Genomic DNA, 57,160 nt, shown 5'->3' on the forward strand with positions numbered 1-57,160 from the left:
TGCGGGAGAGGAACCAGTCGGCGATGACCGGGCCGAAGCGGCCCTCGCGGTTGCTGCCGAGGATGACGGCAAGTTTCAGAGGCGTGTTGAGGTCCATGAGGAAGAGGCTCGTACCTGAACCGAGGTTGAGGTCAAGCCGCTCCTGAACGCATGGCGCGTCGCCCGCATTACGGTGATCGCATGACGTACATAGAGATCAACGGTGCGCCCGCAACCGCGGAGGCGCTGCACCTCCCCGCGCTCAACAGCTACGGGCACTTCACCGCCATGCAGGTCCGGGACGCCCGGGTGCGCGGCCTCGCACTCCACCTCGGCCGGCTGGACGCGTCGACACGGGAGCTGTTCGGCCGGGGCCTGGACGGTGAGCGGGTACGCAAGGAGATCAGGCACGCGCTGGGTGCGGCCGACGCGCGCGATGCCTCCGTGCGGGTCCATGTCTACTGGCCGGACGGCGACGAGCGGGCGACGCTGATGGTGACCGTACGGCCGCCGCAGAAGATGGCGGAGCACCCGAAGAGCCTGATGTCCGTTCCGTACGTCCGCGATATGCCGCACATCAAGCATCTGGGCGGCTTCGGACAGAACCACTGCCTGACGCTGGCGGGCCGGGCGGGCGTCGACGAGGCGCTGCTGACCGCTCCCGACGGTCTTGTGACGGAGGGCGCGATCACCAACATCGCGTTCTGGGACGGGAGTTCGGTGGTCTGGCCGGACGCCCCTTCGCTGCTCGGCATGACGATGGCGCTGCTGGAGCCGCGTCTGCCGTCGGTGCGCCGCCGGGTGACGCTCACCGACCTCCCCTCGTACGAGGCGGCATTCATCACCAACTCGCAGGGCATCGCGCCGGTGCGCCGGATCGACGAGGTGGAGTACGTGGTGGATGCGGAGCTGATGAAGACGGTGACGACGGCGTACGACGCGGTGGAGTGGGACCTGATCTGAGCCCATGGTCGGGCCCTCCCGCCGCCGGACCGCGAGGTGACGGCCGGTGGTAGCCGGCGGCGCCGGTTGTGGCGGGTACGCCGTGGACAGCCGGGTGCCAGGCCAACCGCCGCCCGAAGCCGGCACCGGTCTCCCGGCAGATCGCCGACGCGGCGTCCGGCCGGATCGGCGCGTCCTGGGCGTACGGCCGGGACGACTCCGACCCGCCTGGCCGGCGCTCTTCTCGCGCGGGAGGCCGAAGCCCTCGTCGCCGAGCCCTCCGGCGCCCCGTGGCGCGCGGGCGCGCCAGGCTTCCTCGCGGCGCCCGGCGCTCTCCTCGCGCGGCTCCTCGCCCCCCTCCAGGCGGGCTGACATCTCGGGACCCGGAGCACCCTTCACCCGTTCAGCACGACGACTTCATGCCCTCGATCTGATTCCCTATCACAGGCGATGACCTGCGACGACGCATCACGTCCAGTGCGACACGCCGAGCGAGGCCATCGAATCTGATTGCCCATCAGCAGGCGTTTCGGGCGGGCTGCGCCTTACCTCGGAGAGAGCACACAACAGAGCACCACCGCGCTTCCCCGGAGGACCGCCATGCGCACCACTGCCCGTCTGCTGACCAGCGCCGCGCTGGCAGCCGCCACGATCGGGCTCGGCGCCCACACGGCGTTCGCCGGGGTTTTCGGGCCGCTCGAGATATTCCCGTCGCCCGTCGACCCGGGGGCGACCCGCAACGTGAACACCATCGCCTGCGAGCACAACGGCCAGGGCGTCGCAGACGCGCGGTCGATCGGCGCGGGCGACTTCCGCCTGTCTCCTGGTACGTACAACGATGTCGCGCCCGGTCGGCTCAAGAGCCCCCACGGCACCGAGCCGGGGACCTACGCCATCGGCGTGACCTGCCAGAACGACAGGAGGGCCGCGGCCGAGCCGGTGGTACATCGCCACGACAGGCCGAGCGGCCATGTGAGAACGGGCGTCGGCGGCAGCGTCGGCCCCGACACCACCCAGATCGCGGCGGGTGTGGCCGTACTGGCCGCGGCCGCCGCCGGCGGGATCCTGCTCCTGCGCCGCCGGGCGAGCGGCGCGCAGGACAGCTGACGGGACGGTCTGCACCGTCCCGCGTCCCGCCGTGTCCCCGTTCCCGTCAGGCCGGTTCGCCGCGCCTGCCGGGAACGGGGAGTTCTTCCGTAGGACCAGATGACCGCCGAGGAGCGATGAACGCCAAAGGAAGGGGCTGGGGCATAGCCGTCGCCGTCTACATCGGCCTGCGGCTGGTCCAGAACGGTTCCGCGGACGTGACCCCGCCGATGCCGTCGGCCGCCGAGGCTTTCGCGGCCGGCCCCGGACACCACACCGACGCGGCCGCCGACCCGCTGCCGCCGTCCGGACCCGTACGGCTGCGCATCCCCGAGATCAGTGTCGACGCCCCCGTCATGCCGCTGGACCTCGGCAAGGACGGCAGCCTGAACGTGCCGCCGGCCGCCGACCGCAACCTCGCCGGCTGGTACAAGGACGGCACTTCGCCGGGCGCCAAGGGCACGGCGATCGTCGCCGGGCATGTCGACAACGCGCACGGGCCCACCGTCTTCTACAACCTGGGTGCGCTGAAGAAGGGCGATCGCATCGAGGTGACCCGCAAGGACGGCCGTACCGCCGTGTTCACCATCGACGCGATCGAGGTGTACGAGGCCGACGCCTTCCCGGACGAGAAGGTCTACGGACCCAAGGACCGGGCCGAGTTGCGGGTGATCACCTGTGGCGGCGGCTTCACGAGCGAGACCGGCTACCAGGGCAATGTGGTGGCGTACGCGCATCTCATCGGGGTGCTGCAGAAATAGTGGATCTACCGGCACAGTGGATGGATCGCAGCCGTTTTCTCCAGGCACAGGCATGCCGGCCAGGTCAGGAGCTCCGGGAAGGAAGCGCTACATCTCGGATGCGCCGCTGCGGCGGCGGGTGACCGCGGCGACGAACGAGGCGTATCCGCAGGTCGCGGCGACGTGGTTGCAGGAGCGCAACGGCGGGCTGGAATCCAGGAGAACTGGCGACAGATGAATACGTGAGCTCCCCGGTATGGGACCCCAGCTACCGGCGGGCTACTTGTTCCCTGGTGTCTGGGCCGGGACTTCGGCGCGTCTCCGGGGTATCCGGGGCTTTGCGGTTTCTGCGGCGTCTGCGAAGGAGCAGCAGCACCGTGGTGACGAGTGCGATAAGGACGAGGCCCGCTGCCGCTCCGGTGAGGTACCAGAGCTTGTACGACGTGGGCTGCTTCGGCATGGACAGCATCACCGTGGCCGTGGCCGATCGCAGGGCCAGGCCGCTGCGCAGTTCGAGCCTGGCCTTCCAGGGGCCGTCGGGCAGCCGCGATTCGAGGGGAATGGTGATGGTGCCCGTCTGGTACCCGGCGAAGGTGGTGCCGGGAGGGATCCGGAAGGGGCCCGCACTGACGCCGCCGGGGCCGCCTGTCAGGGTGAGCTGCCCGGACGTCACGTCCATGGCGCGTCTGCCAAGGCTGTGTACGACGGCGGTGACGCTCGGACGGCCCTGCTCGTCCCGGGCTCCCATCATCTTCTGGATGACGAAGTCGGCCAGCGGGTCACCGCCCGGCCCGACGTCCAAGTAGACGCGCACACCGACGCGGTGGATGCTGCCGACGTTGTGCCGCGCATCCGGCAGGGCCTGGCTCTCGGCCCACACGACCGCGTAGCGCTCCCCGAACTGCGCGGTGCGCGGCACAGTGAGCGCCACGTCGACCATGGACTTCGTGCGAGCCGCCAGATTCACGCTGCCGGGCTTGACCCGGATCCACCGGGTCAGTTCGTTGGGTGTCCGCGCGGGGCCGAACAGGAACCTGCTGTCCTTGACGAGGGCCGAGGCGGCGTAGAGGTCGATACGAAGAGGGGACGCCGACTTGTTGGAGACCTCGATCCTGCGCTTGATGGCCATGCCCGGCTTGAGATGGTCCACGACATAGATGCGCGCACGGGGGTCGTTGCGCCGGGCCACGGGCGCGTCGACCAGCCGGACGCCGAACCGGCCCGGCCCGGAGTCGGGCGCGGGCACAGCGGGGACAGCCACGGCGAGGGCGTCGGAAGGGGCGCACAGGAAGGCCGCCACCGCGATGATCACGGCGACGGCCCGGGTGCGCACCCAGGCGCGTGGTGGGTTATGCCTCAGAATGGGTCACCACCCTATTTCCGTGATGTTCAGTGGGCCGTCTGAGCCGACCGGCCCGAGGAGTGTGATGGCCAGGAGGAACTATAAAGACGGAACTGCGCAGAAATCCGGCATGTCGCGCCTGTGTCTCGACGTTGAATTAGTGGAATTGTCGGGGGATTCAGGCGTCCGTGGGTCAGGCCACCGAATAGGTCACGGTCCCGTGATAGCTATCGGCCACCGCGGACTCGGGCACGTGAACGCCCAGGGCCGGATTCCACGAGACGAAGTTGTTTCCGGAGCCGTCAGGATGGCTGAAGGCGACGCGGGGATCGTCGAGGCTGCCGGGGAATCCTGGGAAGAAGGGGCCGTTGAAGGCGTGGATCGGCGGGCCGGAGGCGTACCAGACGCGTGAGCCGGAGATGGCATCGTTCCCGTGGCCGCCAGAGGTGAACTCGCGGCGCAGCGAGACGATGGCGGTCCACTGGGCGCAGGGGGCGGAACGCTCGTCCGCGACCTCCACTTCGCCGAGCCGGCCCCGGGCGGTGCCGCCGGGAACCGTGCGGGACAGGGTGGCCCTGGAGGGAACGGAGACGGTGAGCCCGCCGGTGGGTCTCACCTCGAAGAAGACGTCTGTGTCGCCCCCGTCCCTGTACCCGTTGCCCCTGTACTCCTCGCTGCCGCTGTAGTCGTCTCTGTCTCTGTCTCCGGTTCCCTCGGCGTGGACCGGAGCTGCTGCGACCGCCGCGCATCCCAGGGTGACGCAGAGCCCGGCCAGGACGACAGTGCGCCGGATCGGCGCCCGCATACCGTCGATAAGCGTCATGAAATGACGGTATGTCAGATGCTGTGGGTCTTCATCCCGTGATGCGCCGCTCGGGTGCCGTACAGGGCAAGGCCGCCGTCGCGGCCTTCGCGGCGGCGGCCTTGCGCGGACCGGCGTGTGTGGCTGGTTGTTTCCTAGGCCACGGAGTGGGTGAAGGTGCCGGTGTAGGTGCCTGCGACGGCGGCGGCGGGGACGGCGACGTCGAGGGTGGGATTCCAGGTGACGCTGTTGTCGCCGGAGCCGGTGGTTTTGCTGTAGGCGGTGCGGGGGCTGGCGAGGGTTCCGGGGGTTCCGGCAGTGAAGGGTCCGTTGGTCTGGGCGACGGGGGCGCCGGGTGTGTACGTCACGGCGCCGCCGGAGATGGGGGAGCCTCCGGTAGTGGTGAAGTCCTGGCTGAGGCTGACGGTGGAGGTCCAGTTGGCGTCGGCGAGGGAGCGCTGGTCGTCGACGGTGACGTTGCCGAGCTGTCCGGTGGCGGTGCCGCCGGGGGTGACGCCGCCGAGGGTGGCGGTGTCCGGGACGGTGATGGTCAGGCCATCGGTGGGGCTGACCTCGAACGTGACGACCGTGTCACCCTGGCTCGGGGAGGCGGCGGCTCCTCCGGGACTGAGTCCGACAGGCACCTGGGTGGGACTGGCGGTGTCCGTCGCAGTGTCGATCACCGACACGTTGTTGTCGGCGTGGTTGGGCACATAGACCTTCTGGTCGTTCCCCGTCACCACGGCGTCCTGGGGGTCGGCGCCGATGTTGGTGGTGATGGTGGTGGCGACGGTGTCTGTGCTGGTGTCGATCACGGACACGCTGTTGGAACCGGGGTTGGCGACGTAGACCTTCGAACCGTTGGACAGGATGTCCAGACCGTTCGGCCCGGTGCCCACTGTGATGGGAGAGCCAGTCACGGTGTTGGTGGCGGTGTCGATCACCGAGACGGTGCCCGAGGTGGAGTTCGTAACGTACGCCTTGGCCACGTTGGGCGCGAACACCACGTCGGAAGGGTTGGTGCCCACGGTGATGGTGGTGCTCACGGTGTCGGTGGCGGTGTCGATCACCGCCACGGTGTTGTTGCCGACGTTGACGACGTAGGCGGTGTCTCCGTCGGGGGAGATCGCCACAGCCAGTGGCTGTCCGGCGACACTGATCGTGCTGGACACGGTGTCGGTGGCGGTGTTGATCACCGAGACCTCGTTTGAACCGGTGTTGGTGACGTAGGCCTTCGTGCCATCAGGCGTGACGGCGATGCCGCGGGGGTTAACGCCGACTCCGATGGTGGCGGTGACGGTCCTGTCGGCAGTGTCGATCACTGACACGTTGTTGCCACTCCCATTGCTCACATACGCCTTGGTGCCGTTCGGGAGCATGGCGACCGCGGTGGGGCCGGCGCCCACAGTGATGGGAGTGCCGACGACGGTGTCAGTGGACGTATCGATCACCGAGACGTTGTTGTCGTCGTGGTTCGCCACGTAGAGGAAGTCCGAGGGCGCGGCGTTCGCCGGCGCGGCGGGGAAGAGGGAGAACGAGGCGAGCGCCGTAAGGGCGATGGTGGCGGCCCGCTTACGGGACCACCACGAGCTCTTTCCGGAATTACCAGTGCCGTGATTTCCAGAGGGGCGTCTGACCAGACTAGCCCGAAGACCAAACACGGGACCTCCGCGTCCATAGTGATGACCCCGGTTCATGACGGGGTGCAGAAATCATCTGTGATGACTCGGGGGAACTATAAAGGACGCAAAATGCGCAATTGTGCACATGTTTGACGTGTTGTGCTTTGCGCCTCAATACCGAATCGGTAATCAAAGAGAATTATCTGCTTACTTTTGTTCGACGCGTTCCCCGTGAATGGCCCCGGAGTCCCAGCTCAGACACCAGCCGCAAAGTAGGGCGGGGTAGCCCGGCGGGCCCCGTTTCCCTGGCCTGGGCACCGTCGTCGGTCTGATCAAGTGATCGAGGCCAAAGGGGCGGGCGGTGCCCCTTTGACGCGTATCTGGGTCACACCCCAACGAACGTCCGGCAGCGATACCGCGCTACGCAGCGTCCTTCCGACTGGAGCGTGGGCGACATCCACACCGCCCATCGTCCGAACACCTCCACTGATGGAGGGTCAGCACGGCCCGAGCATGGTGCTGAACCGCTGTGTGCCCCGCAGTACTTGGTCATGCTGGTGCTCTGGCAGCGGGGTCCGGTCACCTTCAAGGACCTGGGCGAGGTGCTCAGTCTGGACTCCGGAATCCCAACCCCTCGACGATCTCAACCTGTCGGTCGACGACGCCATAGACAACGTGACGCTTTCGAAGGACGCCGGACCTCACACGCGCCTCTACGCCGGAGCCGGAGCCGCTGCCCTGGCTGTCGTCGGACTCATGCTGGCGGTATTGCGACGCCGCGGGCAAACCGGCTAGGCATGTCGCTCCGTCAATACAGAAGCGAATGGACGAATTATTTGTGTCACGATGCGCCTTGCCCGCGCGCCTTCTTATATGCGTGGCTGCTCACGATCTTATCGGCGTTTTCCACGACCCCGGACAGAGGGCATAGGCGCACTCGACACACACTCGGTCGCGTAGGCCCGTCAGGCCGTCAGGCCGTCCACTGGTCGAAGGCGAGCTTCGCGACCAGCGAGAAGACGACCACGAGCAGCACTCCACGGACGAACTCGCTGCCCTTCCTGAGCGCCATCCGGGCGCCGAACATGCCGCCCGCCAGGTTGAACACCGCCATCAGCGCGGCCAGCTGCCACATCACCGTGCCCTGGTAGGCGAACATCGCGAGCGCCCCGCCGTTGGTGCAGACGTTGACGATCTTGGCGGTGGCCGAGGCGGTCACCAGGTCGAGATGGAGTACGGCGGTGAGCGCGAGGACCAGGAAGGTGCCGGTGCCGGGCCCGAACAGCCCGTCGTAGAAGCCGATCCCGCCGCCGACGAGGAGGATCGCGGTGACGGCGCGGGCGCGGGTGACGGGGCCCTTGCCGGCGTCCGCGGCGGTTCCGAAGTTGGGCCGCAGCATCACAAAGGCCGCGACGCCGAGCAGCACCACCATGATCACGGGCCGGAGTACGTCGCTGCTGATGCCGGCCGCGAAGAACGCGCCGCCCATTGAGCCCGCGAGCGCGGCGAGTCCGATCCGTAGCGCCGTCTTCACCTGCACCGGGGCCTTGCGCACATAGGTGACGGCGGCGCCCGAGGTGCCGACGATGGCCACGGCCTTGTTGGTGCCGAGGATCTGAGCGGCCTGGACGTGCGGCAGGCCGAGCAGCAGGGCGGGCAGGAGCAGCAGCCCGCCGCCGCCCACCACGGCGTCGATCCAGCCGGCCGCCGCGGCGGCGAGGCAGAGGAGGACGAGTGTGGTCAGCGATATGTCGGGCATGGTCACGACCCTAGGGACGAGATGAGTGCGCCGTCCATCAATCCCGGGAGACTTGAGCGACGTCTGAGGTTCCGGCGCCGGGTGAGTGGTCGGGGGCGCCCTCACATCCCGGCTCGCGCCGCGCTGAGCGCAGCGTTCCCCGAGGGAAACAGCAGAAGACCTGCCGGGTAACACCGACACCGCAGGCTGCAGGCATGGAATCGAAGATCGTGGTCATCGGCGGCGGAACGGCGGGCGTGCGGCTTGCGCGACAGCTCGGCGTGGACGGCGTCGACGTCACGGTCCTCGGCGAGGAGCCGCACGCACCGTACAACCGGCTGCTGCTCGCGGAGGTACTCGCCGGGCGCTACGGCCCCGAGGTGATAGCCCTGCCCGAGGCGCCGGTACGCCGCGGTGTGCGGGCGACCGCGATCGACCGGGACCTGCGGCTTGTGCACTGCGCGGACGGCACCTCGGTGGCGTACGAGCGGCTGGTGCTGGCCACCGGGTCCAACCCGGTGCTGCCGCCGCTGCGCGGACTGGCGGGAGAGCTTCCCGACGGTGTGCACCCCTTCCGCACCCTGGACGACTGCGCGGCGCTGTCCGCCGCCGTACGCCCCGGGATCCACGCGGTCGTCGTCGGCGGCGGACTGCTCGGTGTCTCGGCAGCCCGCGCGCTGGCCGCACGCGGTGCCCGGGTGGTGCTGGCCCAGCAGGGCGAGCATCTGATGGAGCGCCATCTGGACGTGTCCGCATCTCAGCTGCTGCGCGGCCACCTCGAGTCGCTGGGTGTGGAGGTCCACACGGAGTGCCGGGTGAGAGGCCTGCGCGGTACGGCGGTCGAGCTCGCCGACGGGTATGTTCTCGACTCCGAGCTCGTCGTGCTCGCGTGCGGGGTGCGCCCCCGGGTCGGTCTGGCGCACGCCGCCGGTCTTGAGGTACGTCGCGGCATCGTCGTCGACGACGAGCTGCGCACTTCCGACCCGTACATATACGCCATCGGCGACTGCGCCGAGCATGACGGCCAGGTGTACGGCCTGGCGGGTCCGGCCCTGGAACAGGCCGATGTCCTGGCCTCCGTACTGACCTCGGCGCCGGACCTCACCTCGGCGCCGGACCTCACCTCGGCGTCGCCCCGGTACACCGGCACCCGCGCCCTCACCCGCCTCACGCTCACCGGGCCGGGACCCGCCACGGCCGGCCCGCTCGATCTCGCCGCCTTCGGCGATCCGACTCCCCGGCCCGGGGACGACGTCGTCCAGCTCGCCGACGCCACCCGGGGCGCGTACCGCAAGGTCGTCGTCCGCGGAGACCGGCTCGTCGGCGGGGTGCTGCTCGGGGATCTCGCCGCGGTCGGCGCGCTCGCCCGGGCCTGGGAGGGCGACGAGGCCCTCCCGGAGAGCGTGCCCCTGCTCCACCTGCTCACCAATGATGGAGGCCTCTGACATGCCTGCGATGTCCACCCCCACGACTCCCACGATCGTGGTCGTCGGCCATGGCATGGTCGGCCAGCGATTCCTCGAAGCTCTCGCCGAGCGCGGCCTGACCGGGCGGGCGCGGATCGTCGTGCTGTGCGAGGAGCCCCGCGCCGCCTACGACCGGGTCCGGCTCAGCTCGTACTTCTCCGGCCAGACGCCCGAGCAACTCTCCCTCGTCGAGGGCGACTTCATGGAGCGCCACGGCATCGAGCTGCATCTCGACGACCCGGCCGAGAGCATCGACAGGGAGGCGCGCACGGTCACCTCGCGCGCCGGGCGGACCTTCGCGTACGACACTCTCGTCCTGGCCACCGGCTCGTACCCCTTCGTACCGCCGGTGCCGGGCAAGGACGCCGAGGGCTGCTTCGTCTACCGCACCATCGAGGACCTCCTCGCGATCGAGGAGTACGCCAAGAACTGCACGACCGGCACCGTGGTCGGCGGCGGGCTGCTGGGCCTCGAGGCGGCCGGGGCGCTCAAGGGGCTGGGGCTCGCCACGCACATCGTCGAGTTCAATCCGCGGCTGATGGCCATACAGGTGGACGAGGGCGGCGGCGCCGCGCTGCGCCGCACCGTCGAGAACATGGGCCTGATCGTGCACACGGGCGTCGGCGGGAAGGAGATCACGGCGGGCGAGGACGGCGCGGTGACCGCGATGGCGCTGTCGGACGGCTCGTCCATCGACACCGACCTGGTCATCTTCTCGGCCGGCGTGCGGCCCAGGGACCAGCTCGCGCGCGAGAGCGGGCTCACCGTCGGCGAACGCGGCGGCATCACGGTCGACGAGCAGTGCCGTACGAGCGACCCTGCGGTGTACGCGATCGGCGAGTGTGCGCTGGCCGCCGACGGCCGGGTGTACGGGCTGGTCGCGCCCGGATACGAGATGGCGGAGGTGGCCGCTGACGCCATCGCCGGAGAGGCCGGAAAGGCGGGCGGCTTCACGGGCGCCGACACCTCCACCAAGCTCAAGCTGCTGGGCGTGGACGTGGCGTCCTTCGGCGACGCGCAGGGCACGGCCGAGGGCTGCCTGGACGTCGTCTACTCCGACTCCCGCTCCGGCGTCTACAAGAAGCTGGTCATCGGCCGCGAGGGCGAGCTGCTCGGCGGTGTACTGGTCGGTGACGCCGACTCCTACGGCATGCTGCGCCCGCTCACCGGCTCCGTCCCGCCGATCCCGCCCGAACAGCTCGTGCTGCCGGCCGGGATCGGCGCACCGGCCGCGCTCGGCCCGTCCGCGCTGCCCGACGACGCGGTCATCTGCTCCTGCCACAACGTCACCAAGGGCACGATCCGCGGAGCGGTCACCGAGCACTCCTGCACGACCGTGCCCGAGGTGAAGAAGTGCACCAAGGCCGGTACGGGCTGCGGCAGTTGCGTCAAGGTGCTGGGCCAGCTGGTCAATGCCGAGCTGGAGTCCTCGGGCGTCGAGGTCGACAAGGGCCTGTGCGCCTGCTTCGCCCAGACCCGCCAGGAGCTGTACGAAACCGTGCGCGCGCTGCGCATCACCTCGTACCAGAAGCTCCTCGACGCGCACGGACGCGAGGCGGCCCGCGGCGGCAACGGCTGTGAGATCTGCAAGCCGACGGTCGCCTCGATCATCGCCTCGCTGGCGCCGACGATCGGCGCCGACGGCTATGTGCTGGAGGGCGAGCAGGCCGCGCTGCAGGACACCAACGACCACTTCCTCGCCAATATGCAGAAGAACGGTTCGTACTCGATCGTGCCGCGTATCCCGGGCGGCGAGATCACTCCCGAGAAGCTGATCGTGATCGGCGAGGTGGCCCGCGACTACGGGCTCTACACGAAGATCACGGGCGGCCAGCGGATCGACCTGTTCGGCGCGCGCGTCGATCAACTGCCGCTGATCTGGGCGCGGCTGGTGGAGGCGGGCTTCGAGTCCGGGCATGCGTACGGCAAGGCCCTGCGCACCGTGAAGTCCTGTGTGGGCCAGACCTGGTGCCGTTACGGCGTGCAGGACTCGGTCCGGATGGCCATCGATCTGGAGCTGCGCTACCGGGGCCTGCGCTCCCCGCACAAGCTGAAGTCGGCGGTCTCCGGCTGTCAGCGCGAGTGCGCGGAGGCGCAGAGCAAGGACTTCGGCGTCATCGCCACGGCCAACGGCTGGAACCTGTATGTCGGCGGCAATGGCGGCGCGACCCCGCGCCACGCCGATCTGCTCGCGCAGGATCTCTCCGACGCGGAACTGGTGCGGCTCATCGACCGGTTCCTGATGTTCTACATCCGTACCGCCGACCGGCTGGAGCGCACCTCGACCTGGCTGGAGCGGATCGAGGGCGGCCTCGATCACGTACGGGATGTGGTCGTCCATGACTCGCTGGGAATCTGCGCGGAGCTCGAATCGCTGATGGCGGACCATGTCGCGGGCTACCGCGACGAATGGTCCGAGACCATCAACGACCCGGAGCGGCTGCGCCGCTTCGTCTCCTTCGTGAACGCGCCCGAAGTCCCGGACCCGACGGTGAAGTTCGTGCCCGAGCGCGACCAGGTCAAGCCCGATCTGCCGCTGCTGACCATCCGCCCGCTGGAAGTCCTGGAAGGTACCGCCACCCGATGACGATCGCACCCGAGCAGACCGCCCCCGTAAAGACGGAAACACAGGTCCAGCTCCGCCTGGGCCAGGAGTGGTTCGCGCTCTGCGCGCTGTCCCTGCTCACCCCGGGCCGCGGGGTCGCGGCCCTGCTGCCGGACGGCCGCCAGGCCGCGGTCTTCCTGGACCGCGACGGCACTCCGTACGCCATCGACAACCAGGACCCCTTCGCCGGGGCCCAGGTCCTCTCCCGGGGCCTCGTCGGCTCATCCTCCGGCGGCCCCTTCGTCGCGTCGCCGCTGCTCAAGCAGCGCTTCGACCTGGCGACCGGGCGCTGTCTGGACGACGATTCGGTCTCCGTGACGGCCTACGAGGTACGGCTGAACTGACCTCGGACTCCGCTCACACGTCGTCGGTCACTGCCCTGACTCCTCGCGACGCGTGAGCGGCCGGCCGGCCGGCCTGGGCCGTGGGGGGCGGCCCGGCCGGTGCGGCCCGACAGTCGTGAACGTCGGCGCCGTGGGGACAATGGGCAGGTGGACACGGTGCAGACCGCGGCAGGCGGCAGCGACGGCTGGGCACGCCACTGTCGACCCGGGCCGCCCGCTGGAGGACATGCACGGGCACTTCTTCCAGCACGTCTACCACCCGCCCAGCCATGACGCGTACTCCTTCGGGATCACCGAGGCGGGCGCCCAGCGCTTCAGCTGCCGGGTGCGGTCAGCCCCGGCGCGTCCGCCGCTCCGATGTCGCCGCAGCCCGGCGAGAGTGACGCCGACCGGGCCTGGGGCCGGGAACACGATGAGCCGGGCCGTGGCTCCTCGGCCTGACGGTTCGTAGGCTGGGCAGCCAACGATTCCTAGCGAGGGGCTCAGCCATGGCGGGCTGGAACGCGAGCGACATCCCCGATCAGTCCGGACGCACCGCCGTGGTCACCGGCGCCAACAGCGGCATCGGACTCGTCACGGCCCAGGAGCTGGCCCGCCGCGGCGCGCGCGTGGTTCTCGCGTGCCGCAGCGCGGTCCGGGGCGAGCAGGCGGAGGTCCGCATCAAACACGAAGTGCCGGACGCGGAGGTGGAGTTCAGGTCGCTGGACCTGGCGGACCTGTCCTCCGTACGGGAGTTCGCGGCCGCGTACCCGTACGGGAACCTCGATCTGCTCATCAACAACGCCGGCGTGATGGCCCTGCCGTACGGGAAGACCACCGACGGCTTCGAGACGCAGTTCGGCGTCAACCACCTCGGGCACTTCGCGCTGACCGGGCTGCTGCTGCCGAAGCTGCTGGACACGCCGGGCGCGCGCGTGGTGAGCCTGTCCAGCGGGCTGCACGCCATGGCCAACCTCGACATTGCGGATCTCAACAGCGAGCGGCACTACCGCCGTTGGGTGGCCTACGCCCGTTCCAAGACGGCGAACCTGCTCTTTGTGCACGAGCTGGCGAGGCGGCTGCGCGCCGCCGGGTCCGACGTCGTCGCGGCGGCCGCCCACCCCGGCTACGCCGCCACCAACCTCCAGGCGGCGAGCGCGAGGATGGAGGGCCGCAAGGTCAGGGAACGGATCATGGAGTTCGGCAACCGGATCGCCGCGCAGCCCGCCGAGTCCGGGGCGCTGCCGACGCTGTACGCGGCCACCGCGCCGGGCGTACGGCCCGACTCCTTCACCGGACCGAGGATCCAGGGCTGGCGGGGCGCGCCCGCACCTTCCCGACGGGCCAAATGGACCCGGAACGATGTGGCGGGCGAACGGCTGTGGGCGGCGTCCGAGCAGCTCACCGGGGTGACGTACGAGGGACTCAAGGCCTGAGCGCTCGCGCGCCGGACGGCGGGTGTGCACCATGGAATCCGGGGCCCGCGCCGCCCTTGGGCTGTTTGGCCGAACTTCACATGGACCATTAGATGCCCGAGGCATCTAATGGTGTTCGGCAAGGCGGACTCTCTTCGCTCGCGAGGTCACCATGACAGAACCACTCGTCTCAGCACCCGTCGACTCAGAACCCGTAGCGTTTCCTCAGGACCGCAGCTGCCCCTACCACCCGCCCACTCCCTACCAGCCACTCCGCGAGGCCCGGCCGCTCTCCCGGGTCTCCCTCTTCGACGGGCGCACCGTCTGGGTGGTCACCGGGCACGCGACGGCGCGCGAGCTGCTGGCCGACCAACGGCTCTCCACCAACCGCGAGAACCGCGCGTTCCCCATGCCCACGGAGCGCTTCGCGCGGCTGCGCAACCGCCGCACAGCGCTCCTCGGCGTCGACGACCCCGAGCACAACACCCAGCGGCGGATGCTCATCCCCAGTTTCACCCTCAAACGCATCACCGCACTGCGCCCGCAGATCCAGCAGACCGTGGACCGGCTGCTCGACGCCATGACCGAACAGGGGCCGCCCGCCGAGCTGGTGAGCGCCTTCGCCCTGCCGGTGCCGTCGATGGTGATCTGCGCCCTGCTCGGCGTCCCGTACGCCGACCACGACTTCTTCGAGGCGCAGTCGCGGCGGCTGCTGCGCGGACCGGCCCCCGCCGACACGGAGGACGCGCGCGACCAGCTGAACGACTACCTCGGCGCGCTGATCGACCGGAAGCGGAAGGACCCGGGCGAGGCGCTTCTCGACGACCTCATCCAGCAGCAGCTGCACGAAGGCACCGTGGACCGGCGCGAGTTGGTCGGCCTCGCCACGATCCTGCTCGTCGCGGGCCACGAAACCACGGCGAACATGATCTCGCTGGGCACCTTCACCCTGCTCCAGCACCCGGAACAGCTGGCCGAGCTGCGGACGGAGGATGCGCTGATGCCCACCGCAGTCGAGGAGCTGTTGCGGTTCCTGTCGATCGCCGACGGGATGCTGCGGGTGGCCACGGAGGACATCGAGGTGGCCGGGACGACCATCCGGGCCGACGAGGGCGTCGTCTTCTCGACGTCCCTCATCAACCGCGACACCGCCGCCTACCAGGCGCCGGACACGCTCGACTGGCACCGCTCGGCCCGCCACCATGTCGCCTTCGGCTTCGGTATCCACCAGTGCCTGGGACAGAATCTGGCCCGGGCGGAGATGGAGATCGCGCTGCGGACGCTCTTCGACCGGCTGCCAGGACTGCGGCTTGCGGCGCCCGCCGAGACGATCCCCTTCAAACCCGGCGACACGCTCCAGGGGATGGTCGAACTCCCCGTGACCTGGTAGCCGCCATGGGTACCGACCGTACGGACATCGGCATCACCATCGACAAGGACAGGTGCATCGGGGCGGGGCAGTGCGCGCTGACCGCGCCGGAGGTGTTCACCCAGGACGACGACGGATTCAGCGAGCTGCTGCCGGGCCACGAGGACGGCGCGGGCAGCCCGCTCGTACGGGAGGCGGCCCGGGCGTGCCCGGTGGGGGCGATCCGTCTCTCGCGCGGCTGAGACCCGCGCGTCGGGCGGGCGCGATGGCGGCCGGGTTCGCCCGGCAGGCGGTTCGTCCTCAATCGCCGGACGGGCTGGAAGGACAGGCTCGTCCCCGGGCTCCGGGACGAGTCCGGGGCACGGCGTCGCGACAGGACGCCCAGGCGGTGAACGGCGCGCGCCCGGCGCGCGCCGGGGCGCAACCTTCCCTACCCCCGAGTCGGCGCGCTGGTCGACCGCTGTACGTCACCACTCGTTGACGTGCTGTCAATTCACGACTCCTAGGTTCCGGTACCGCGCCAACTCCGGGGCGTCGACCGGCGCCCCGGAGCAGTCACCACCCTGGAGTGACAGTGGAACGTCGCAACTTCCTGCGCGGAGCAGTCATCGGCACGTCCGCCGCCGCCTTCGGCGGCACCCTGATGCGCGGTGCCGCCTACGCCGCCCCGGCCCAGCCCGGCCCGGGGCCCTACGGAGCCCTCGGCGCGGCGGACGCCAACGGCATTCAGCTGCCCAGCGGGTTCAGCAGCCGGGTGATCGCCCGCTCCGGTCAGAACGTCGGCTCGACCTCGTACAAGTGGCACAACGCCCCCGACGGCGGTGCCTGCTTCGCGGACGGCTCGGGCTGGATCTATGTCTCCAACTCGGAGATCAACCCGTCCGGCGGCGCGAGCGCGGTGAAGCTCTCCTCGGCCGGCGCGATCACCGGCGCGTACAGAATCCTCTCCAACACCCACCAGAACTGCGCGGGCGGCAAGACGCCGTGGAACACCTGGCTGTCGTGCGAGGAGGTCAGCCTCGGGTACGTCTACGAGACCGACCCGTACGGCGTGAATGCCGCCGTACGCCGGGACGCCATGGGCAAGTTCAAGCACGAGGCCGCGGCCGCCGACCCAGTGCGCCATGTCGTCTACCTGACCGAGGACGAGACCAACGGCTGCCTCTACCGGTTCATCCCCACCACCTGGGGCAACCTCGCCTCCGGCACGCTCCAGGTGCTCGTCGCAGGCTCCGGCACCTCCGGCTCCTTCACCTGGCAGAACGTGCCCGACCCGGACGGCTCGCCGACCGCGACCCGGAGCCAGGTCTCCGGCGCCAAGCACTTCAACGGCGGCGAGGGCTGTCACTACGCCGATGACACCGTCTGGTTCACGACCAAGGGCGACAACCGGGTCTGGCAGCTCAACCTCGCCAACAGCACCTACGAACTGGCCTACGACGACTCGCTGGTGGTCGGCGGCGGCGCCCCGCTGACCGGGGTGGACAACGTCACCGGCTCGTCCTCCGGCGATCTGTTCGTCGCCGAGGACGGCGGCAACATGGAGATCTGCATCATCACTCCGGACGACGTCGTCGCGGTGTTCCTGCGGATCACCGGCCAGTCCTCGTCCGAGATCACCGGACCGGCGTTCTCACCCGACGGCACCCGGCTGTACTTCTCCAGCCAGCGCGGTACGAGCGGCTCCTCGTCGGGCGGCATCACCTACGAGGTGGCGGGACCGTTCCGGGCATAGCCCGCGGCCTCCGCAGTGGCGCCGCCCCGCAGCAGGGCGGCGCCCAACGGAGTGACGGTGTGCAGGACGGCGTTGCCGTGGCGCAGCGTCACCACCAGGCCCGCCTCCCGCAGGACGGCCGCGTGCTGGCTCGCGGAGGCGAGGGACACCCCTGCTCGGCGGGCCAGTTCGCTGGTCGTACAGCCGAAGCGGATGGCCTGCAGGACGGCGGAACGGGTGTGGCCGACGAGCTTGCCCAGCGAGGGGCCGCCGGCCTCGCTGAAGGCCGGCCCGCTGCTGTGGGCGGCCGGATAGACGAGGACGGGCGGGAGCGCGGCGTCACGGTAGACCACCGGTGTGCCGCGGCAGAAGAACGACGGCTGGAGCAGCAGCCCCCGCCCGTCCAGGTGCAGTTCGCGCGTGACGGGATAGTCGGCTTCCAGGACGGGCGGCCGCCAGCGCAGCACCGGCGGCAGTGACGTGAGCAGTTCGTCCGCGCCGCCGTCGAGCAGCGCGCGGCCGCGCACGGCACGGTCCGCCTCCACCCTGGCCTGGATATGCGGCCAGTACGGCTCCACAGCGGCCCGGTGATAGCCCCGCAGCGCCCCCACGAGCCGTGCCAGCGGCTCGGGCCTGCCCTCGGCGAGGGCGACGAGCCGGCCGGGCAGTACGGGCACGGTGGCGCGGTCGGCGGCGGCCAGGGCGAGTTCGGTGTGCAGGCGCGCGGCCGGGGTGGCACGCAGCGCCTCCAGACCCGCGTCCAGCCCGCCCTGCCCTTCGGGAGGCGTCAGGAAGTCCGGGAAATAACCCTGCGGCGGAACCAGCGCGGCAAGCAGGCGTGTTTCACCATTCAACCGGGCGCGGGTCTCCGAGCGCCATTCCCCGAAGACGAGTGCGCCGCGCCGATCCCGCAATCGGTGAAAGCTGAGAATCGTTTCCCACAAAGCATCCGGTCTGGCCCCCATCCGCACTCTGGCTAGGTCGTCCCCAGTGAAATGGATACGAAGCACCGAACCCCCACCTGTTGCATCCGCAATCGCCCCGATCACTGAGTATGCATGCCATCACAGGACGTTACCACGGTGTTTCAGCCACAGTTGAAACGCCTCGCGGGGGGTGGGTGCCAACCGAAAGGCTGTACGACGTCGGGCATGAACCTTCCGTCTCCGATGTGACGTTGCGAAGGCCGTGGGGGGCTTTGGAACGTCCGGCGGCGGGTGACGGAAGGTGCGGCTCCGTGTCCGGCACGGGTAATGGGGCGCGGCCCGCGGATGGGGATCCGCGGGCCGCGCTCCGCCCGTTATTTTGCGCCCCGAATTTGGCAGAAATTCGATTGCCGTTCAACGTCCATGATTCAACAGGGAATCGGTCCGGGCCGAAAAGGGAAACAGAACGGCACAGGGATGAACACATGGAAGGGGCGGGCGCCCCGCACAAGGCGCCCGCCCCTTCCCTTTCGGTGTTCCGGAGCCGCTACCGGGTCGATGAGGGTCGTCCGACTGAGGGCAAGCCCCCAGACCCCGGCGCCGGCTCCGGTGACTCAGCGGGAGTCGCTGCCCTTCGACTCGGCCGCCGCCCGGCCGGCCTCGAGGCGCGCCACCGGGATACGGAACGGCGAGCAGGACACGTAGTCCAGACCCACCTCGTGGAAGAAGTGCACCGACTCCGGGTCGCCGCCGTGCTCGCCGCAGACGCCCAGCTTGAGGTCGGGGCGGGTGGCCCGGCCGGCCTCGACAGCGCTGCGCACGAGCGAGCCGACGCCGTCCTTGTCGATCGTCTCGAAGGGGGAGACCCCGAAGATGCCCTTCTCCAGGTACGCGGTGAAGAAGCTCGCCTCGACGTCGTCGCGGGAGAAGCCCCACACGGTCTGAGTGAGGTCGTTCGTACCGAACGAGAAGAACTGGGCGGCCTCGGCGATCTGACCGGCGGTCAGCGCGGCGCGCGGCAGCTCGATCATCGTGCCGATGGTCAGCTTGAGGTCGGTGCCGGTCGCGGCCTGCACCTCGGCGATGACCCGGTCGGCCTCCTCGCGGACGATCTCCAGCTCCTGGACGGTGCCCACCAGCGGGATCATGATCTCCGGACGCGGGTCGCCCTTGGCGTTCTTGCGCTCGGCCGCGGCCTCGGCGATCGCCCGTACCTGCATGGCGAACAGACCGGGGATGACCAGACCGAGGCGTACACCGCGCAGGCCCAGCATCGGGTTCTGCTCGTGGAGCTTGTGTACGGCCTGGAGGAGGCGGAGGTCGTTCTCGTTCGCGTCCTTGCGGGCCTCGGCGAGGGCGACACGTACCGACAGCTCGGTGATGTCGGGCAGGAACTCGTGCAGCGGCGGGTCGAGCAGCCGGACGGTGACAGGCAGCCCGTCCATCGCCTCGAACAGCTCGATGAAGTCCTTCTTCTGCAGCGGCAGCAGAGCGCCCAGCGCCTGCTCGCGCTCGTCGTCGGTGTCCGCGAGGATCAGCTTCTCGACCATCTCGCGGCGCTCACCGAGGAACATGTGCTCGGTGCGGCACAGGCCGATGCCCTGCGCGCCGAACCGCCGTGCGCGCAGCGCGTCCTCGGCGTTGTCGGCGTTGGCCCGTACGCGAAGGCGGCGTACTCGGTCCGCGTACGCCATGATCCGGTGCACGGCGGCGACCAGCTCGTCGGCGTCGTCGGCGCCCGCGTGCATCCGGCCCTCGAAGTACTCGACGACCGGGGACGGCACGACCGGCACCTCACCGAGGTACACCTTGCCGGTGGAGCCGTCGACGGAGACGACGTCACCCTCCTCGATGACGGTCTCACCGACCGTCAGCCGGCGCCGCTTGGTGTCGACCTCGAGGTCCTCGGCGCCGCAGACACAGGTCTTGCCCATGCCGCGGGCGACGACGGCGGCGTGCGAGGTCTTGCCGCCGCGCGAGGTCAGGATGCCCTCGGCGGCGATCATGCCGTCGAGGTCGTCGGGGTTGGTCTCACGGCGGATGAGGATGACCTTCTCGCCGGAACGCGACCACTTGACCGCGGTGTACGAGTCGAAGACGGCCTTGCCGACGGCCGCGCCCGGGGATGCGGCGATACCGCGGCCGAGCAGCTCGGTCTTCGACTGGTCGTCGAAGCGCGGGAACATCAGCTGCGCGAGCTGCGCGCCGTTGACGCGCTGGAGCGCCTCGGCCTCGTCGATGAGGCCCTGGTCGACGAGCTGGGTGGCGATACGGAAGGCCGCGCCCGCGGTCCGCTTGCCGACGCGGGTCTGGAGCATCCACAGCTGGCCGCGCTCAATGGTGAACTCGATGTCGCACAGGTCCTTGTAGTGCGTCTCGAGGGTCTCCATGATCTGCATCAACTGGTCGTACGACTTCTTGTCGATGTTCTCCAGATCGGCGAGCGGCACCGTGTTGCGGATGCCGGCGACGACGTCCTCGCCCTGCGCGTTCTGGAGGTAGTCGCCGTAGACGCCCTGGTGGCCGCTGGCGGGGTCGCGGGTGAAGGCGACGCCGGTGCCGGAGTCGGGGCCGAGGTTGCCGAAGACCATGGAGCAGATGTTGACGGCCGTGCCGAGGTCGCCGGGGATGCGCTCCTGGCGGCGGTAGAGCTTGGCGCGGTCGGTGTTCCAGGACTCGAAGACGGAGCGGATCGCGAGATCCATCTGCTCGCGCGGGTCCTGCGGGAAGTCGCGGCCCGCGTCGCGGGAGACGATCTTCTTGAACTGCTTGACCAGCTTCTTCAGATCGCCGGCGTCGAGGTCGGTGTCGACGGTGACCTTCTTGGCGTGCTTGGCCTCCTCGAGCGCCTCCTCGAAGAGTTCGCCGTCGACGCCCAGCACCGTCTTGCCGAACATCTGGATCAGGCGGCGGTACGAGTCCCAGGCGAAGCGCTCGTCGCCCGACTGCTGCGCGAGCCCGGCCACCGACGCGTCGGAGAGGCCGATGTTGAGGACGGTGTCCATCATGCCCGGCATCGAGAACTTCGCGCCCGAACGTACGGATACCAGAAGGGGGTTGTCGGCCTGACCGAGCTTCTTGCCCATCGACTGCTCGAGGGCGTCGAGGTGGGCGCTCACCTCGTCACGCAGCGCGGCGGGCTCGGTGCCGCTGTCGAGGTAGACCTTGCAGGCCTCAGTGGTGATCGTGAAGCCCGGAGGGACGGGCAGCCCGAGGTTGGTCATCTCGGCGAGGTTCGCACCTTTGCCGCCGAGCAGGTCCTTGAGGTCCCTGTTGCCCTCGGTGAAGTCGTAGACGAACTTCTGATCTTTGTTTTCCGACACGGGTCTCGACTCCTCGAGGACTCGGTGGCTGCCCTGACGGCGAGGAACATACCCAGATCGAAGGCGTCTGGGTACGTCCACTTGGCGGTCATACGGCCGTAACCACTCGTCCGCCACCAGATCGAAAGTAACTGATGGGTACTCCGGTCGGGAGCCTGCATTCAAGCTCTGAACACATCAGCACGTACAGCGATGTGAATCCCGCCTTCGGTCACACATCGCGATGAATCGATAGATCAATTGAATACCGGAGGGGTGGCACTTAGTGCCACCCCTCCGAGAGATGCAGTCGCCATCAAATCGCTCATCTGAGCGCCACCCCTATCAAGGGTGGCGAGAATCACGCGGCCGACGAGCCTCCGGTCCCATCATCCGGACCCGCGTAACACGCCGCAACACAGCGGCTCAGCACATCGAGATCCACGTGCTCCAGGCTCTCGGCGAAGACCCGGCCTGCCGACGCGGGCACCGGCAGCAACGACGGCACCACCAGCACCGCACACCCCGCGGCCTCCGCGGAGTTGCTGCCGTCCGGCGAGTCCTCCACCGCCACACATGCCCTGGGCAGGGCCCCGAACCGGTCCGCGGCCGCCCGGTAGGGATCCGGATGCGGCTTCGTCCGTACCGTGTCGTCGGCCGACAGCGTGAAGGAGAACCGCACATCGGCCAGTGCTCCACCGACCACCGAATCGACGACGACCCGCGGCGAGGCACTCACCAGGGCGAACGGAACCTGCCGCTGCTCCAGTTCGGCCAGCAGCCGCCGTACGCCGGGACGCAGCGGGGCGCCCGCCTCGACCCGCTGGAAGAACCCTTCGGTCAGCGCCTGTGCCACCGCCGAAGCAGTGGAGGTGGCACTGCGGGCCACCTCTGTGATCCGTATCAGATGAGCGGCGGTGTCCTCGACGGCCCGGCCGACCACCTCCGGCGCGTCCGCGTCGGACAGCCGGTGGCCGAGCGAGGCGGCGACCTCCTCGGTCGCCTCCCACCACAGCACCTCGGTGTCGACGAGCGTGCCGTCCATGTCGAAGAGGACGGCCGCGGGCGCGGTCATGGCCACGCTCACCGCGCCGGTACGACGAGGACGGGCCGCTGCGCCAGTCCGACCGCCGCCCGCCCGCCGGGCACCAGCGCGCCCGCGTCCCGCGATGCCAGATCGGCCTTGACCGAGCTGCCGTCCGGCAGGTCCAGCAGCACGCGAGTGACCGAGCCGAGGAAGGACGCGGAGACGACCGTGGCCTCGCCGTCCGGGTCGGCGGTGACGGTGACGTTCTCGGGGCGTACGAGCACCTCGACCTCGGATGTCTCCGGCGCGTCGCCGTCCACGGGCAGCCTGCTGCCCGCCACTTCGACCAGGCCGTCGTCCGCCATGCGGCCCGGCCTGCGGCAGCGCCATCTGACGTGCACGGCGACGGGACGGCCCATCGAGTGGACGGACGACCGGTATGTGGCGGGGAGCGTGACGTTCAGCGTGAGCAACTCGGCGGACACGGCCCCGCTGTCGCGGCATGCGGGCGACCTTTCCAGCCCGTCCGGCGATTGAGGACCGGGGTCCGGGGCGGAGCCCCGGTCAGCCGCCCGACGTGTCCAGTTCCGCATCCGCGCTGACGCCCGCGCAGTCGTACGGGTCCTTCAGCCAGCCGTCCGGCAGAACCACCCGGTTGTTCCCCGACGTGCGCCCCCGCGGCCCGTCCGCACCGACCGGCCACGGCTGGTCCAGGTCCAGCTCCGCCAGATGCGCGTCCATCTCCGCCAGCGACGACGTGATCGCCAGCTTCTTCCGCAGCTCCGAGCCGACCGAGAAGCCCTTGAGGTACCACGCCACATGCTTACGGAAGTCGATCACGCCACGCGCCTCGTCGCCGATCCACTCCCCCAGCAGCTCGGCGTGCCGCCGCATGACGACCGTGACCTCCTTGAGCGTCGGCGCCGCACTGCCTGCATCATGGGCTCCGCCCGGGGTGCCCCTACCCTCGAAGGCCGCCACCAGATCGCTGAACAGCCACGGCCGCCCCAGGCACCCGCGGCCCACGACCACCCCGTCGCAGCCCGTCTCCCGCACCATCCGCAGCGCGTCGTCCGCCGACCAGATGTCGCCGTTGCCGAGCACCGGGATCTCCGGGACATGCTCCTTCAGCCGGGCGATCGCGTCCCAGTCCGCCGTACCGCCGTAGTGCTGCGCCGCCGTACGCCCGTGCAGCGCGATCGCCGTCACGCCCTCCTCGACCGCGATCCGGCCCGCGTCGAGATAGGTGATGTGGTCGTCGTCGATGCCCTTGCGCATCTTCATCGTGACCGGCAGGTCGCCCGCGTTCGACACGGCCTCGTTGAGGATCGCGCGCAGCAGCGGCCGCTTGTACGGAAGAGCGGAGCCGCCGCCCTTCCGTGTCACTTTCGGGACCGGGCAGCCGAAGTTCAGGTCGATGTGGTCGGCCAGGTTCTCGTCCGCGATCATGCGGACCGCCTTGCCGACGGTCACCGGATCCACCCCGTACAGCTGAATGGACCGCGGCGTCTCACTCGCGTCGAAGTGGATGAGCTGCATGGTCTTCTCATTGCGCTCGACCAGCGCCCGCGTCGTGATCATTTCGCTGACGAAAAGCCCCTTGCCGCCGGAGAACTCGCGGCACAGCGTGCGGAACGGCGCATTGGTGATGCCGGCCATCGGCGCGAGCACCACCGGGGGCTGTACGGCGTGCGGGCCTATCTTGAGCACCGAGGAGGACGGGGCGAGCGTGGTCATTCGCCCATTGTCGCTCACGACGGGAGTCCTTAGTCAGCCGTACTATCCGCTTATGCCCGAGCTCACACACCGACGGCGGCTGCTCGTGCTGGCGATCTGCGCTATGAGCCTGCTGATCGTCAGCCTCGACAACACGATCCTCAATGTCGCGCTGCCCTCGATTCAGAAGGAGTTCCACGCCTCCGTCGCCGGGATGCAGTGGACGATCGACGCCTACACCCTCGTCCTCGCCTCCCTGCTGATGCTCTCCGGCTCCACCGCCGACCGGATCGGCCGGCGCAAGGTCTTCCAGACCGGTCTCGTCCTTTTCACCGTCGGCTCGCTGCTGTGCTCGCTCGCACCCAACCTCGAGTCGCTCATCGCGTTCCGCATGGTGCAGGCCGTCGGCGGCTCGATGCTCAACCCGGTCGCGATGTCGATCATCACCAACACCTTCACCGACCCCCGCGAACGTGCCCGCGCCATCGGCGTCTGGGGCGGCGTCGTCGGCATCTCCATGGCCGCGGGGCCCCTCGTCGGCGGAATCCTGGTGGACTCGGTCGGCTGGCGCTCGATTTTCTGGGTCAATCTGCCAGTCGGCCTCGCCGCCATCCTTCTGACCTGGCGCTACGTACCGGAGTCCCGCGCCCCGAAGCCACGCCGCCCCGACCCCGTCGGCCAGCTCCTGGTCATCGCACTCCTCGGCTCACTGACGTACGCGATCATCGAGGCGCCGTCGGCCGGCCGGCACTCGCCGGTGATCATTGCCCTCAGCACGGTCGCGGCCCTCGCGCTGACCGGACTGCTGCTGTACGAACCGAGGCGCACCGAGCCCCTGATCGATCTGCGTTTCTTCCGCAGCGCCCCGTTCAGCGGGGCCACGGTCATCGCCGTGTGCGCCTTCGCCTCGCTCGGCGGTTTCCTCTTCATCAACACGCTGTATCTGCAGGACGTCCGCGGCCTGTCCGCCATGGACGCCGGTCTCTACATGCTGCCGATGGCCGCCATGACCTTCATCTGCGCACCGCTGTCCGGACGGCTGGTCGGCAGCCGCGGCCCGCGCCTCCCGCTGCTGATCGCGGGCCCCACGATGGCCGCGAGCGGAGTGCTGTTCGCCGCCTTCGAGGCCGAGACCTCCGATGCGCTGCTCTTCTTCGGCTATTTCCTCTTCGGCCTCGGCTTCGGGATGGTGAACGCGCCGATCACCAACACCGCCGTCTCCGGAATGCCGCGCTCACAGGCCGGTGTCGCCGCCGCCGTCGCCTCCACCAGCCGGCAGATCGGGCAGACGCTCGGCGTCGCCGTCATCGGAGCCGTACTGGCGGCCGGGGTCGCCTCCTCCACCTCGTACGCGGACGGCTTCGTCGCCGCGAGCCGGCCCGCCTGGTGGATCATCACCGGCTGCGGGCTGTGCATCCTCGTGGTGGGGGCGCTGACCAGCGGCAGCTGGGCGCAGGAGACGGCGCGGCGCACGGCCGAGCGGCTGGAGGCTCCGGACGAGGGCCAGGTGCTGTCCACAGCGAACGCATAGCTCTCTCCGAGCCTGGCCACAGGCGTCATGGGGCGTGGCTCACCCTTCGCCGGACTCGGTGGTCCGACGGCGTTCGTTCCGCAAGGATTCGACGGATGAGCCCGAGTCGAACGTGCGAGGTGTGCGGGACCGAGCTGCCCGACCGCGGCCGGCGAAAGGGGAGCGGGCCGGCACCGGGCGGTCGGCCTGCCCGTTACTGCTCAGACGCATGCAGACAGCGCGCCTTCCGCCGGCGCTCGGCACGGGACGCTCAGGACCAGGAGCACGGCCGGAGCGCGGGCCGGGACCAGAACCAGGACCGCACGCAGCCGGAGGGCAGCGAGCTGCCACGGGCACTGGACTCCTTCATCGGCCGAAGGCGCGAACTGTCGCGGCTGCGCACCCTGTTGAAGTCCTCGCGGCTGCTGACCCTCACCGGCCCGGGCGGAGTCGGCAAGACCCGTCTGGCGATGGAGTTCGCCACCGGCCTGCGCGGCGGCGCCGACAGCAAGGCCCTGCTGGTCGAACTGGACTCGCTCCACGACGGCGACCGGCTGCCGCAGGCCGTGGCCGCCGCGCTGGGCGTCGGCGAGCGCGGCGGCCGGACAGGTGTCGAGCTGCTCACCCATGAGCTCGGCGACCGCCCGACGCTGCTCATCCTGGACAACTGCGAGCACCTCGCCGAGCCGTGCGCACAGCTGGCCGCGGCGCTGCTCGGCCGGTGCCCCCGGCTGCGGATCCTCGCCACCAGCCGGGAAGTGCTGCGCGTGCCCGGCGAAGTCGTGTTCCGGGTCGGTGAACTGCCCCTGTCGCCGGCCGGCGAGGACGACGACCCGGCAGCCGTACTGCAGGCGGATGCCGTCCGGCTCTTCGTGGAGCGCGCCGGCAGCTGCACACCCGGATTCGAGCTGCACACCGGGAACGCCCGTACCGTGGCCGAGATCTGCCGACGCCTTGACGGAATGCCACTGGCGATCGAGCTGGCAGCACGCCGTACGGGAGTCCTCCCGCTGAGCGACATCCTGGCCGGCCTCGACGACCAGCTCACTCTCCTCACGGACGGCAGCAGGACCGGGCCCGGCCGCCACCGCGAGCTGGCGGCCGCGATCGACTGGAGCCATCGATTACTGGATCCGGAGGAACAGACCGTCTTTCGCCGTCTCTCCGTCCTCGTCGGCGGATTCGACGCCGTGGGTGCGGCGGCGGTCTGCGCCGACGGCGAGATGCAGCCGCGGCACGTCCTGCGGGTGCTGTGCGCGCTGGAGGCCAAGTCCTTGATCGTACGGCTGCCGGGCCCGGAGGCCGAAGTCACCGCGCGATTCCGGCAGTTGAGCGCCATCCGCGCCTACGCCCTGGACCGCCTCGCCGACTCCGGTGAGCTGTCCGACACCTGGCAACGGGCCGTCGACTGGCTGACCGGGCTGATGGAACCGGCCCCGGATCAGGTCTTCGTCGACCAGGCGGGCGGCCCCCTGACCAAGGAGCGGGAGAACCTCGCGGCGGCTGTCGCCCACACCAACGGCCTCGGCGGCGCACCGCACGTACCGCTGACGCTGGCACTGGCGAGGGTGCGCTTCCAGCAGGAGCAGCTGACAGCTGCCCGCGCGCTGCTGGCGGACGTACTGGAGCACGACTGCGACCCGCAGGAATCGCGGGACTCCCAGGAATCGCAGGACTCGCAGGAGTCATGGGAGGCACGGGAGTCACGGGGCCGGAAGGACTCCCGGCACGTCGGTGCGGCTCTGGCGCTCGCCGCACGCGCGGCCTGCCAGCAGGTGGACGAGGCGGCCGCGCTGCGCTTCGCCGAGCAGGCGGTCGCCGTCGAGCGGCGCAGAGACGACCCCGCCGGACTCGCCAACTCCCTGGACGCACGCGCTGCCGCCCTGCTGTGCCGCGGCGAGTTCGCGCAGGCCGTCGACGACTTCGCGGAATGTCTGGCCATCGTCGCCGCACTCGGCCGCCCCCGCGACACGGCCTGGTGCCGCCACCATCTGGCCTGGGCGCTGCTGCACATCGGCAAGGCGGCCGAGGGCGACGAACTGATGGCGTCCTGCCTGCCGCAGCTGCGCGGACAGTCCCCCTGGTGCCAGTCGGCGGCCGCCCTGCACACCGCCGGCGCGATCCGGCTCGCCCTGGGCGATGTCGCCGCGGCCCAGGACCTGTTCGCCGAGGGCCTGCGCACGGTGCCCGGCGAAAGCTTCCACGCGCTGTATCCGCTGGAGGGGCTTGCCGTCGTGGCGGCCGAACGGGGCCAGATGAAGCGGTCGCTGCGGCTGTTCGCGGCCGCTGCGCAGGCACGCAGGCGGCTGGACACCGAGCCGGAGGCCGAGTGGCGACGGCAGGTCGAGTCGGCGACGGCCCGCGCGGCGGCGGCGCTGCCCGCTGCGGGGCGGGACGCTGCGGTGGCCGAGGGACGCAGGATGGGCTGGGAGCGGCTGATCGCGTACGCCTTGCACGGGACCGACGAAGGACCGGTGCCGGCCGTCCGTACGGAAGGCGGGCAATCCCCGCTCACAGGGCGGGAGATGACGGTGGCCGCGCTGGTCGCCGAAGGACTGACCAACCGCGAGGTCGCCGCCCGTCTGGATCTGTCGGCAAGCACCGTCTCGACCCACCTCGACAACGTGCGGGACAAGCTGGGCATGCGCTCCCGTACGCAGATCGCGCTGTGGGTGGCCGGAAAGGAACAGCGCTCCGGCGCTCTTCCCGAACCCGATCCGCGCCGCGGCGAGGTTTCGTAACGCCGCCAAGCCGCCGGTCATCCGATCGATCCGCGCGGCCGCCGCAGCGACCAAGCTGACGCGGAACAGGGCATTCCAAGGACCCGACGGCGTGGAGCTGCTACCCAACGGTCTTCCCCCCACGGAATGCCCTGCCCGGCGAGTAAATCCGGTAAGGAGACGCGATGCGGCACGACCACGATCCGGACGGCGAACACACGAGCTCGAGGAGGGCGTTCATCAAAACGAGTTCGGTGGGAATGACCGCAGCCCTCGTGGCGACGAGCGGGGCCGGCGCCGCCCTGGCGGCACCGGCGAGCACGGTGCAGAAGGCGCGCGCGGCGGGACGCCCGTTGGCCGTCACGCCTGCCTGCGACGGTCACGAGACCCCGGCGGCGACAGAGGGCCCGCTCTTCAAGACACAGTCCCCCGAGCGGACGGACTTCATCACCCCCGCGATCCGCGGAGTGCGGCTCGATCTGAGCGGCATCGCCTACGACACCGCCTGCAAGCCCCTGCCCGGGTCGCTCATCGAGTTCTGGCAGTGCGACCAGAACGGCGACTACGACACCGCGGGCTTCTCGCTGCGCGGACACCAGTACACCGACAGCAGGGGCGCGTTCCGGCTGCGCACGATCATCCCCCGCGACTACTGGGGCCGATGGGGCCAGCGGGCGCCGCATATCCACACCCAGGTCCAGGCGCCCGGCGGACCCGTACTCGTCACGCAGCTGTACTTCCCCGACGACACCCAGGCGTACGGCCGGGACTTCGCCGCGCTCAACGCCGCGGACCGGCTCCTCAACCGGGCCTGCATGATCACGCTCGCGGGCCCGAGGGACGGCCGCTACACCGGCGCCTTCGACTTCGTCATCCAGACCACGGCCAAGTAGCCGACCGCCGATCACTCAAGGATTTCCGTGATGCATACGAGCAAGTCGTCCCGGCACCGGAAAGTCAGTCGGTCGCCGATGGTGGCGGCGCTGGCCGCAGGCGCCGTCGCGGTCGGGGGCCTGATCGCCGCCGGCACCGTCTGGGCCGGCCCCGCCCCCGCCGCCAAGGACGTGGCGTCCGCACCGGCGCGCGTCGCCGGACAGTGGCAGTCGACCGCGGTCCCGGTGGCCAAGGGCGACCTCACCGCCGTGGCCGCGCTCAGCGACAAGCAGGCCTGGTCCGTCGGCTATCGGCTGAAGAGCGCCACCGAGCTGGAGGCCCTGGCCCTGCACTGGGACGGCACATCCTGGACGCAGCAGTCGACGCTGCCGAAGGACACCTTTCCGCAGGCGCTCGCCGTACGGTCGGCCAGTGACATCTGGGCGGTCGGCGCGACGGCGGCCCACTGGGACGGCACCTCCTGGACCACGCGCAACCTCGACCGCGACCCCGCGGGCCGGTTGACACCCGACGCGGTGGTGACGACCTCCGACGGGAAGGCCTGGACGGCCGGCCGCGCCGTGCCGCAGGGCATCAAGAACGGGGTGCCCGCCGTCCAGGCATGGGACGGCACGGCCTGGCGCCGGCAGACCCTGCCCGACGTCGGCAAGGGCGAACTGACCAGCCTCACCGCCGTCGCACCGGACGACATCTGGGCGGCGGGCACGTCCTTCGCCACCGACAGCACCGCGGAGACGGCCCTGCTGCTGCACTGGGACGGCACCTCCTGGACGCGGGTCGCCGCGCCCGCGGGAGCCACGGACGAGCACCGCTGGCTCAGCGGCATCACCGCACTGGGTGCCGACGACATATGGGCGGTGGGCGGTTCGTCGTCCAAGGGAGGGGACCTCCCCTACGCGGTGCACTGGGACGGCAAGAAGTGGACCGACGTCAAGACACCCGCGGTCGCCGACGGCCGGCTTCGGGCCGTCGGTAGGGCCGGGGACGGCGTGCTGTGGGCGGCCGGCGGCAAGGGTGCTGTCTCCGTCGCCCTGCGCTTCGACGCGCAGGAGCGCCGTTGGGAGCAGGCAGCCGACCCCGGTGTGGTGGTGCGAGGGTTCACCACTGTGCCGAGCAGCGCAGATCTGTGGACAGTGGGCATCGCCAAACAGGGCGACCTGGTTCCGGCGGTGACCCGCTTCACGGGCTGACCGGCACACCGAACCCGGGCCCGGGCCATGCACCACGGTCCGGGCCCGGGCCGTGCCACATACTCAGGCCGCGGCGAGCGTCAACGCCTGGAGCTTCTCCAGGCGCTCGCGCGATTCGTCGTCGAGAGGTGTGTAACTGACCAGGCGGGGCCCGGCCGTCGGGCCCAGCCAGAGATTGTTGTGCTCCAGGTGCAGCAGGCCCACATGGGCGTTGCGGATCAGCTTGGTCCTGCCGCCCTGGCTGACCACCTCATGGCGCGCCCACACCTCACGGAACTCCGGCGAGGACGTCTCAAGACGCCCCAGCAGCGCCTTCCACGCGGGCTCGGCGAGATGCTCGGCCATCGACGCCCGGAACTTCGCGGCGAGCACCCGGCTGGCGTCCGCGAGATCGGAGACCGCCGCCCGCCAGTCGTCGTTGGTGAAGGCCAGGATCATGCAGTTGCGGTCCTCCCGAGGCAGGGAGTCGAGGTCGCAGAACAGCCGTCCGTAGGTGCGGTTGTACGCCAGGATGTCGTAACGGCTGTTCATGACGCAGGCGGGAAGCGGCTCGAGCTGCTCGAGCAGCTGCCGCAGGGCCGGCGTGACGGTCGGGCACGGCGTGCCGGGCGCCGGATCGGTGGCGCCTGCCAGGGCGAAGAGATGGCTGCGCTCGCTCTGGTCGAGGAGCAGCGCGCGGGCGATGGCGTCGAGGACCTGCGGGGAGACCTGGATGTCCCTGGCCTGCTCCAGCCACGTGTACCAGGTGACACCCACGGCGGAGAGATGCGCGACCTCCTCGCGGCGCAGACCGGGAGTCCGCCGGCGACGGCCGCGCGGCAGCCCGACCTGCTCGGGCGTGATCCGCTCGCGACGGCTGCGCAGAAAGCCCGCGAGCTCATGCCTACGTACGTCGGTCTCCTGCACCATAGTCGCCATGCTCCCAGGGTGCCGAAACGCTCACACCATTGCCAGGTAGTGCTTGTACCAGGATAAAGAGACTCTGGTACCAGGCTCCACGGAGGACGATCGTCGATGACGTGAGTGAGACCAGTGTCCTTTCCCCAAATCCCGTCCGCGCCGCCGAAGCCGCCGGGCCACAGCTCGGCCCGCTCGGGCTGTTCACCGTGCTGCTCGGCGCGGCACTTCCGCTGATCGACTTCTTCATCGTCAATGTCGCCCTGCCGACCATCGAACACGACCTGGCCGCGGGCCCGGCGCTGCTGGAGCTGGTGGTCGCCGGTTACGCGCTCTCGTACGCCGTACTGCTCGTCCTCGGCGGACGGCTCGGCGACATGTACGGCCGCCGCCGGCTCTTTCTGATCGGCATGGCCGCCTTCGGACTGACGTCCCTGGCGTGCGGCCTCGCGCCGGACGCCTGGACGCTGGTCGGGGCGCGGGTCGCCCAGGGCGCCGCGGCCGCGCTGATGGTGCCGCAGGTACTGGCCACGATCCAGGCAGCGACGGCCGGCCCGCGCAGGGCCAGGGCGATGAGCCTGTACGGGGCCACGGCCGGACTTTCGATGGTCGCCGGGCAGATCCTGGGCGGCGTCCTGGTCGCGACCGACATTGCAGGCACCGGCTGGCGGGCGATCTTCCTGGTGAATGTGCCGGTGGCGCTGATCGGCCTGGTACTGGCGGCCCGCTCGGTCCCGAAGACACGCTCCGCCAACCCCGCGCCCGTGGACGTACCCGGCACGCTGCTGCTGACCGTGGCCCTGCTGACGCTGCTGGCGCCGCTGACGGAGGGACGGGCCGCGGGCTGGCCGCTGTGGACATGGGGCGCGCTGGCGGTGTTCCCGGTCGCGGCGGTGGCCTTCTACCGGGTGGAACGGCGAGCGGACCGGCAGGGGCGTACACCGCTGGTGCCGCCGAGCCTGTTCGCGCTGCTCTCGCTGCGGCGCGGGCTTGCGCTGGTACTGCCGTTCTCGATCGGCTTCGGCGGCTTCATGTTCGTGGTCGCGGTGGCGCTGCAGCAGGGGCTCGGGATGGGGGCCGTGGCCGCCGGGATGACGCTGGTGCCGATGGCGCTGGCCTTCTTCGGGGCGTCGCTGGCAGGACCGCGGCTGGTGGTGCGGTACGGCACCCGGATCGTACCGGCGGGCGGAGCGCTCCAGGCCGTGGGCGTCGCGGTACTGGCCCTGGCCGTCTGGCGCGGCTGGCCGGATCTGGGTTTCGTGGAACTGATGCCGGGCGTCGCGCTCGCCGGCTTCGGCCAGGGGCTCCAACTGCCGGTCATCTTCCGGATCGTGCTCTCCGAGATACCGGCGGAGCGGGCCGGGGTGGGCAGCGGTGTGATGGTGACGACCCAGCAGTCCGCACTGGCGCTGGGCGTGGCCACGCTGGGCTCGCTCTTCCTCTCGCTGGTCACGTCTGCGGGGATGCGTCAGGCGCTGACGGTCACGCTGCTGGTGCAGCTGGGGATGATCGTGCTGACGACGCTGCTGAGCCTGCGCCTGCCGCGCACGGTGAACTGACCCGGTGAACTGACCAACCGGGCTGCCCCGGACATGGCCGTGGGCCCGGACCGCACCACGCGGTCCGGGCCCACGGTTGTGATCAGGCCTGGTTCTCCTGCGGCTCCTCGGGCGTGCTGCCGCCCTCGGCACGCTCGCGCATCTTGCGCACCAGCTGCTGCTTCTGGTCGGCGGCCGCCTTGCGATCGGCGTTGCGCGCGGGACCGTTGCCCTGCTGGTCGGCGCGCGACAGCTTCTTGCGCTGTCCGCCCACGCCGAGGAGGTTGTTCCGGCTCTTGGCCATGGGGTTCTCCCATTTATGGTGAGAAGTGACTGGGGAATCGTCAGACGGGGGCGGGAGTCGACCGCCGCCCTCTCACTCGTAGATCGGGAGATACGCATACATGCGGGCCACGGTACCCCGCCGGGGACAGTGGGGACACCTGGTTTGTTCGCGCTGGCCGCGCGGGCGAACTGGTCGAGCAGATGCGGAAGATCATCAGGCGCTCGGGTCCACCGTCGCCTGGTGTGCCTCGACGAGGTGCTCCTCGGCTTTGAGCCAGGGCAGAAACTGCGCCCCCTTGCGCCAGCCACAGGTGTCGCAGGTCAGCGTCCGCTGCAAGCCTGATTTCTGTACATGCACGACATGCTCACGGCCGTGCTGATCCCATCTGCTGACCTTGCTTGTGGTCATGGACGGCATCGTTCCTCCTGGTGACGAGTGCGCCCAGTGTGCAGCACGTTCAACATCAACGGCACCACCTTGTCGAGCTGTTGCTCCAGGCGTCGCCCGCCGGGCGCTCAGGCGCCACCTTCCAGGAAGCGGAGTACCGCCAGCACCCTGCGGTGATCTGCGCCGACGCGCGGCAGGTCGAGCTTGGCGAGGATGCTGTTGATGTGTTTCGCGACGGCGCTTTCGCTGATCACCAGCCGGTCGGCGATTCCGGCGTTGGAGCGGCCCTCCGCCATCAGCGCGAGCACGTCCCGTTCGCGCTCGGTCAGCCGCTCCAGCGGATCGCTCTGCCGCCGCACCAGGAGCTGTGCGACGACCTGCGGGTCGAGGGCGGTTCCGCCCTCGGCGACCCGTCGCAGCACTTCGATGAACTCCTCGACATCCGCTACGCGTTGTTTGAGGAGGTAGCCGATGCCGCTGGTGTTGGCGGCGATGAGCTCGGCGGCGTACCGCTCCTCCACGTACTGCGACAGCATCAGGACGGCGGTGTCCGGCCACTGCTGTCTGATCCGGAGTGCGGCCCGTACGCCTTCGTCGGTGAAGCCGGGCGGCATCCGGACATCGACGACGGCTATGTCGGGTCGGTGTTCCCCGACCGCGGTCAACAGCCCTTCGGCGTCACCGGTTTCCGCGACGACCTCGAATCCGGCCATCTCGAGGATCTTGACCACGCCGACCCTGAGCAGGAGGGAATCCTCGGCGATCACAGCGCGCACGGCAGCTCCACGGTCATGACGGTCGGGCCCCCGGTGGGGCTGCTCATGCGGAAGGTCCCGTCGACGGACCCCACGCGTTGGGCGAGTCCTTTGAGACCGGTGCCGCCGGCCGGATCGGCGCCGCCCGCGCCGTCGTCGGCGATGACCACCCGCAGTATCTCGCCCAGTCGGGACACGGTCACATCGGCACGGGTCGCGTGCGCGTGCTTGGCGATGTTGGTGAGGGCCTCGGAGGCGACGAAGTAGGCGACTGCTTCGACGGCGGGGGCGGCTCGCTGCGGCAGGTCGACCCGTAGCCGTACGGGCAGTGGCGCGCGGGCGGCCAGGCCGGAGAGGGCTGCGTCGAGGCCGAGTTCGTCGAGTACGGACGGGTGGAGGCCGCGCACGAGATGGCTGAGTTCCTCGATCGACTCCTTGGCTTCGCGGTGTGCGTCGTCGATCACTTGCCGTACCTCGGGCGGCAGGTCCTTGAGTGTCACTTTGGCGATCCCGAGGTTCAGCGCCAGGGAGACGAGCCGTTGCTGGGCGCCGTCGTGGAGATCGCGTTCGATGCGGCGGCGTTCGGCGTCGGCGGCGTCGACGGCTCCGGCCCGGCTTTCGGTGAGGTCTTCGACGCGCTGCTCGAGTTGCTCGGCCCGGGTGTCCCTGAGGAGGGTGGGGGCGATGCGGTTCTCCAGCCGTACCAGAGCTCCGGCGAGGCTCGGCACGCCGGCCAGTGCGACCGTGCCGGCGGCCATGACGTAGGCGGCCTGGGTGGTGTAGCCGGGGTGGCCGGTCCGCCAGTCCACCGGCAGCAGCATGATCCAGGCGTAGATGGTGGTGGCGGCCGCGCCGGCCACCAGGAGCGCGAGGACGAGCAGTTCGAGTATCCCGAGGCAGGGCCCGGCGAGGCAGTTGTACGCGAACTGCCTTCTCGCCACGGCGAATCGGAGCCGGGGCAGATCCACGCCGCACAGTTCGCGATAGCGCCATCGGTGGGCTTCGGTAAGGCCGAATCCGGCGATGGCGATCAGGGCAACGGGGATGGGAAGGATCACCGGGGCGTCGGAGGAGGTGCCGTTGAGGGTTGCGACGGCCAGTCTCGCGGCCCAGAGGAACAACGGTGCTGTGACGAGGTGCAGGAGCATCCCGGAGGCGATGAAGGACATGTCGCGCCGCAGCCGGGTGAGGGAGCGGCGGAGCCGGGGCGGGATGGTCATGATCAAACCGTATGTGGTGGGCATGTCCGGCCGCCATGAAGCCTGTTGCCGGTTCCGGGGTGCAAGTGGTGCCACCCCAAGTCGGCAAGCAGTGTTACTGACTGTGACTACCCGGAACAGGAGTGTTGATCACGAGCCCGAAGGCCGGGTTCGTGACTGCCGAAAGAGGCGCGCTCCATGGCTCTCATCGCCTTCGACTCCCCTGCCAACACTGCCTGGTTGCCCAGGTGGCAGGGCCGGTTGCTGACCGGCGCGGGCCTGGCTCTGCTGCCCTGGACGGGGTTTCTGGCGGCGACGCTTCCGCCGGGCGAAGCGGCGGCGTGGGTGGCGCTGGATGCTCTGGAGGCGGCCTGTCTGCTGACGGCGGGCAGTCGGCTCGTACGGGGTGGTGGCGGCCATCGGGCGGCGGCGGCCGGTGCCGCGCTGCTGCTGGTGGCCGATGCCTGTGCGGACCTGCTGACGTCGGCGCCGGGCGCCGAGCTGGCGCAGGCGGTGGCGCTGGCGGTGTGTGCGGAGCTGCCGCTGGCGGCCCTGTGCATGAACCTTGCCGTACGGACACATGCGAGGGCCGGCCGGGCTCCTGGCCCGGCCGGCCCTCGAACGTCAGCGAGCGTTCAGCAGCCGAGCAGACGGCTGCCCAGGTAGCCCTGGATCTGGTCCAGGGAGACGCGCTCCTGCTTCATGGTGTCGCGCTCGCGCACGGTGACCGCGTTGTCGTCGAGGGTGTCGAAGTCGACGGTGACGCAGTACGGCGTGCCGATCTCGTCCTGGCGGCGGTAGCGGCGGCCGATGGCGCCGGCGTCGTCGAACTCGATGTTCCAGTTCTTGCGCAGGTCGGTGGCGAGGCCCTTGGCCTTCGGCGACAGCTGCGGGTTGCGGGAGAGCGGCAGCACGGCGACCTTGACCGGCGCGAGGCGCGGGTCGAGGCGCATCACGGCGCGCTTCTCCATGACGCCCTTGGCGTTGGGCGCCTCGTCCTCGTTGTACGCGTCGAGGAGGAAGGCGAGCATGGCGCGGCCGACACCGGCGGCGGGCTCGATGACGTACGGGGTCCAGCGCTCGCCGGCTTCCTGGTCGAAGTACGACAGGTCGTGGCCGGAGGCCTTGGAGTGCGCGGAGAGGTCGTAGTCGGTGCGGTTGGCGACGCCCTCGAGCTCGCCCCACTCGCTGCCGCCGAAGCTGAAGCGGTACTCGATGTCGGCGGTGCGCTTGGAGTAGTGGGAGAGCTTCTCGGCCGGGTGCTCGTACCAGCGCATGTTCTCCTCACGGAGACCAAGGTCGCGGTACCAGTTCCAGCGCTGCTCCATCCAGTATTCCTGCCACTGCTCGTCCTCACCGGGCTTGACGAAGAACTCCATCTCCATCTGCTCGAACTCGCGGGTGCGGAAGATGAAGTTGCCGGGAGTGATCTCGTTCCGGAAGGACTTGCCCATCTGCGCGATGCCGAACGGCGGCTTCTTGCGCGAGGTCTGCTGCACCTGGCCGAAGTTGGTGAAGATGCCCTGCGCGGTCTCGGGGCGCAGGTAGGCGACCGAGCCGGAGTCCTGCGTCGGGCCGAGATGCGTGGAGAGCAGGCCGGAGAAGCTCTTGGGCTCGGTGAAGGTGCCCTTGTTGCCGCAGTTGGGGCAGTTGAGGTCGGCGAGGCCGTGCTCGGGGGCCTTGCCGTGCTTCTCCTCGTACGCCTCTTCCAGATGGTCCGCGCGGAAGCGCTTGTGACAGGAGGTGCACTCGGTGAGCGGGTCGGTGAAGGTGGCGACGTGACCGGAGGCCTCCCAGACCTCGCTGGCCAGGATTACCGACGAGTCGATACCGACGACGTCCTCGCGCGAGGTGACCATGTAGCGCCACCACTGGCGCTTGAGGTTCTCCTTCAGCTCGACACCCAGCGGCCCGTAGTCCCAGGCGGCGCGCTGACCACCGTAGATCTCGCTGCACGGGTAGACGAAGCCACGGCGCTTGCTCAGGTTGACGATGGTGTCGATCTTGTCGGCGGCCACGGTGCTCTCTTCATTACGACGACGACGAACGGCGAATGCTCCAGGTTACCGGCGGCCGCACCCCCTGGATCAAATCGGTTCCGGGTACGGGGGGCTCAGCAGCTTTGTTGACAATCGTTTCCAGTTTTGTTGAAAATGACTGTCATGAACGTACGCCGCCTCATACCCACCGCTGCCGCCGCCGGAGCTGTCACCCTCGGCCTCATGGCCGTCTCCGCCTGCTCCAGCTCCAATACCGCCGACGGCAGCAGCGGCGGCAAGCTGAAGGTGGTGGCGTCGTTCTATCCGATGCAGTACCTCGCCGAGGAGATCGGCGGCGACCATGTCTCCGTCTCGACCCTCACCAAGCCGGGCGTCGAGCCGCATGAGCTGGAGCTCAAGCCCCGCCAGACCGCCGAGCTGAACGAGGCGGGCTACATCCTCTACCTCAAGGGCATCCAGCCCGCCGTCGACAAGGCCATCGCCCAGTCCGAGGCGAAGAACAAGGTCGACGCCGCCGGTCTCACCAAGCTCGAGCACCACGGCACCGAGGGTGGCCACAGCCACGAGGGCGAAGAGGCCGGCCACGACGAGCACGGGCATGCGGGCGAGGGCGAGGCGGGCGCCGACCCGCACATCTGGCTCGACCCGGTGAAGTACGCCGAGGTCGCCAAGGGCGTCGGAAAGTCCCTCGAGAAGGCCGACCCGGACCACGCCGCGGACTACAGGAAGAACACCGACGCACTGGTCACGAAGCTCGACGGGCTGAACCGCACATACCAGCAGGGCCTGAAGAACACGGCCACCAAGACCTTCTTCACCACCCACTCCGCCTTCGGCTACCTCGCCGAGCGCTACGGCCTGGACCAGGAGGGCATCGCGGGCATCGACCCCGAGTCCGAGCCCAGCCCGGCCCGTATCAAGGACCTCCAGGCCATCGCGAAGAAGGACAAGGTCACCACGGTCTTCTTCGAGACGCTCGCAAGCGACAAGACCGCCAAGACCCTCGCCAAGGACGCCGGACTGAAGACGGACGTCCTCGACCCGCTCGAAGGAATTACGGACAAGTCCAAGGGCGCCGACTACATCGAGGTGATGCAGTCCAACCTCGCCGCGCTGCAGAAAGCTCTCGGCGCGAAGTGACATCGATCGGTACGCACACACCGGAGGCCCGAGACATGGAGCCCGTCATATCCGTCCGCGGGGCTCAGGCCACGCTCGGCTCGCGCCCGGTACTGCGCGGCATCGACCTCACGGTCCAGCGCGGTGAGGTCGTCGCCCTGCTCGGCGCCAACGGCTCGGGGAAGTCGACGGCCGTGCGTTCCGTGATCGGTCAAGTGCCGCTCACCGGCGGCGAGATCGCCCTGTTCGGCACGGAACTGCGCCGCTTCCGCGAGTGGGCGCGCATCGGTTACGTACCGCAGCGCACGACCGCCGCGAGCGGTGTGCCCGCGACGGTGCGCGAAGTCGTCTCCTCGGGCCGGCTGTCGCGTACGAGACTGGGCCGGCAGTCCCGCGCGGACCGGGCCGCCGTCCAGCGCGCCATCGAACTCGTCGGGCTCACCGACCGCGCCAAGGACTCCGTGAACGCGCTCTCCGGCGGCCAGCACCAGCGGGTCCTCATAGCCCGCGCGCTCGCCTCCGAGCCCGAACTGCTGATCATGGACGAGCCGATGGCGGGCGTCGACCTGGGCAGCCAGGAGATCCTCGCCGGAACACTGCGCGAGCAGGTCGCGGCCGGGACGACAGTCCTGCTGGTCCTGCACGAGCTCGGACCGCTGGAGCCCCTGATCGACCGCGCGGTGGTGCTGCGCGACGGCTGTGTGGTCCATGACGGGCCGCCGCCGAAGGCCGTGGGCCAGCATGCGCTGCCCGGCCATGACCACGTACATCCGCATGCGGCCGACGAGCCGCTCCGCACGGGACTGCTGACCTGATCATGGAAATCCTCGACACTGCTTTCATGCAGCGGGCGCTCATCGCGGCCGTGCTGGTCGGCATCACGGCACCCGCCATCGGCATCCATCTGGTGCAGCGCCGCCAGGCCCTGATGGGCGACGGCATCGGCCATGTCGCGATGACCGGTGTCGGCCTCGGCTTCCTGCTGTCGACCAACCCGATCTGGATGGCGACGCTCGTCTCGATCGTGGGCGCAGTCACCATGGAACTGATCCGGATGTACGGACGCACTCGCGGCGATATCGCGCTGGCGATGCTCTTCTACGGCGGTATGGCCGGCGGTGTGCTGCTGATCAACCTCTCGGACACCGGCTCCACGGCCAATCTCAGCTCGTTCCTGTTCGGCTCGCTCTCCACCGTCTCCGATGCGGACCTCACCGCGATTCTGCTGCTGGCCGCCTTTGTGGTGCTGGTCTCGCTGGGGCTGCGCAGGCAGTTGTTCGCGGTCAGCCAGGACGAGGAGTTCGCGCGGGTCACCGGTCTGCCGGTGCGTGCGCTGAATCTCCTGATCGCGGTGACCGCGGCGGTCACCGTCAGTGTGGCGATGCGGGTGGTCGGGCTGCTGCTGGTCAGCGCACTGATGGTGGTACCGGTGGCCGCGGCGCAGCAGATTACGCGGTCCTTCAAGGCCACGTTCGCGCTGGCGGTGGGGATCGGTGTGACGGTCGCGCTGGCCGGAACGACCACCTCCTACTACCAGGATGTGCCGCCGGGCGCGACGATAGTGCTGCTCGCCATCGGCATCTTCGTGGTGCTGACCGCACTCGCCACACCCCTGGCGAGGCGGCGTGCGCGCACACTGGAGGCGAGCGGGGCGGAGTGCACCGCGGACATGCCCGGCACACGACGGCCCGGCGACGACGTCAAGGTCTGAGTTCAGGCCTGGCAGAATGGCCCGACATATGTGCGGGGCGAACGAGGAGGCACCTGTGGCGACGGCGCCAACCGGCGGAAATGCAGCCCCAGTGCGGGGCCGGTCGACCCGGCAGCGGACCGCGGTTGCGGCGGCGCTCGACGAGGTGGACGAGTTCCGCAGCGCGCAGGAGCTGCATGACATGCTCAAGCACCGCGGCGACTCGGTGGGCCTGACGACGGTCTACCGCACGCTGCAGTCGCTCGCGGACGCGGGCGAGGTGGATGTGCTGCGCACGTCCGACGGCGAGTCGGTGTACCGGCGCTGCTCGACCGACGACCACCATCACCATCTGGTGTGCCGGGTCTGCGGAAAGGCCGTCGAGGTCGAGGGGCCTGCGGTGGAGCAGTGGGCGGAGACGATCGCGTCGCAGCACGGGTACGTGAATGTGGCGCACACCGTGGAGATCTTCGGTACGTGCGTGGAGTGCGCGAGCTCCTCGACGGAGGGCTGACCGGCCGCCCACGGCGCGGCCCCGGGGTACAGGCGCCAGGCGCCCGGGCGCGCCCCGAGGCGGGGCACGCACCGTTGGAGGCGTCAGGCCCCACCGCCCAGTGTCGCCGGTCCGGGTGATTGCTCCCCGGACCGACCGACTGCCAGCATGGACCTGTGCAAATGGTCCCGAGCTGGGTATGGCAGGGCGGTCCGGTTCGCAGGGCAGTGAGCATCGGCCTTCCGGCCGGTGTCTTCCTCGGACTTTTCGTGCTCGCCGAGTCCGGGTCATGGCTGGGCGCAGCCGTGGCGGCCCTCTTCCTCATCCCCGTCTGTGGAATCAGGACGGCCCGCCGGATGAGCAGAGCCTGGCCCGGAGCCAATGACCTGGACTCCGCCGACCGGGTAGCGGTGGTTCGCGCAACCCGACGTGGTGAGGACATCGGCGATGCCCGACTCGCGCCCGCCGTCATCGACTACAGCGGCGCGCTGCGGGCAGCCCGGGAACGAGACCGCCTCCTCCCATGGGTGATCCTGCTCTTCGCCGGACTCGCTGTGGCCCTCGCGCTGAGCGACACCCTCACGGGATCAACCCGGGAAGCCATGGTGTCGTGGCTGTGGGTCGCGATCTTTCTCGCAGAACTGATCTGGTGGCCCAGGGAGCAGGCTCACATCATGTCCAACGCGGAACAGGCGGAGAGGTCGGCCCGTCACGTACTGCGACAGAGCCCGCTCGACGAGTGAGACAAGCTGCCGATCCCGCGGTTCACGCAGACGTGCCCTCGGGCCGCCCCCGCATCGCCTCGAGCTCCTCGTTCGGGATCGCGCCGCCGAAGCGGCGGTCGCGCTGCGCGTACTCCAGGCAGGCACGCCAGAGATCGCGGCGGTCGAAGTCCGGCCACAGCACGTCCTGGAACACCATCTCGGCGTAACTGCTCTGCCAGATCAGGTAGTTGGAGGTGCGCTGCTCGCCGCTCGGGCGCAGGAACAGGTCCACGTCCGGCATGTCCGGGTAGTACAGGTACTTGGCGAAGGTCTTCTCGTTGACCTTGGACGGGTCCAGCCTGCCCGCCGCCACATCGCGCGCGATGCCCTGCGCCGCGTCCGCAACCTCCGCGCGGCCGCCGTAGTTGACGCAGAAGTACAGCGTCATCCTGTCGTTGTCCTTGGTCTGCTCCTGGGCGACCTGGAGCTCCTGGACGACCGACTTCCACATCTTCGGCATCCGGCCGACCCAGCGGATACGGATGCCGAGTTCGTCCATCTCGTCGCGGCGGCGCCGGATGACGTCCCGGTTGAAGTTCATCAGGAAGCGCACCTCGTCGGGCGAGCGCTTCCAGTTCTCGGTGGAAAAGGCGTACAGGGAGAGGTTCTTGACGCCCATCTCGATGCAGCCCTTGAGTACGTCGAGGACGACGCCCTCGCCGACCTTGTGCCCCTCGGTGCGCGGCAGCCCGCGCTCCTTGGCCCAGCGGCCGTTGCCGTCCATGACGCACGCCACATGGTTCGGCACCAGCTCGCCCGGGATCTTCGGCGGGCGCGCGCCGGAGGGGTGCGGCTCGGGGACCTTGTACTCGCGGCGGGACCGGCCCAGGATTCCGCGTCGTGCCATGCGGTTCACATCTCCTATTTCTCTACTTCGACGTATCTCAGCGAGCGCAGGCCGCGCTCCAGGTGCCAGTGCAGATAGGCGGACACGAGCCCGCTGCCCTCCCTGACGTGGCGCGCCTCGCACGCGTCCGCCGTCGGCCAGTCACCGGTCAGCAGCGCGCTGAGCAGCCCGATGGCCTCCGCAGAGGGTACGACGCTGCCGGGCACCCGGCAGTCGCCGCATATGACGCCGCCGGCGGCGACGGAGAAGAACCGGTTCGGCCCGTGCAGGCCGCATTTCGCGCAGTCGTCGAAGCTGGGTGCGTAGCCGTTGACGGCGAGGGAGCGCAGCAGGAACGCGTCGAGGACGAGATTCGGGGCGTGCTCGCCGCGGGCGAGGGTGCGCAGGGCGCCGACGAGGAGGAGGTACTGCTGGACGGCGGGCTCGCCCTCGTGGTCGGTGAACCGTTCGGCGGTTTCCAGCATGGCGGTGCCGGCGGTGTAGCGGGCGTAGTCGGTGACGATGGCGCCGCCGTACGGAGCGATGGTCTCGCTCTGGGTGCAGAGCGGGAGCCCGCGGCCGACGAGTTCGCTGCCGCGCGCGAAGAACTGCACATCGACGTGCGAGAAGGGCTCGAGCCGGGCACCGAACTTGGACTTGGTGCGCCGGACGCCACGGGCGACGGCACGGACGCGGCCGTGACTGCGGGTGAGCAGCGTGATGATGCGGTCGGCCTCGCCCAGTTTCTGGGTGCGGAGGACGACGCCGTCGTCACGGAACAGGCTCATGCGGTCATTGTCCCGTACGGAGCGCCGCCCACCGCCATCGGATGGTCAATCCTCCACGCGCTCCTCAAGGCGTACGGTCACCGAGTCTCCGGCCTCCTTGCCGATCGCCTTGCGTACGTCGGCCTTGACCGGCAGCTTGTGCGTGCCGTCGCCCAGAGCCATGAAGGAGCTCCGGAACGGGTGACCGTCAATCGTGCCCCGGACCTTGACCAGGCCCCGGGTGCCGAAGTACTCGACCGACTCGGGCCACACCAGATAGGTCCAGCCGCCCTTCGCAGGGCTCTTCTGCAGCGTTGCGCTGAATTGTTTGTCCATGCAGATATGACGGCGCGAGGCGGCCGAACTCATCGCACCCCTCTGGATGCCCGGCGGAGCAGGTCCGGTCGGGTTTCGCGATGACCCATTCCATAGAAGAATTGGACGAACACCCCAGACGTGCAGGCCACGCCACCATTGCAGCGATCGGGGCCAGCGTGTCGTCCAGCGATACCAGGTCGAGTACGCACCCCTTCGGCACTACGAGCGCTGAAGGTGCGGCGGAGCGTGACGACGCACTGACTGCTGCCGTCCTCAAAGCCGTCGAGGTGACCGGGGCCCATGCGGGGAGTGTGTTCCTGATCTCGCGCAACCGTCACACGCTGGTACTCGCCGCAACGGCCGGGATGCCGCCTTCCCTGCTCGGCGGCTGGCGGCGGATTCCTGTGAACAGTCCCATCCCCGTGGCGGAGGCGTTCCGCTCCAGGCGGACGGTCCATCTGGTCGACGCCGATGAGACCATGCGGCGATTTCCTCAGCTCGCAGTGGCATTGCCCTACCCTTTCGGCTCCGCCTCCGTACCGGTCACGGCGGGGCAGGAGACCTTTGGGTCCATGGCTGTGGTGTGGGCAGCCAGGGCCAGCGGGAAAGGGCTGTCCAAGTCGCAGCGACGGCAGTTGCGCACCGCGGCCGGCCGCCTCGGCGTATCGCTCGCCGAGCTGACCGCGCGCGGCACCGACGTCGGGTGCGACATGGAGACCGTTCCGGTGGAGGTCCCGGTACCTTCCGCCTCGGCGGTACGGGTAGGCCTGTTCGACTGGAACCTCGACACCGGGGCCCTCGAAGCCGATGCCACATTGTGTGCGATCTTCGGCCTCGCCCCGGACGAGTACGACGGACGAGCGGCCACGCTGGCGGCCCAGGTGCACCTCTCGGACCGTCCCGGTTTCCGGGCTGTCGCCCGTACCGCGGTCGAGGAGGGCCGCGTCCTCGCCCAGGACATGCGCGTGCCGGAGAAGGGCGGCGGTCACCGCACCATCGAGCTGTGGGGCCGGGTACCCGAGACCGCCGCCGGCCGGGAGGCGCGGCCCCATCTGGTGGGCGGGGTCCTTGACCTCGGGGCCGGTATGGCCGCCGTCGCGGCGATCGAACGTCTCACGGACGGCTTCTTCTCGCTCGACCGAGAGGGTCGTGTGACCTACGCCAACCACACTCTGGTGCGGCTGCTGCGCGTACGCAGGCAGGATCTGGTGGGCCGACGCCCCTGGGACGTCCTGCCGTGGCTGGCCGATCCCGCCTACGAAGACTGTTTCCGGGCCGCCAGGGTCTCCCAGCAGCCCGTCTCCTTCCTGGCCCAATCCCCCGACCAGTGGCTTGTGTTCTCTCTGCGCCCGGATGCGCAGGGCATGACCGGCTGGGCAGCACCGGCCGGACAACCGGTCCCGGCCGGGGCCGAGCCCGGAGCACCCCCCGCGGAGCCAGGAGGGGCCGCCCCGTCCTCGTCGCGGCCCGCCCCGACGCGCCTGGGCGCCATCTATCGCGTCCTTCAGATGAGCAGCGCCCTGACCGAGGCGGTCACCGCGCGTGAAGTGTGCGATGTCGTCGCCGACCAGCTCCTGCCCGCCGTCGGCGGTCATCGACTGGCGATATACGTGGTGCACGAGCGGCACTTGCGTCTGCTGTCGCAGCGTGGCTACCGCGAGACCTTTCTTGAGCAGTTCGAGGGCAGGTCGCTGCATCACGGCCACGGACCCCTGACCGTGGCGCTGACCTCCGGGGCCCCGCTGTTCATCGAATCGCGGGAAGAGTTCCTGCGGGCCTACCCCGGGCTCCACGCCGAGTCCAGCTCCTTTGTGTTCCTGCCCCTGATCGCCTGCAGCCGCCCCGTGGGTGCCTGCATGCTCGGCTTCGACGAGGTCCATCGGTTCTCCACCGAGGAACGAAGCCTCCTCACCGCGCTGAGCGGGCTGATCGCCCAGGCACTGGAACGTGCCAGGCTCTACGACGCCGAATTCACCCTCGCCCGGGGCCTGCAGAACGCGCTGCTTCCGCACCGACTGCCCACCCTGCCGGGCATCCGCGTCGCCGGCCGGTACCTGCCCGGTACCCGCGGGATGGACATCGGCGGGGACTGGTACGACGCGATCCCCACCGACCGCGGCGTCGTGCTGGTCGTCGGAGACGTCGAGGGCCACAACGTCGCCGCCGCAGCCACCATGGGCCAGCTGCGAAGCGCGGTACGGGCCTTCGCCTCCGCAGGCCACCGACCGAGCGATGTGATCGCCAGTACCAACCGGCTGCTCCTCGACCTCGACCCCGGACTCCTCGCCAGCTGCTGCTACGTCCTCCTCGACCCGGGTCCGGGAGTCGCGCGCGTGGTCCGCGCGGGCCACTGCCCGCCCCTGCTGCGCCGGCCCGACGGACACACCGAGATCCTGGAGCTGCCGGGCGGCCCGCTACTCGGAGTGGAGCGCGCCGCCGACTACCCGGAATCGGAGCTGAGTCTCCTGCCCGGCTCGGTTCTGGCCCTCTATACGGACGGACTGATCGAGTCACGCGAGGCCGACATCGGTGTGGGTTTGGACAGGCTGCGGACCTCGCTGGCCCATGCCGGTGTGGGTTCCCTGGAAGAACTGGCCGACGCACTCCTGCGGGACGCCCGCCAGTCCCCGAACCGGATGGACGACATCGCGCTGCTCCTCACCACGTACACCCACAGCTCGCGGCCCAAGCCCCCCGCCGGGTGAGCAGAAGCGGGCACAAGACCCCCCGCGGCCCCGTCCTCGTCATCAGAGCCGCCTGTTGGACCGCCTTTCCCGAGGGTGTCCGGCGCTGGGTGGCGTCATCTCCACGTCCTTGTTGATGGCCCGGGCCAGGATGATCCCGATGAAGATCAGCCCGACGCCGAACCAGGACGCCGCGGCGTCGAAGATCAGGGAGACGACGCCCACCGGGATGATCAGGCCCGTCAACGGGATCAGCAGATTGCGCACCGGCGGCGGGGGCTCACCGGTGCCGTTCCGGCTGCGGACGACCTGTGGGTACCACTCGGTGAAGCTCAGCGCGGTGACGATCGCCGCGATCTGGATGATCCACGAGGTCCAGAGGTTGTCCGCGTTGTGCAGAACAAGGTCGCCGAAGCCGCCCGCGACGGCCGCCACGAGGAAGGCCGCGCCCCAGACGCCGGTGATCACATAGTTGATGCGGAGGAACTCCCGCGACTTCCAGTACTCCGGGCTGACCCGTTCCCGTCCGTACTGCACCGTGAAGGGCACCCGTACGGCCATGGAGCCGAAGGCGATGACCACCAGCGCGAGGTTGGAGATCTCGCCCGCATACGTCTCCAGCCATGTGTGGGTTCCCGGCGAGGAGGCGGCCCCGACGGCGGCCAGTACGGCGAAGAAGACGACGTCCGACACCTCGAGGATCTTGAGCGAGGTGCCGCGGTAGAGCATGCGCGCCGCGATGAGGAGCGCCACCGACACCGCGAGGGCGAGGCCCACCGCCAGTTCGAAGCGGCCCGGTCCGACCAGGACCGAGAAGATGATCCACGGGGACATCCCGACGATCGGGCTCTCGAGCGCGGCGGCGAGACGGCCGCCGGGTGCCGTGCCTGCGACAGCTTTCATTGCGGGGGCCCCTTCGCCGGGCAGATCCTCCTGGTTTTCCAGGGTGCGGCCAGATCCCCCGCCGCGCTACAGGGGTTCAGATGTCGCGCGGGGCGTCGACGATCCGGGACAGCGCCACCGTCAGCGCGTTCTCGCGGGTGAAGACATCCACCGCGCCGGTGCGCCACCCGGATCACATCGCCGAAGGCCGCCCCGTTCGCGGTGTGGTCGGCGTGGTCGTGGCTGTGGACGAGGTGGGTCACCTTCCGGCCGGGGACGGGGCCCTGCGGGCGGCCCGCGAGCGGGAGGTTAGGGTTTCCTTACCCCGCCCCTCCCGGGTGCCGGGTCATAGATCAGGCTTATGGGTTCATAGGTGCAGGGCGGGTACCGCGGTGGGAGCGCCGTTGCCAGGGTGGCGTAGGAGAGTCGGCTCGCTCCGCACGCGCCGGGCCGTCTCACTCACCGGGTCACGCCCAGTGGACCTCGTTCGAAGGGAACATTCATGCCCCGCCCTCTGCGGATCGCGATCGTCGGTGCCGGCCCCGCCGGGATTTACGCCGCCGACGCACTGCTGAAGTCCGAGGCCGCCGTCGAGCCCGGCGTCTCCATCGACCTCTTCGAGCGGATGCCCGCGCCGTTCGGCCTGATCCGGTACGGCGTCGCGCCCGACCACCCGCGGATCAAGGGCATCGTCACCGCCCTGCACCAGGTCCTGGACAAGCCGCAGATACGTCTCTTCGGAAATGTCGACTACCCGAGCGACATCGGCCTGGACGATCTGCGCGAGTTCTACGACGCAGTGCTCTTCTCCACCGGCGCGGACGCGGACCGGGCCCTGGACATCCCCGGCATCGAGCTGGACGGTTCGTACGGAGCCGCCGACTTCGTGTCCTGGTACGACGGCCACCCGGACGTGCCGCGTACCTGGCCGCTCGACGCGGAGAAGGTGGCCGTACTCGGCGTCGGCAATGTCGCCCTGGATGTGGCCCGTATCCTCGCGAAGACCGCGGACGAGCTGCTGCCGACCGAGATCCCGCCGAATGTGTACGACGGCCTGGCCGCCAACAAGGCCCTCGAGGTGCATGTGTTCGGGCGGCGCGGCCCCGCGCAGGCCAAGTTCAGCCCGATGGAGCTGCGCGAGCTCGACCACTCCCCGAACATCGAGGTCATCGTCAACCCCGAGGACATCGACTACGACGACGGCAGCATCGCCACCCGCCGGGCCAACAAGCAGGCGGACATGGTCGCGAAGACGCTGGAGAACTGGGCGATCCGGGATGTCGGCGACCGGCCCCACAAGCTGTTCCTGCACTTCTTCGAGTCCCCGACCGAAGTCGTCGGCGAGGACGGCCGCGTGGTCGGGCTGCGTACGGAGCGCACCCAGCTGGACGGCACCGGCAATGTCACCGGCACGGGCGAGATGCACACCTGGGATGTGCAGTCGGTCTACCGGGCGGTGGGCTATCTGTCCGACGAACTGCCCAAGCTCCCCTTCGACTTCCTCACCGGCACGGTCCCGCACGAGGGCGGCCGGGTCATCGAGGGCGGCGAGCACATGCAGTCGACGTACGTCACGGGCTGGATCAAGCGCGGCCCGGTCGGCCTGATCGGCCACACCAAGGGCGACGCCAACGAGACGGTCGCCAACCTGCTGGACGACCACGGCAATGGCCGCCTGCACACGCCCGTCGCGCCCGGCAAGGACGCGGTCGTCAACTTCCTTGAGGGCAGGGGCGTTCGCTACACGACGTGGGAGGGCTGGCACCGCCTGGACGAGGCGGAGCGTGCGCTGGGTGCGGCGGAAGGGCGGGACCGGGTGAAGATCGTCGCCCGCGAGGGCATGCTGCGGGCGAGCGAGGCGTAGGCCACCGGGGCTCCGCCCCAGACCCCGCGCCTCAATCGCCGGCGAGGCTGGATTGCCCGGCCCGTTGTCGGGGCTCCGCCCCGAACCCCGCTCCTCAATCGCCGGAGGGGCTGAGTTTCACCCCGTCCGGCGGAAACTCAAGCCCGTCCGGCGATTGAGGACAACGCCCGAAGGGCGTACCGGGGCCCCGGTCACCGACTACGCGTCGCCCGGGACCACCAGCCCCGACTCGTACGCCACGATCACCAGTTGGGCGCGGTCCCGGGCCCCCAACTTGCCCATGATCCGGCTGACATGGGTCTTCGCGGTGAGCGGGCTCAGGCCGAGCCTCTCGGCGATCTCGGTGTTGTTCAGACCCCGGGCCACCAGCGCGAGGACCTGGCGTTCGCGCTCGGAGAGGCCGTCCGGGCCGCCGATGGTGGGCGGATCGGACGGGGCGCGCAGCACACGGGCGATCAGCCTGGACGTGGGGCCCGGGGAGAGCAGGGACTCCCCCGCCGCCACCGTCCTGATCGCGGCCAGGAGATCGGCCGGTTTGGTGTCCTTCACCAGGAAGCCGGACGCGCCCGCGCGCAGCGCCTCGACGATGTGGTCGTCGGTGTCGTACGTGGTGAGCACCAGGACCTTGACCCCGGCGAGGTCGTCGTCGGCGGCGATCAGGCGGGTCGCTTCGATGCCGTCGAGTTCGGGCATGCGGATGTCCATGACGACGAGGTCGGCGCGTTCGGTGCGGGCGAGTTGGACGGCCTCAGCGCCGGTGCCCGCCTGGCCGACGACCTCCATGTCGCGGGCGGACTCGACGAGCATCGCGAAGGCCGCGCGTACGAGCCTCTGGTCGTCGGCGAGCAGTACCCGAATGACGCTCATGCCAGGGCCTCCGATTGCTGGAGCGGCAGGGCCGCCGCGACCTCGAACCCGCCGCCGTCGCGCGGGCCGGCTGCCAGTGTCCCCCCGACGCTGCGGGCGCGCTCACGCATCCCGACAATGCCGTAGCCGGAGCCTTCGGTGGCGCCGGGGGCGGTGCCGTCGTCGGTGACGGTGACACGGAGGTGGCCGTCGGCGGCCGCGACCACGACGCGGATGCGGACACCGGGGCCACCGTGGCGTACGGCATTGGTCAGCGATTCCTGCACGATGCGGTAGGCGGCGGCCTCGACGGCGGGCGCGATGCGCGTCCGGCCCGTACGCACCTCCAGGTCCGCCCTTGCCGCCCGTACGAGACCGGGCAGCGCGGACAGATCGGGCAGAGGCCCAGCGGCGTCCGGGCCGTCCGAGCCGTCCGCCCTCAACACCTCCAGGGTGGTGCGGAGTTCACCACGCGCCGTGCGACAGGTGTCGGTGATGTCGTCGAGGGCCTTGGCAATGGCGGTACGGTCGAGCCGGTCGGGATCGACGGTCAGGACATGGGAGGCGACGGACGTCTGCACGCCGATGAGCGTGATGGAGTGGGCGAGGAGATCGTGCAGATCGCGGGCGATGCGCAGGCGTTCCTCGGCGACGCGGCGGGCGGCCTCCTCCTCGCGGGTGCGTTCGGCGCGTTCGGCGCGGCCGACGACGGAGGCGATGTAGCGGCGGTAGGTGCGCACGTCCACTCCGAAGATGAGCACGGCGAGGATCCAGCCGGAGGTGCGCAGTGTCTCCAGGCCCTGGTGGGAGTCGACTTGGAACATCACGGTCACCGCGGCGCCGATGACGCCGATGCCGATGAGGAGGGTGTGCAGGGGGCGGGCGGTGGCGGCGACGGTGTAGAGGGCGAGCAGCGAGCCGGGGACGGGCGCGATGTGGGTGTTGTCGGCGGCGTGGTACGGGACGATGCACACGAGTACGGCGAGCAGGACGGCCATGGGCCGGCTGCGCCGCCAGGCGAGGGCCACGACGCTGCCGGCCAGGAGCACCCACCCGAGCGCGTCGGGCCGGCGCCCTGACTGGACGGTGAGCGCGAGCACGAGCGCGAGCACGCCCACGGCGGCTGCGAGGACGGCGTCGTTGCGCGCGCGGTGCGGCGAGGTGAGGGGATCCCGGCTTACGGCGGTGAGGACGCGCTCCCCGAGCCGGGGGCGGGCGGCTGTCTGTGGCTGCTGCACGGGCCCATCCTCCGGTAGACGTGCTGGGGCTCCGCCCCGGACCCCGCGCCTCAAACGCCGGCGGGGCTGAATATAGGCCCGTACGGCGATTGAGGACACGCCCCAAGGGCGTACGGGGTCTGGGGCGGAGCCCCCCACCGCAGGCGACCGGCGCCGCGGCCGCACTCACCGCTCAGGCCCGGGCCGCCGGTTCTCGGGGGCGTGGGGCGTCCGGCGTCGCAAGGGCGAGGCGTCGGCGCGACAGTCGGCCCGGCCACCAGACCCCGCGGCCCAGTAGCAGGCTCGCCGACGTCACCAAGTACGTGCGGACCAGGAACGTGTCCAGCAGGACGCCGACCGCGACCACGAAGCCCATCTCGACCATCGTCACCAGCGGCAGGTTCATCAGCACCGAGAACGTCGCCGCCAGCACGATGCCCGCCGAGGCGATGACGCCGCCCGTCGTGCGCAGCGCCGTCAGTGCCGCGGCCGCCGGCTCCGCGCCGGAGAGGGACTCCTCACGCATCCGGTGCATCAGGAAGATGCCGTAGTCGACACCGAGCGCCACCAGGAACACGAACGACAGCAGTGGCAGCCCGGGGTCGACGCCCGAGAAGCCGAAGACCGGTCCGAAGACCAGCCCGCCAAGGCCCGTCGCCGCGCCCCACACAGCGACCACCGCGACCACGAGGATCAGCGGCGCGACGATGCTGCGCAGCAGGGCGATGAGGATCAGCAGGACCGCGGCGAGGACCAGAGGAATGACGATCAGCCGGTCCCGCGCGTTGGTGTCGTCCAGGTCGAGTTGCTGGGCGCTCGGACCGCCGACGTACGAACCGTCCAGGCCCGCGCGCAGCGCCTTGATCGTCGCGGTCTCGCCGGCCGTCTCCGGTGCGTCCGTCGCGAAGACGGCGAGCTCGGTCCAGCCGTCCGCGCCGCGCCCCCGTGTCACGGCGGCCACGCCCTCCGTCGTACGGGCCTTCGCCAGCGCCTCGTCCGCGCCGGACGTGGGTGCGATCACGCTGATCGGCTGGCTGCTGCGGTCCGGATACGCATCCGCCAGCGCCCGCATCGCGGACACCGACTCGGGTCGGTCGGTGAAGCTGTCCTCCTGCTTGAGCGTGCCCGGCAGACCGAACGCGCCGAGTGCCAGCGCCCCGAGCAGCACCGCCCCCGAGGCAAGCACGGCGACCGGCCTGCGCCCCGCGGAGCTGCCCATCGCGGCGAAGAGCGAGCGGCGCTGCTTCGGCTCGCTCCCGTACGCCGGCACTAGCGGCCAGAACACCTGGCGGCCGAGCAGCACAAGTACCGCCGGAAGCAGTGTCAGCATCGCCGCCAGCGCACACACCACGCCCACCGCGCCGACCGGACCGAGCCCGCGCGCGCTGTTGAGGTCGGCGGCCAGCAGGCACAGCAGCCCGGCGGCGACAGTCCCGGACGAGGCGAGGACGGCGGGCCCGCAGCCGCGCAGAGCGGCGCGCATCGCGTCGTACGGCTGCGGGGCGCGGCGCAGCTCCTCGCGGTACCGGGCGACGAGCAGCAGCGCGTAGTCGGTGCCCGCGCCGAAGACGAGGACGGTCATGATCCCGGCGCTCTGGCTGGTGACCGTCAGGTCGAAGCCCTGGACGAGGCCGTAGATCACGGCCCTGGTGGTGAGCGCGGCGACGCCGACGACGAGCAGCGGGACCAGCCACAGGAACGGGCTGCGGTAGGTGAGGATCAGCAGGACCGCGACGACGAGCACGGTCGCGATCATCAGCGTGCCGTCGATGGAGTCGAAGACCTTGGTCATGTCGGTCTGCAGGGCACTGGGCCCGCCGACGTCGACGCTCAGCCCGTCGGCGCCGCTCACGGCCTCCCGTACGTCTTCGACGAAGGCGGTGCGCGCCTCCTCGTCGCCACCGGGCCCGGTGGTCGACACCGGGAACATCAGCGTCGTGCCGTCCTTGGACGGGACGCCGACGGGCCGCTGCCCGCCGGTGAGTTGATGAGTGGAGGCGATCTCGGCGACCTGCCGGTCCGCCGTGGCACGGTCGGCGGCCGTCAGCCCGCCGCCCCGGTGGTACACGAGGACGAGCTCGGTGGATTCGCCACCGGGCAGCTTCTGCTGGATCTTCGCGACCTGGGTGGAGTCCGCGTCCGCCGGCAGATAGTCCACGACGTTGTCGCGCTGTACGTCGCCGAGCTTGCCCGCGAACGGGCCGGCGAGCGCGATGACGGCGATCCAGAACGCCAGCACCGCCCACGGCACGGCACGACGACGTCTGTTCACGGGCCCCATGGATGTCTCCCCTTCGTCACTGGCGTCCGGTGTCGGACTCCGTGACCAGACTCCCGCCGGGAAGTGCGCGAATCCTCGCGCGGGCGGCCGAGATGGGGGCTACTGCGCAGGGTGGCCTCGGCCCGGTTCTACTCCCGCGGGAGTACCAGGCCAGGAGTACGGGCCGGAGGAGGGGCCGGGCGCAGGGGCCGGGCCCCCGAATCAGGCGAACTAGAAAGGCGTCCGCGCCGCCGCCAGCAGCCGCGCCGTGTCGTCCGCGCGCAGTTGCAGCGCCGCGCCGACCGTCGTCAGCACCTCACGCTCCGCCGGGCTGTACGGACCGTCCGCGAGGGCGATTCTCGCGCCCTGCAGCAGGATCGACTCCCGGCCCGCCGGGGCCAGATGCGGCGCGAGCGGCTCCAGCGCCTCATGCAGCTCGATGGCGAGCGCGGCTCCGTACGGCCCGCTGTCGGTGACGAAACGGCCGGTGTCCGCGGCGAGCGCCTCGATCAGGGCCGTCAGCTGGTCTTCCGTGCAGTCGTCGAGGCCGGCCGCGCGGACCGTGGCGACCGCGGTCTCCCGGACCGGACGGGAGGAGGTGCCGCCGGAGGCGAGGACGGCGAGCGCGACGGTGTGCACGGCATCCCGCAGCATCGCGGAGAAACGGCTGGTGGTGGGGTGGTCGAGGGCGTCCATGCCGAAGTGGCTGTGGCAGGCCGCGCATTCGACGACCGGACCGGCCGCGCCGCGTGGCAGCAGCGGCACGCCGAGGAAGGTGAAGCGCCGGCGACCGGTGCGGCGACGGTAGTTGCGGTCGCCTCCGCAGTCGGAGCAGAAGAACTCTCCGTCGCCGACAGTGTTCCAAGAGGTATGAACGCCGCAGACCAGCATTTTTCGGCCGATTGGTCCTCGGGCTGGCTGCACGTCGCACCTCCGTAATGCTCCGGCAACATTGCCGCGTTGACGTGATGTTAGCCACATCCGTGATGCCACGTCAGCACCCGGGAGGCAGTCCGCCAGGACATGGCCGATTCCTCGCCCCGCGGACCCGCTCCGAAGACGGCATGACCGCGCCCCCGGCCGCTCCCGAGGGAGCGGCCGGGGGCGCGGTGAAGATGCCCGGTGAAGCGGACTAGCGGGCCGCGCGGTTGACGGCCGAGACGACCGCCTTCAGCGAAGCACGGGTGGTGTTGGCGTCGATGCCGATGCCCCACAGCACCTTGCCGTCGATCGCGCACTCGATGTAGGAGGCGGCCTGCGCGGACGCGCCCTCGCTCATCGTGTGCTCCTGGTAGTCCAGCAGCCGCGCGTCGACGCCCACCGCGTTCAGCGCCTCGAAGAACGCCGAGATCGGACCGTTGCCGGAGCCGGTCAGCACTGTCTCGGCGCCGTCCACGACCGCCTCGACGGTCAGCGTGTCGATGCCGTCCTTGTCGGTGGTGGTCTGGCCGGAACGCAGCTGGATACGTCCCCACGCGTTGTCCGGGTTGGGCAGGTACTCGTCCTGGAAGACCGACCAGATCGCCTTCGGCGTGACCTCGCCGCCCTCACTGTCCGTCTTCGCCTGGATGATCTTCGAGAACTCGATCTGCATCCGGCGCGGCAGGTCCAGCTTGTGGTCGTTCTTCAGGACGTATGCGATACCGCCCTTGCCGGACTGCGAGTTGACCCGGATGACCGCCTCGTAGGAGCGGCCGACGTCCTTCGGGTCGATCGGCAGGTACGGGACGGCCCACTCGATCTCGTCGACGGTCTTGCCCTGGGCGGCCGCGTCGGCCTCCATGGCGTCGAAGCCCTTCTTGATGGCGTCCTGGTGGGAGCCGGAGAAGGAGGTGTAGACCAGATCGCCCGCGTAGGGGTGGCGCGGGTGGATCTCCATCTGGTTGCAGTACTCGCTCGTCCGACGGATCTCGTCGATCTGCGAGAAGTCGATCTGCGGGTCGACGCCCTGGCTGAACAGGTTCATGCCCAGCGTCACCAGGTCGACGTTGCCGGTGCGCTCGCCCTGGCCGAACAGGCAGCCCTCGATACGGTCCGCACCAGCCATGATCGCCAGCTCGGCGGCGGCGACGGCGGTGCCGCGGTCGTTGTGCGGGTGCACGGACAGACACACGTACTCGCGGCGGGTCAGATTGCGCGACATCCACTCGAAGCGGTCGGCGTGCGTGGACGGGGTCGAGCGCTCCACCGTGGCAGGCAGGTTGAGGATGATCTCGCGGCCGGCCTCGGGCTGCCAGACGTCACAGACGGCCTCACAGACCTCCAGCGCGAAGTCCAGCTCGGTGTCGGTGAAGATCTCCGGGCTGTACTGGTAGCCGAAGAGCGTCTCCGGGCCCAGGATCTTCTCGGCGTACTCCATCACCAGCCGCGTACCGTCCACGGCGATCTGCTTGATGTCGTCCTTCGAGCCGCGGAAGACGACCCGGCGGAAGGTGGGCGCCGTCGCGTTGTACAGGTGCACCGTCGCGCGGTGGGCGCCGACGATTGACTCGACGGTGCGCTCGATCAGGTCCTCGCGCGCCTGGGTCAGGACGGAGATCGTCACGTCCTCGGGGATCGCGCCCTCTTCGATGATGGAGCGTACGAAGTTGAAGTCGGTCTCGCCGGAGGAGGGGAAGCCGACCTCGATCTCCTTGTAGCCCATGCGTACCAGCAGGTCGAACATCTCGCGCTTGCGGGCGGGCGACATCGGGTCGATCAGGGCCTGGTTGCCGTCGCGCAGATCGGTGGACAGCCAGCGGGGCGCGGCGGTGATCCGGTTGTTCGGCCAGGTGCGGTCGGGGATGTCCACGGCCTCGTACTTGCCGTACTTGTGGATCGGCATCCCGGACGGCTTCTGCGCGTGGGTCGCGGTCGTGACGGGCGTGGGGCGACCGACGGAAGTGTCAGACATTGCGTAGGGCTCCTCGGGGTCCAGCAAGTAGGACGGCCGACTGAGTCGAAGCAGCACCAGATCCCGCGGGGAGGGGGTCGGCCTACGACTACAGGCCCTCGCCGCGGCAGCTAAGAAGAAGCAGCCCGAAACGCATGATGGGAAGCAGCCTAGCCGAGCATCGCGGAGGACGGAGGTGCCGTATCAGTATGCGGGACACTATTCCGGTTACGGCCAAACAGTGCCGTATCACACTGAGGCAGCCGTCAGACCCCGTATCACTCCATTTCACTAATCATGGTGGCAACTAGTGACAGCACCATGACTCAGTGCCACAGTCCCCCGCATGGACGCCAACGCCCGCCGGGTCAACCCGGTCTTTTGCACCATCGTGCCGCCTCATGTCCTCGACAAAATGGCCCGCGCCGAGGACCCCACGATCGCCGAGCCCGCCGCCCGCACCCTTGAGCACGACGCCCTCCAGCGCACCCGCCGCCGGATCACCACCGTCCGCGGTCTCGCTCCGAGCACGGCCGGAGCCGTGTCGGACAAGCCCCATCGCACGATCTACGACGCCAAGCACGAGGAGATCGTGCCGGGCAAGAAGGTGCACTCCGAGAGCGACAAGCCCGCCAGGGACGCCACGGTGAACCGCGCCCACGCGGGCCTCGGCGCCACGTTCGGCCTGTATCTCAAGGCGTACGGCCGCCACTCCATCGACGGCTCCGGCCTGCCGCTGAACGCGACCGTCCACTACGGCGAGAACTATGACAACGCCTTCTGGGACGGCGAGCGGATGGTCTTCGGCGACGGGGACAGCGATCTGTTCCTGGACTTCACACTGCCCGTGGACGTGATCGGACACGAGCTCACCCACGGTGTCACGCAGTACACGGCGAATCTGGAGTACTTCAGCCAGTCCGGCGCGCTGAACGAGTCCATGTCGGACGTCTTCGGCTCGCTGATCAAGCAGTACTCCCTCGGCCAGAGTGCCGACCAGGCCGACTGGCTGATCGGCGCGGGCCTGCTGGGCCCCAATGTCACGGGCGTCGCGCTGCGCTCGATGAA

The 57,160-nt window shown here is 69.9% G+C and carries 49 protein-coding genes and 1 pseudogene (2 of these 50 cut by a window edge); 25 read left to right on the forward strand and 25 right to left on the reverse strand.

Annotated features, from left to right (window positions below):
- On the reverse strand, positions 1-97 hold the start of the coding sequence (locus AB0D12_RS13360; protein WP_362680712.1) for an NAD(P)H-dependent oxidoreductase. It extends 491 nt beyond the left edge of the window; the window shows 97 of its 588 coding nt (coding positions 1-97); its start codon is at positions 95-97; its stop codon lies beyond the left edge, outside the window.
- An 83-nt stretch (positions 98-180) separates the two neighbouring features.
- Between AB0D12_RS13360 and AB0D12_RS13365 the strand changes: the two genes are divergently transcribed.
- The 3 genes from AB0D12_RS13365 to AB0D12_RS13375 all read left to right on the forward strand — a co-directional run bounded on the left by AB0D12_RS13365 (position 181) and on the right by AB0D12_RS13375 (position 2,768).
- A complete protein-coding gene (locus AB0D12_RS13365; RefSeq protein ID WP_362680715.1) occupies positions 181-942 on the forward strand; it encodes an aminotransferase class IV family protein in 762 nt (253 codons plus the stop codon).
- A gap of 579 nt (positions 943-1,521) precedes the next feature.
- Entirely contained in the window at positions 1,522-2,028 is a 507-nt protein-coding gene (locus AB0D12_RS13370) for a hypothetical protein (protein ID WP_362680718.1), read from the forward strand.
- 116 nt (positions 2,029-2,144) lie between these two features.
- On the forward strand, positions 2,145-2,768 hold the full coding sequence (locus AB0D12_RS13375; RefSeq protein WP_362680721.1) for a class F sortase: 624 nt from the start codon (positions 2,145-2,147) through the stop codon (positions 2,766-2,768).
- Positions 2,769-3,015: 247 nt separating this feature from the next.
- Here the strand turns inward: AB0D12_RS13375 and AB0D12_RS13380 are convergent, their stop codons facing one another.
- The 4 genes from AB0D12_RS13380 to AB0D12_RS13395 all read right to left on the reverse strand — a co-directional run bounded on the left by AB0D12_RS13380 (position 3,016) and on the right by AB0D12_RS13395 (position 8,272).
- Complete coding sequence (locus AB0D12_RS13380) at positions 3,016-4,080, reverse strand: peptidase (protein ID WP_362680723.1); 1,065 nt, start codon at positions 4,078-4,080, stop codon at positions 3,016-3,018.
- Positions 4,081-4,282: 202 nt separating this feature from the next.
- The gene (locus tag AB0D12_RS13385) at positions 4,283-4,912 is read right to left on the reverse strand and encodes a hypothetical protein (protein WP_362680726.1); all 630 of its coding nucleotides are present in this window, start codon (positions 4,910-4,912) and stop codon (positions 4,283-4,285) included.
- A gap of 134 nt (positions 4,913-5,046) precedes the next feature.
- Entirely contained in the window at positions 5,047-6,552 is a 1,506-nt protein-coding gene (locus AB0D12_RS13390) for a YncE family protein (RefSeq protein WP_362680729.1), read from the reverse strand.
- Between the two features lie 934 nt (positions 6,553-7,486).
- Positions 7,487-8,272: a TSUP family transporter gene (locus AB0D12_RS13395; protein WP_362680731.1), complete on the reverse strand. Its 786-nt coding sequence runs from the start codon at positions 8,270-8,272 to the stop codon at positions 7,487-7,489.
- A gap of 194 nt (positions 8,273-8,466) precedes the next feature.
- On the opposite strand from AB0D12_RS13395, the gene AB0D12_RS13400 reads away from it, so the two are divergent.
- The 7 genes from AB0D12_RS13400 to AB0D12_RS13430 all read left to right on the forward strand — a co-directional run bounded on the left by AB0D12_RS13400 (position 8,467) and on the right by AB0D12_RS13430 (position 17,164).
- Positions 8,467-9,696, forward strand: a complete 1,230-nt coding sequence (locus tag AB0D12_RS13400; RefSeq protein ID WP_362680734.1) for an FAD-dependent oxidoreductase — start codon at positions 8,467-8,469, stop codon at positions 9,694-9,696.
- A gap of 1 nt (position 9,697) precedes the next feature.
- Positions 9,698-12,304 (forward strand): nitrite reductase large subunit NirB, encoded by a 2,607-nt coding sequence (gene nirB / locus AB0D12_RS13405; RefSeq protein WP_362680737.1) that lies wholly within the window; start codon positions 9,698-9,700, stop codon positions 12,302-12,304.
- The gene (nirD, locus tag AB0D12_RS13410) at positions 12,301-12,666 is read left to right on the forward strand and encodes a nitrite reductase small subunit NirD (RefSeq protein WP_362680740.1); all 366 of its coding nucleotides are present in this window, start codon (positions 12,301-12,303) and stop codon (positions 12,664-12,666) included. Before nirB ends, nirD begins: the two co-directional genes overlap by 4 nt.
- Positions 12,667-13,154: 488 nt before the next feature.
- Positions 13,155-14,081 carry an oxidoreductase gene (locus AB0D12_RS13415; protein ID WP_362680743.1) on the forward strand — a complete coding sequence of 309 codons (927 nt, stop codon included), beginning with the start codon at positions 13,155-13,157 and terminating at the stop codon, positions 14,079-14,081.
- Positions 14,082-14,232: 151 nt separating this feature from the next.
- The gene (locus AB0D12_RS13420) at positions 14,233-15,450 is read left to right on the forward strand and encodes a cytochrome P450 (protein WP_362680746.1); all 1,218 of its coding nucleotides are present in this window, start codon (positions 14,233-14,235) and stop codon (positions 15,448-15,450) included.
- Between the two features lie 26 nt (positions 15,451-15,476).
- Positions 15,477-15,671, forward strand: coding sequence for a ferredoxin (locus tag AB0D12_RS13425; RefSeq protein WP_362681276.1), 195 nt, complete (start codon positions 15,477-15,479; stop codon positions 15,669-15,671).
- 332 nt (positions 15,672-16,003) lie between these two features.
- Positions 16,004-17,164 carry an alkaline phosphatase PhoX gene (locus tag AB0D12_RS13430; RefSeq protein ID WP_362681279.1) on the forward strand — a complete coding sequence of 387 codons (1,161 nt, stop codon included), beginning with the start codon at positions 16,004-16,006 and terminating at the stop codon, positions 17,162-17,164.
- On the opposite strand, the gene AB0D12_RS13435 is transcribed toward AB0D12_RS13430, so the two are convergent.
- From AB0D12_RS13435 to AB0D12_RS13450, 4 genes are all read right to left on the reverse strand, one after another.
- Positions 17,134-18,153, reverse strand: coding sequence for a winged helix-turn-helix domain-containing protein (locus tag AB0D12_RS13435; RefSeq protein ID WP_362680749.1), 1,020 nt, complete (start codon positions 18,151-18,153; stop codon positions 17,134-17,136). The genes AB0D12_RS13430 and AB0D12_RS13435 overlap by 31 nt on opposite strands.
- Before the next feature lie 530 nt (positions 18,154-18,683).
- Positions 18,684-21,392, reverse strand: coding sequence for a pyruvate, phosphate dikinase (gene ppdK, locus AB0D12_RS13440; RefSeq protein WP_362680752.1), 2,709 nt, complete (start codon positions 21,390-21,392; stop codon positions 18,684-18,686).
- A gap of 340 nt (positions 21,393-21,732) precedes the next feature.
- A complete protein-coding gene (locus tag AB0D12_RS13445; protein WP_362680755.1) occupies positions 21,733-22,446 on the reverse strand; it encodes an HAD family phosphatase in 714 nt (237 codons plus the stop codon).
- 8 nt (positions 22,447-22,454) lie between these two features.
- A complete protein-coding gene (locus AB0D12_RS13450; RefSeq protein WP_362680758.1) occupies positions 22,455-22,817 on the reverse strand; it encodes a TOBE domain-containing protein in 363 nt (120 codons plus the stop codon).
- On the opposite strand from AB0D12_RS13450, the pseudogene AB0D12_RS13455 reads away from it, so the two are divergent.
- A pseudogene (locus tag AB0D12_RS13455) lies at positions 22,768-22,935 on the forward strand (GntR family transcriptional regulator); the annotation flags it as partial. The gene AB0D12_RS13450 and the pseudogene AB0D12_RS13455 overlap by 50 nt on opposite strands.
- Before the next feature lie 27 nt (positions 22,936-22,962).
- Here AB0D12_RS13455 and dusB read toward each other — a convergent pair.
- Positions 22,963-24,135, reverse strand: a complete 1,173-nt coding sequence (gene dusB, locus AB0D12_RS13460; RefSeq protein ID WP_362680761.1) for a tRNA dihydrouridine synthase DusB — start codon at positions 24,133-24,135, stop codon at positions 22,963-22,965.
- 52 nt (positions 24,136-24,187) lie between these two features.
- On the opposite strand from dusB, the gene AB0D12_RS13465 reads away from it, so the two are divergent.
- From AB0D12_RS13465 to AB0D12_RS13480, 4 genes are all read left to right on the forward strand, one after another.
- On the forward strand, positions 24,188-25,645 hold the full coding sequence (locus AB0D12_RS13465; protein ID WP_362680764.1) for an MFS transporter: 1,458 nt from the start codon (positions 24,188-24,190) through the stop codon (positions 25,643-25,645).
- A 95-nt stretch (positions 25,646-25,740) separates the two neighbouring features.
- On the forward strand, positions 25,741-28,365 hold the full coding sequence (locus AB0D12_RS13470) for a LuxR C-terminal-related transcriptional regulator (protein ID WP_362680767.1): 2,625 nt from the start codon (positions 25,741-25,743) through the stop codon (positions 28,363-28,365).
- Between the two features lie 239 nt (positions 28,366-28,604).
- Complete coding sequence (locus tag AB0D12_RS13475; protein ID WP_362680770.1) at positions 28,605-29,237, forward strand: dioxygenase; 633 nt, start codon at positions 28,605-28,607, stop codon at positions 29,235-29,237.
- Positions 29,238-29,267: 30 nt separating this feature from the next.
- Complete coding sequence (locus AB0D12_RS13480; RefSeq protein WP_362680773.1) at positions 29,268-30,428, forward strand: hypothetical protein; 1,161 nt, start codon at positions 29,268-29,270, stop codon at positions 30,426-30,428.
- A 63-nt stretch (positions 30,429-30,491) separates the two neighbouring features.
- Here AB0D12_RS13480 and AB0D12_RS13485 read toward each other — a convergent pair whose 3' ends face one another.
- Positions 30,492-31,346 (reverse strand): helix-turn-helix transcriptional regulator, encoded by an 855-nt coding sequence (locus tag AB0D12_RS13485; protein WP_362680776.1) that lies wholly within the window; start codon positions 31,344-31,346, stop codon positions 30,492-30,494.
- Positions 31,347-31,525: 179 nt separating this feature from the next.
- On the opposite strand from AB0D12_RS13485, the gene AB0D12_RS13490 reads away from it, so the two are divergent.
- Positions 31,526-32,884 carry an MFS transporter gene (locus AB0D12_RS13490; RefSeq protein WP_362681282.1) on the forward strand — a complete coding sequence of 453 codons (1,359 nt, stop codon included), beginning with the start codon at positions 31,526-31,528 and terminating at the stop codon, positions 32,882-32,884.
- Positions 32,885-32,966: 82 nt separating this feature from the next.
- Here AB0D12_RS13490 and AB0D12_RS13495 read toward each other — a convergent pair whose 3' ends face one another.
- From AB0D12_RS13495 to AB0D12_RS13510, 4 genes are all read right to left on the reverse strand, one after another.
- Positions 32,967-33,167 carry a DUF6243 family protein gene (locus tag AB0D12_RS13495; RefSeq protein WP_362680779.1) on the reverse strand — a complete coding sequence of 67 codons (201 nt, stop codon included), beginning with the start codon at positions 33,165-33,167 and terminating at the stop codon, positions 32,967-32,969.
- Positions 33,168-33,362: 195 nt separating this feature from the next.
- Positions 33,363-33,566 carry a hypothetical protein gene (locus AB0D12_RS13500; RefSeq protein ID WP_362680782.1) on the reverse strand — a complete coding sequence of 68 codons (204 nt, stop codon included), beginning with the start codon at positions 33,564-33,566 and terminating at the stop codon, positions 33,363-33,365.
- 98 nt (positions 33,567-33,664) lie between these two features.
- Positions 33,665-34,312, reverse strand: a complete 648-nt coding sequence (locus AB0D12_RS13505) for a response regulator transcription factor (protein WP_362680785.1) — start codon at positions 34,310-34,312, stop codon at positions 33,665-33,667.
- A complete protein-coding gene (locus AB0D12_RS13510) occupies positions 34,300-35,511 on the reverse strand; it encodes a histidine kinase (protein WP_362680788.1) in 1,212 nt (403 codons plus the stop codon). Before AB0D12_RS13510 ends, AB0D12_RS13505 begins: the two co-directional genes overlap by 13 nt.
- Positions 35,512-35,688: 177 nt before the next feature.
- On the opposite strand from AB0D12_RS13510, the gene AB0D12_RS13515 reads away from it, so the two are divergent.
- Positions 35,689-36,156 carry a hypothetical protein gene (locus AB0D12_RS13515; RefSeq protein WP_362680791.1) on the forward strand — a complete coding sequence of 156 codons (468 nt, stop codon included), beginning with the start codon at positions 35,689-35,691 and terminating at the stop codon, positions 36,154-36,156.
- On the opposite strand, the gene AB0D12_RS13520 is transcribed toward AB0D12_RS13515, so the two are convergent.
- Positions 36,126-37,508, reverse strand: coding sequence for a glycine--tRNA ligase (locus AB0D12_RS13520; protein WP_362680794.1), 1,383 nt, complete (start codon positions 37,506-37,508; stop codon positions 36,126-36,128). The two genes, AB0D12_RS13515 and AB0D12_RS13520, sit on opposite strands and share 31 nt — an antisense overlap.
- 144 nt (positions 37,509-37,652) lie before the next feature.
- Between AB0D12_RS13520 and AB0D12_RS13525 the strand changes: the two genes are divergently transcribed.
- From AB0D12_RS13525 to AB0D12_RS13545, 5 genes are all read left to right on the forward strand, one after another.
- The gene (locus AB0D12_RS13525; RefSeq protein ID WP_362680797.1) at positions 37,653-38,630 is read left to right on the forward strand and encodes a metal ABC transporter substrate-binding protein; all 978 of its coding nucleotides are present in this window, start codon (positions 37,653-37,655) and stop codon (positions 38,628-38,630) included.
- Between the two features lie 35 nt (positions 38,631-38,665).
- A complete protein-coding gene (locus tag AB0D12_RS13530; protein WP_362680800.1) occupies positions 38,666-39,424 on the forward strand; it encodes a metal ABC transporter ATP-binding protein in 759 nt (252 codons plus the stop codon).
- A gap of 2 nt (positions 39,425-39,426) precedes the next feature.
- Positions 39,427-40,320 carry a metal ABC transporter permease gene (locus AB0D12_RS13535; RefSeq protein ID WP_362680803.1) on the forward strand — a complete coding sequence of 298 codons (894 nt, stop codon included), beginning with the start codon at positions 39,427-39,429 and terminating at the stop codon, positions 40,318-40,320.
- A 55-nt stretch (positions 40,321-40,375) separates the two neighbouring features.
- A complete protein-coding gene (locus AB0D12_RS13540) occupies positions 40,376-40,813 on the forward strand; it encodes a transcriptional repressor (RefSeq protein WP_362680806.1) in 438 nt (145 codons plus the stop codon).
- A gap of 206 nt (positions 40,814-41,019) precedes the next feature.
- On the forward strand, positions 41,020-41,535 hold the full coding sequence (locus tag AB0D12_RS13545) for a hypothetical protein (protein WP_362680809.1): 516 nt from the start codon (positions 41,020-41,022) through the stop codon (positions 41,533-41,535).
- Between the two features lie 22 nt (positions 41,536-41,557).
- Here AB0D12_RS13545 and AB0D12_RS13550 read toward each other — a convergent pair whose 3' ends face one another.
- From AB0D12_RS13550 to AB0D12_RS13560, 3 genes are read right to left on the reverse strand one after another with little or no spacing between them, the layout of a single operon-like run.
- Positions 41,558-42,403, reverse strand: a complete 846-nt coding sequence (locus AB0D12_RS13550; RefSeq protein ID WP_362680812.1) for an isoprenyl transferase — start codon at positions 42,401-42,403, stop codon at positions 41,558-41,560.
- A gap of 14 nt (positions 42,404-42,417) precedes the next feature.
- Positions 42,418-43,170, reverse strand: coding sequence for a DNA repair protein RecO (recO, locus tag AB0D12_RS13555; protein ID WP_327323508.1), 753 nt, complete (start codon positions 43,168-43,170; stop codon positions 42,418-42,420).
- 45 nt (positions 43,171-43,215) lie between these two features.
- On the reverse strand, positions 43,216-43,485 hold the full coding sequence (locus AB0D12_RS13560) for a DUF1905 domain-containing protein (protein WP_362680816.1): 270 nt from the start codon (positions 43,483-43,485) through the stop codon (positions 43,216-43,218).
- A gap of 158 nt (positions 43,486-43,643) precedes the next feature.
- Here AB0D12_RS13560 and AB0D12_RS13565 point away from each other — a divergent pair, with 158 nt between their 5' ends.
- Positions 43,644-46,172, forward strand: a complete 2,529-nt coding sequence (locus AB0D12_RS13565) for a SpoIIE family protein phosphatase (protein WP_362680819.1) — start codon at positions 43,644-43,646, stop codon at positions 46,170-46,172.
- A 42-nt stretch (positions 46,173-46,214) separates the two neighbouring features.
- On the opposite strand, the gene AB0D12_RS13570 is transcribed toward AB0D12_RS13565, so the two are convergent.
- Positions 46,215-47,054: a hypothetical protein gene (locus AB0D12_RS13570; RefSeq protein WP_362680822.1), complete on the reverse strand. Its 840-nt coding sequence runs from the start codon at positions 47,052-47,054 to the stop codon at positions 46,215-46,217.
- A 481-nt stretch (positions 47,055-47,535) separates the two neighbouring features.
- Between AB0D12_RS13570 and AB0D12_RS13575 the strand changes: the two genes are divergently transcribed.
- Positions 47,536-48,897: an FAD-dependent oxidoreductase gene (locus AB0D12_RS13575; protein WP_362680825.1), complete on the forward strand. Its 1,362-nt coding sequence runs from the start codon at positions 47,536-47,538 to the stop codon at positions 48,895-48,897.
- Between the two features lie 198 nt (positions 48,898-49,095).
- On the opposite strand, the gene AB0D12_RS13580 is transcribed toward AB0D12_RS13575, so the two are convergent.
- From AB0D12_RS13580 to leuA, 5 genes are all read right to left on the reverse strand, one after another.
- The gene (locus AB0D12_RS13580) at positions 49,096-49,764 is read right to left on the reverse strand and encodes a response regulator transcription factor (protein WP_362680828.1); all 669 of its coding nucleotides are present in this window, start codon (positions 49,762-49,764) and stop codon (positions 49,096-49,098) included.
- Positions 49,761-50,981, reverse strand: a complete 1,221-nt coding sequence (locus AB0D12_RS13585; protein ID WP_362680831.1) for a histidine kinase — start codon at positions 50,979-50,981, stop codon at positions 49,761-49,763. Before AB0D12_RS13585 ends, AB0D12_RS13580 begins: the two co-directional genes overlap by 4 nt.
- Positions 50,982-51,153: 172 nt before the next feature.
- Positions 51,154-53,241, reverse strand: coding sequence for an MMPL family transporter (locus AB0D12_RS13590; RefSeq protein ID WP_362680834.1), 2,088 nt, complete (start codon positions 53,239-53,241; stop codon positions 51,154-51,156).
- Between the two features lie 210 nt (positions 53,242-53,451).
- Positions 53,452-54,144 carry a TerB family tellurite resistance protein gene (locus AB0D12_RS13595; protein ID WP_362680837.1) on the reverse strand — a complete coding sequence of 231 codons (693 nt, stop codon included), beginning with the start codon at positions 54,142-54,144 and terminating at the stop codon, positions 53,452-53,454.
- A gap of 208 nt (positions 54,145-54,352) precedes the next feature.
- The gene (gene leuA, locus AB0D12_RS13600) at positions 54,353-56,113 is read right to left on the reverse strand and encodes a 2-isopropylmalate synthase (protein ID WP_362680840.1); all 1,761 of its coding nucleotides are present in this window, start codon (positions 56,111-56,113) and stop codon (positions 54,353-54,355) included.
- Positions 56,114-56,438: 325 nt separating this feature from the next.
- Here leuA and AB0D12_RS13605 point away from each other — a divergent pair, with 325 nt between their 5' ends.
- Positions 56,439-57,160 carry the 5' portion of a M4 family metallopeptidase gene (locus tag AB0D12_RS13605; RefSeq protein WP_362680843.1) on the forward strand. 346 nt of this gene lie beyond the right edge of the window, so 722 of the gene's 1,068 nt are visible here — the first part of the coding sequence; its start codon is at positions 56,439-56,441; its stop codon lies beyond the right edge, outside the window.

The organism is Streptomyces sp. NPDC048479 (assembly GCF_040651435.1).
In the GTDB taxonomy this organism is placed as follows: Bacteria; Actinomycetota; Actinomycetes; order Streptomycetales; family Streptomycetaceae; genus Streptomyces.

What these genes read in the sequence shown, in the direction of transcription:
- AB0D12_RS13365 (WP_362680715.1), top strand. Translation starts at nt 181, where the DNA reads ATGACGTACATAGAGATCAACGGTGCGCCCGCAACCGCGGAGGCGCTG.
- AB0D12_RS13370 (WP_362680718.1), top strand. Translation starts at nt 1,522, where the DNA reads ATGCGCACCACTGCCCGTCTGCTGACCAGCGCCGCGCTGGCAGCCGCC.
- AB0D12_RS13375 (WP_362680721.1), top strand. Translation starts at nt 2,145, where the DNA reads ATGAACGCCAAAGGAAGGGGCTGGGGCATAGCCGTCGCCGTCTACATC.
- AB0D12_RS13385 (WP_362680726.1), bottom strand. Translation starts at nt 4,912, where the DNA reads ATGACGCTTATCGACGGTATGCGGGCGCCGATCCGGCGCACTGTCGTC.
- AB0D12_RS13395 (WP_362680731.1), bottom strand. Translation starts at nt 8,272, where the DNA reads ATGCCCGACATATCGCTGACCACACTCGTCCTCCTCTGCCTCGCCGCC.
- AB0D12_RS13400 (WP_362680734.1), top strand. Translation starts at nt 8,467, where the DNA reads ATGGAATCGAAGATCGTGGTCATCGGCGGCGGAACGGCGGGCGTGCGG.
- nirB (WP_362680737.1), top strand. Translation starts at nt 9,698, where the DNA reads ATGCCTGCGATGTCCACCCCCACGACTCCCACGATCGTGGTCGTCGGC.
- nirD (WP_362680740.1), top strand. Translation starts at nt 12,301, where the DNA reads ATGACGATCGCACCCGAGCAGACCGCCCCCGTAAAGACGGAAACACAG.
- AB0D12_RS13415 (WP_362680743.1), top strand. Translation starts at nt 13,155, where the DNA reads ATGGCGGGCTGGAACGCGAGCGACATCCCCGATCAGTCCGGACGCACC.
- AB0D12_RS13420 (WP_362680746.1), top strand. Translation starts at nt 14,233, where the DNA reads ATGACAGAACCACTCGTCTCAGCACCCGTCGACTCAGAACCCGTAGCG.
- AB0D12_RS13445 (WP_362680755.1), bottom strand. Translation starts at nt 22,446, where the DNA reads ATGACCGCGCCCGCGGCCGTCCTCTTCGACATGGACGGCACGCTCGTC.
- AB0D12_RS13450 (WP_362680758.1), bottom strand. Translation starts at nt 22,817, where the DNA reads ATGGGCCGTCCCGTCGCCGTGCACGTCAGATGGCGCTGCCGCAGGCCG.
- dusB (WP_362680761.1), bottom strand. Translation starts at nt 24,135, where the DNA reads ATGACCACGCTCGCCCCGTCCTCCTCGGTGCTCAAGATAGGCCCGCAC.
- AB0D12_RS13465 (WP_362680764.1), top strand. Translation starts at nt 24,188, where the DNA reads ATGCCCGAGCTCACACACCGACGGCGGCTGCTCGTGCTGGCGATCTGC.
- AB0D12_RS13470 (WP_362680767.1), top strand. Translation starts at nt 25,741, where the DNA reads ATGAGCCCGAGTCGAACGTGCGAGGTGTGCGGGACCGAGCTGCCCGAC.
- AB0D12_RS13475 (WP_362680770.1), top strand. Translation starts at nt 28,605, where the DNA reads ATGACCGCAGCCCTCGTGGCGACGAGCGGGGCCGGCGCCGCCCTGGCG.
- AB0D12_RS13480 (WP_362680773.1), top strand. Translation starts at nt 29,268, where the DNA reads ATGCATACGAGCAAGTCGTCCCGGCACCGGAAAGTCAGTCGGTCGCCG.
- AB0D12_RS13485 (WP_362680776.1), bottom strand. Translation starts at nt 31,346, where the DNA reads ATGGCGACTATGGTGCAGGAGACCGACGTACGTAGGCATGAGCTCGCG.
- AB0D12_RS13495 (WP_362680779.1), bottom strand. Translation starts at nt 33,167, where the DNA reads ATGGCCAAGAGCCGGAACAACCTCCTCGGCGTGGGCGGACAGCGCAAG.
- AB0D12_RS13500 (WP_362680782.1), bottom strand. Translation starts at nt 33,566, where the DNA reads ATGCCGTCCATGACCACAAGCAAGGTCAGCAGATGGGATCAGCACGGC.
- AB0D12_RS13510 (WP_362680788.1), bottom strand. Translation starts at nt 35,511, where the DNA reads ATGACCATCCCGCCCCGGCTCCGCCGCTCCCTCACCCGGCTGCGGCGC.
- AB0D12_RS13515 (WP_362680791.1), top strand. Translation starts at nt 35,689, where the DNA reads ATGGCTCTCATCGCCTTCGACTCCCCTGCCAACACTGCCTGGTTGCCC.
- AB0D12_RS13525 (WP_362680797.1), top strand. Translation starts at nt 37,653, where the DNA reads ATGAACGTACGCCGCCTCATACCCACCGCTGCCGCCGCCGGAGCTGTC.
- AB0D12_RS13530 (WP_362680800.1), top strand. Translation starts at nt 38,666, where the DNA reads ATGGAGCCCGTCATATCCGTCCGCGGGGCTCAGGCCACGCTCGGCTCG.
- AB0D12_RS13535 (WP_362680803.1), top strand. Translation starts at nt 39,427, where the DNA reads ATGGAAATCCTCGACACTGCTTTCATGCAGCGGGCGCTCATCGCGGCC.
- AB0D12_RS13550 (WP_362680812.1), bottom strand. Translation starts at nt 42,403, where the DNA reads ATGGCACGACGCGGAATCCTGGGCCGGTCCCGCCGCGAGTACAAGGTC.
- recO (WP_327323508.1), bottom strand. Translation starts at nt 43,170, where the DNA reads ATGAGCCTGTTCCGTGACGACGGCGTCGTCCTCCGCACCCAGAAACTG.
- AB0D12_RS13560 (WP_362680816.1), bottom strand. Translation starts at nt 43,485, where the DNA reads ATGGACAAACAATTCAGCGCAACGCTGCAGAAGAGCCCTGCGAAGGGC.
- AB0D12_RS13570 (WP_362680822.1), bottom strand. Translation starts at nt 47,054, where the DNA reads ATGAAAGCTGTCGCAGGCACGGCACCCGGCGGCCGTCTCGCCGCCGCG.
- AB0D12_RS13575 (WP_362680825.1), top strand. Translation starts at nt 47,536, where the DNA reads ATGCCCCGCCCTCTGCGGATCGCGATCGTCGGTGCCGGCCCCGCCGGG.
- AB0D12_RS13580 (WP_362680828.1), bottom strand. Translation starts at nt 49,764, where the DNA reads ATGAGCGTCATTCGGGTACTGCTCGCCGACGACCAGAGGCTCGTACGC.
- AB0D12_RS13590 (WP_362680834.1), bottom strand. Translation starts at nt 53,241, where the DNA reads ATGGGGCCCGTGAACAGACGTCGTCGTGCCGTGCCGTGGGCGGTGCTG.
- leuA (WP_362680840.1), bottom strand. Translation starts at nt 56,113, where the DNA reads ATGTCTGACACTTCCGTCGGTCGCCCCACGCCCGTCACGACCGCGACC.